This is a genomic window from Sorangium sp. So ce726, from assembly GCF_051521405.1.
In the GTDB taxonomy this organism is placed as follows: domain Bacteria; phylum Myxococcota_A; class Polyangia; order Polyangiales; family Polyangiaceae; genus Sorangium.
Genome location: NZ_CP150349.1, coordinates 11,886,644 through 11,944,314, shown reverse-complemented (window position 1 = coordinate 11,944,314; position 57,671 = coordinate 11,886,644). Strand labels below are relative to the sequence as shown.

At 72.2% G+C, this 57,671-nt stretch carries 43 protein-coding genes and 2 tRNA genes (2 of these 45 running past the window's edge); 28 read left to right on the top strand and 17 right to left on the bottom strand.

The features are described from left to right. From bioD to zapA, 3 genes are all read right to left on the bottom strand, one after another. Positions 1-54, bottom strand: the 5' end (the start) of a protein-coding gene (bioD, locus tag WME79_RS44625) for an ATP-dependent dethiobiotin synthetase BioD (protein WP_437528197.1). 597 nt of this gene lie to the left of the window's left edge; 54 of the gene's 651 nt are visible here — the first part of the coding sequence; its start codon is at positions 52-54; its stop codon lies off the left edge, out of view. Between the two features lie 44 nt (positions 55-98). After that, the gene (locus WME79_RS44620; protein WP_437528195.1) at positions 99-1,253 is read right to left on the bottom strand and encodes an aminotransferase class I/II-fold pyridoxal phosphate-dependent enzyme; all 1,155 of its coding nucleotides are present in this window, start codon (positions 1,251-1,253) and stop codon (positions 99-101) included. Positions 1,254-1,330: 77 nt separating this feature from the next. Beyond that, positions 1,331-1,660: a cell division protein ZapA gene (gene zapA, locus WME79_RS44615; protein ID WP_437528193.1), complete on the bottom strand. Its 330-nt coding sequence runs from the start codon at positions 1,658-1,660 to the stop codon at positions 1,331-1,333. Between the two features lie 188 nt (positions 1,661-1,848). Here zapA and WME79_RS44610 point away from each other — a divergent pair, with 188 nt between their 5' ends. Beyond that, positions 1,849-2,463, top strand: a complete 615-nt coding sequence (locus tag WME79_RS44610) for a hypothetical protein (protein WP_437528191.1) — start codon at positions 1,849-1,851, stop codon at positions 2,461-2,463. A gap of 104 nt (positions 2,464-2,567) precedes the next feature. Here WME79_RS44610 and WME79_RS44605 read toward each other — a convergent pair whose 3' ends face one another. Continuing rightward, positions 2,568-3,323 (bottom strand): hypothetical protein, encoded by a 756-nt coding sequence (locus WME79_RS44605; RefSeq protein ID WP_437528189.1) that lies wholly within the window; start codon positions 3,321-3,323, stop codon positions 2,568-2,570. Between the two features lie 259 nt (positions 3,324-3,582). Here WME79_RS44605 and WME79_RS44600 point away from each other — a divergent pair, with 259 nt between their 5' ends. From WME79_RS44600 to WME79_RS44560, 9 genes are all read left to right on the top strand, one after another. Further along, positions 3,583-3,921, top strand: coding sequence for a DUF167 domain-containing protein (locus tag WME79_RS44600; protein ID WP_437528187.1), 339 nt, complete (start codon positions 3,583-3,585; stop codon positions 3,919-3,921). Then, a complete protein-coding gene (gene dapF / locus WME79_RS44595) occupies positions 3,918-4,715 on the top strand; it encodes a diaminopimelate epimerase (RefSeq protein ID WP_437528185.1) in 798 nt (265 codons plus the stop codon). The genes WME79_RS44600 and dapF overlap by 4 nt, the downstream gene beginning before the upstream one ends. After that, positions 4,712-6,592: a diguanylate cyclase domain-containing protein gene (locus WME79_RS44590; protein WP_437528183.1), complete on the top strand. Its 1,881-nt coding sequence runs from the start codon at positions 4,712-4,714 to the stop codon at positions 6,590-6,592. Before dapF ends, WME79_RS44590 begins: the two co-directional genes overlap by 4 nt. A gap of 52 nt (positions 6,593-6,644) precedes the next feature. Then, positions 6,645-8,264: a DUF4388 domain-containing protein gene (locus tag WME79_RS44585; protein WP_437528181.1), complete on the top strand. Its 1,620-nt coding sequence runs from the start codon at positions 6,645-6,647 to the stop codon at positions 8,262-8,264. A 156-nt stretch (positions 8,265-8,420) separates the two neighbouring features. Further along, complete coding sequence (gene ald / locus WME79_RS44580) at positions 8,421-9,533, top strand: alanine dehydrogenase (protein WP_437528179.1); 1,113 nt, start codon at positions 8,421-8,423, stop codon at positions 9,531-9,533. Between the two features lie 16 nt (positions 9,534-9,549). Then, positions 9,550-10,641, top strand: coding sequence for an isocitrate/isopropylmalate dehydrogenase family protein (locus tag WME79_RS44575; RefSeq protein WP_437528178.1), 1,092 nt, complete (start codon positions 9,550-9,552; stop codon positions 10,639-10,641). A gap of 122 nt (positions 10,642-10,763) precedes the next feature. Continuing rightward, on the top strand, positions 10,764-14,447 hold the full coding sequence (locus tag WME79_RS44570; RefSeq protein ID WP_437528176.1) for a response regulator: 3,684 nt from the start codon (positions 10,764-10,766) through the stop codon (positions 14,445-14,447). Between the two features lie 111 nt (positions 14,448-14,558). Next, on the top strand, positions 14,559-16,856 hold the full coding sequence (locus WME79_RS44565) for a sulfatase-like hydrolase/transferase (RefSeq protein WP_437528174.1): 2,298 nt from the start codon (positions 14,559-14,561) through the stop codon (positions 16,854-16,856). 354 nt (positions 16,857-17,210) lie between these two features. Next, positions 17,211-17,978: a hemerythrin domain-containing protein gene (locus WME79_RS44560; protein WP_437528172.1), complete on the top strand. Its 768-nt coding sequence runs from the start codon at positions 17,211-17,213 to the stop codon at positions 17,976-17,978. Between the two features lie 36 nt (positions 17,979-18,014). On the opposite strand, the gene WME79_RS44555 is transcribed toward WME79_RS44560, so the two are convergent. Continuing rightward, a complete protein-coding gene (locus tag WME79_RS44555; RefSeq protein WP_437528170.1) occupies positions 18,015-18,890 on the bottom strand; it encodes an SOS response-associated peptidase in 876 nt (291 codons plus the stop codon). 61 nt (positions 18,891-18,951) lie between these two features. Between WME79_RS44555 and acnA the strand changes: the two genes are divergently transcribed. From acnA to WME79_RS44530, 5 genes are all read left to right on the top strand, one after another. Then, positions 18,952-21,705: an aconitate hydratase AcnA gene (acnA, locus tag WME79_RS44550; protein WP_437528168.1), complete on the top strand. Its 2,754-nt coding sequence runs from the start codon at positions 18,952-18,954 to the stop codon at positions 21,703-21,705. A 127-nt stretch (positions 21,706-21,832) separates the two neighbouring features. Continuing rightward, positions 21,833-23,134, top strand: coding sequence for a serine--tRNA ligase (gene serS, locus WME79_RS44545; protein WP_437528167.1), 1,302 nt, complete (start codon positions 21,833-21,835; stop codon positions 23,132-23,134). A 5-nt stretch (positions 23,135-23,139) separates the two neighbouring features. Next, positions 23,140-25,341 carry an ATP-binding protein gene (locus WME79_RS44540; RefSeq protein ID WP_437528165.1) on the top strand — a complete coding sequence of 734 codons (2,202 nt, stop codon included), beginning with the start codon at positions 23,140-23,142 and terminating at the stop codon, positions 25,339-25,341. A 21-nt stretch (positions 25,342-25,362) separates the two neighbouring features. Then, on the top strand, positions 25,363-26,391 hold the full coding sequence (locus WME79_RS44535; protein WP_437528164.1) for a hypothetical protein: 1,029 nt from the start codon (positions 25,363-25,365) through the stop codon (positions 26,389-26,391). Between the two features lie 150 nt (positions 26,392-26,541). Further along, the gene (locus WME79_RS44530) at positions 26,542-26,991 is read left to right on the top strand and encodes a universal stress protein (protein ID WP_437528162.1); all 450 of its coding nucleotides are present in this window, start codon (positions 26,542-26,544) and stop codon (positions 26,989-26,991) included. Between the two features lie 16 nt (positions 26,992-27,007). On the opposite strand, the gene WME79_RS44525 is transcribed toward WME79_RS44530, so the two are convergent. Beyond that, a complete protein-coding gene (locus tag WME79_RS44525) occupies positions 27,008-27,553 on the bottom strand; it encodes a chalcone isomerase family protein (RefSeq protein WP_437528160.1) in 546 nt (181 codons plus the stop codon). 396 nt (positions 27,554-27,949) lie between these two features. On the opposite strand from WME79_RS44525, the gene WME79_RS44520 reads away from it, so the two are divergent. The 3 genes from WME79_RS44520 (at position 27,950) to WME79_RS44510 (ending at position 32,648) form a co-directional block, all read left to right on the top strand. Beyond that, positions 27,950-29,473 (top strand): vWA domain-containing protein, encoded by a 1,524-nt coding sequence (locus tag WME79_RS44520; protein WP_437528158.1) that lies wholly within the window; start codon positions 27,950-27,952, stop codon positions 29,471-29,473. Positions 29,474-29,923: 450 nt separating this feature from the next. Beyond that, positions 29,924-31,120, top strand: a complete 1,197-nt coding sequence (locus tag WME79_RS44515; protein WP_437528156.1) for an aminotransferase class V-fold PLP-dependent enzyme — start codon at positions 29,924-29,926, stop codon at positions 31,118-31,120. Between the two features lie 496 nt (positions 31,121-31,616). Next, positions 31,617-32,648, top strand: coding sequence for a hypothetical protein (locus WME79_RS44510; RefSeq protein WP_437528154.1), 1,032 nt, complete (start codon positions 31,617-31,619; stop codon positions 32,646-32,648). Positions 32,649-32,890: 242 nt separating this feature from the next. On the opposite strand, the gene WME79_RS44505 is transcribed toward WME79_RS44510, so the two are convergent. Further along, positions 32,891-33,208 (bottom strand): hypothetical protein, encoded by a 318-nt coding sequence (locus tag WME79_RS44505; RefSeq protein ID WP_437528152.1) that lies wholly within the window; start codon positions 33,206-33,208, stop codon positions 32,891-32,893. 1,578 nt (positions 33,209-34,786) lie between these two features. Here WME79_RS44505 and WME79_RS44500 point away from each other — a divergent pair. Both WME79_RS44500 and WME79_RS44495 read left to right on the top strand, forming a co-directional pair. Continuing rightward, complete coding sequence (locus tag WME79_RS44500; RefSeq protein ID WP_437528150.1) at positions 34,787-36,427, top strand: thiamine pyrophosphate-binding protein; 1,641 nt, start codon at positions 34,787-34,789, stop codon at positions 36,425-36,427. A gap of 5 nt (positions 36,428-36,432) precedes the next feature. Continuing rightward, a complete protein-coding gene (locus tag WME79_RS44495) occupies positions 36,433-36,954 on the top strand; it encodes a M17 family peptidase N-terminal domain-containing protein (RefSeq protein ID WP_437528148.1) in 522 nt (173 codons plus the stop codon). Between the two features lie 33 nt (positions 36,955-36,987). On the opposite strand, the gene WME79_RS44490 is transcribed toward WME79_RS44495, so the two are convergent. The 6 genes from WME79_RS44490 to WME79_RS44465 all read right to left on the bottom strand — a co-directional run bounded on the left by WME79_RS44490 (position 36,988) and on the right by WME79_RS44465 (position 47,497). Continuing rightward, entirely contained in the window at positions 36,988-39,054 is a 2,067-nt protein-coding gene (locus WME79_RS44490) for an ATP-binding protein (protein ID WP_437528147.1), read from the bottom strand. A gap of 550 nt (positions 39,055-39,604) precedes the next feature. Then, entirely contained in the window at positions 39,605-40,420 is an 816-nt protein-coding gene (locus WME79_RS44485) for a hypothetical protein (RefSeq protein WP_437528145.1), read from the bottom strand. Positions 40,421-40,482: 62 nt separating this feature from the next. Next, positions 40,483-42,846: an AAA family ATPase gene (locus WME79_RS44480; RefSeq protein ID WP_437528143.1), complete on the bottom strand. Its 2,364-nt coding sequence runs from the start codon at positions 42,844-42,846 to the stop codon at positions 40,483-40,485. Between the two features lie 133 nt (positions 42,847-42,979). Continuing rightward, positions 42,980-43,969, bottom strand: a complete 990-nt coding sequence (locus tag WME79_RS44475; protein ID WP_437528141.1) for a universal stress protein — start codon at positions 43,967-43,969, stop codon at positions 42,980-42,982. Next, positions 43,963-47,001 carry a glycoside hydrolase family 65 protein gene (locus WME79_RS44470; RefSeq protein ID WP_437528139.1) on the bottom strand — a complete coding sequence of 1,013 codons (3,039 nt, stop codon included), beginning with the start codon at positions 46,999-47,001 and terminating at the stop codon, positions 43,963-43,965. Before WME79_RS44470 ends, WME79_RS44475 begins: the two co-directional genes overlap by 7 nt. A gap of 88 nt (positions 47,002-47,089) precedes the next feature. Continuing rightward, entirely contained in the window at positions 47,090-47,497 is a 408-nt protein-coding gene (locus tag WME79_RS44465; protein ID WP_437528137.1) for a response regulator, read from the bottom strand. Positions 47,498-47,842: 345 nt separating this feature from the next. Here WME79_RS44465 and WME79_RS44460 point away from each other — a divergent pair, with 345 nt between their 5' ends. Next, complete coding sequence (locus tag WME79_RS44460) at positions 47,843-48,505, top strand: response regulator (RefSeq protein WP_044970202.1); 663 nt, start codon at positions 47,843-47,845, stop codon at positions 48,503-48,505. Positions 48,506-48,554: 49 nt separating this feature from the next. On the opposite strand, the gene WME79_RS44455 is transcribed toward WME79_RS44460, so the two are convergent. Next, positions 48,555-49,124, bottom strand: coding sequence for a pentapeptide repeat-containing protein (locus WME79_RS44455; protein ID WP_437528136.1), 570 nt, complete (start codon positions 49,122-49,124; stop codon positions 48,555-48,557). Positions 49,125-49,177: 53 nt separating this feature from the next. Here WME79_RS44455 and WME79_RS44450 point away from each other — a divergent pair, with 53 nt between their 5' ends. Both WME79_RS44450 and xth read left to right on the top strand, forming a co-directional pair. Continuing rightward, complete coding sequence (locus tag WME79_RS44450) at positions 49,178-50,062, top strand: alpha/beta fold hydrolase (protein WP_437528133.1); 885 nt, start codon at positions 49,178-49,180, stop codon at positions 50,060-50,062. A gap of 79 nt (positions 50,063-50,141) precedes the next feature. Continuing rightward, positions 50,142-50,951, top strand: coding sequence for an exodeoxyribonuclease III (xth, locus tag WME79_RS44445; protein WP_437528131.1), 810 nt, complete (start codon positions 50,142-50,144; stop codon positions 50,949-50,951). 13 nt (positions 50,952-50,964) lie between these two features. Here the strand turns inward: xth and WME79_RS44440 are convergent, their stop codons facing one another. Continuing rightward, the gene (locus tag WME79_RS44440) at positions 50,965-52,128 is read right to left on the bottom strand and encodes a penicillin-insensitive murein endopeptidase (protein WP_437528128.1); all 1,164 of its coding nucleotides are present in this window, start codon (positions 52,126-52,128) and stop codon (positions 50,965-50,967) included. Positions 52,129-52,451: 323 nt separating this feature from the next. On the opposite strand from WME79_RS44440, the gene WME79_RS44435 reads away from it, so the two are divergent. Both WME79_RS44435 and WME79_RS44430 read left to right on the top strand, forming a co-directional pair. Beyond that, positions 52,452-52,525, top strand: a tRNA-Arg gene (locus WME79_RS44435). Positions 52,526-52,604: 79 nt separating this feature from the next. Beyond that, positions 52,605-52,680 (top strand) — tRNA-Lys (locus WME79_RS44430). 915 nt (positions 52,681-53,595) lie between these two features. On the opposite strand, the gene WME79_RS44425 is transcribed toward WME79_RS44430, so the two are convergent. After that, on the bottom strand, positions 53,596-54,402 hold the full coding sequence (locus tag WME79_RS44425) for an SDR family oxidoreductase (RefSeq protein ID WP_437528125.1): 807 nt from the start codon (positions 54,400-54,402) through the stop codon (positions 53,596-53,598). Between the two features lie 452 nt (positions 54,403-54,854). On the opposite strand from WME79_RS44425, the gene WME79_RS44420 reads away from it, so the two are divergent. Next, a complete protein-coding gene (locus WME79_RS44420) occupies positions 54,855-55,289 on the top strand; it encodes a hypothetical protein (RefSeq protein ID WP_437528123.1) in 435 nt (144 codons plus the stop codon). A 160-nt stretch (positions 55,290-55,449) separates the two neighbouring features. Next, positions 55,450-56,367 carry a cation diffusion facilitator family transporter gene (locus WME79_RS44415; RefSeq protein ID WP_437528121.1) on the top strand — a complete coding sequence of 306 codons (918 nt, stop codon included), beginning with the start codon at positions 55,450-55,452 and terminating at the stop codon, positions 56,365-56,367. Positions 56,368-56,413: 46 nt separating this feature from the next. On the opposite strand, the gene WME79_RS44410 is transcribed toward WME79_RS44415, so the two are convergent. Next, positions 56,414-57,139 (bottom strand): hypothetical protein, encoded by a 726-nt coding sequence (locus tag WME79_RS44410; protein WP_437528118.1) that lies wholly within the window; start codon positions 57,137-57,139, stop codon positions 56,414-56,416. A 358-nt stretch (positions 57,140-57,497) separates the two neighbouring features. Here WME79_RS44410 and WME79_RS44405 point away from each other — a divergent pair, with 358 nt between their 5' ends. After that, a protein-coding gene (locus tag WME79_RS44405) for a hypothetical protein (protein WP_437528116.1) crosses the window boundary here: on the top strand, positions 57,498-57,671 show its 5' portion. The gene runs 33 nt beyond the window's last position; only the first 174 of its 207 coding nucleotides appear in the window; the start codon lies at positions 57,498-57,500; its stop codon lies beyond the right edge, outside the window.

Below are 57,671 nucleotides of genomic sequence, written 5' to 3'. Positions count from 1 at the left end.
GACCAGCGCGACCGACACGTGCGTCTTGCCCACCCCGGTCCCGGTTCCGACCACGGCGACCCGGATCTGTCCTGTTTCACGTGAAACAGGATGGCCCCTCATCGCATCGCCTCCCGGAACCCCGCAAGGGCGCGCTCGACGTCCGACTCCGAGAGAGACGCGTTCGCCACGATACGGAGCCGCGACGTGCCAGCCGGCACCGTCGGCGGTCGGATCGCCTGGACGAGGACACCCTCGCTCGCGAGGCGCCGAGACATCTCCACCGCGGCCCCCGGCGACTTCAGGATCCAGGGGAGGATCGGGCCCGAGGAGCCCGGAAGCAGCTCGGCTCCCAGCGTCAGCAGACCGGAGCGAAGCCGCCGGGTGATCATCGCCAGGCGCGCCCGAGCCGGGTCGTCCGCGGCGGCGCGCCGCACGCGATCCACCGCAGCGAGCGCCACCACGGGGCTGATGCCGGTCGAGTAAACGAAGCTCCTGGCGCGGTTCCACAGGTAGGTTCGCAACGTCGAGGAGCCCGCGACGAAGGCGCCGTGGAGCCCGAGCGACTTGCCGAGCGTGCCGATGAGCACGTCGGGGCGAACCCCGGCCTCGGCGCAGAGGCCAGCGCCGCGCGGTCCGAAGACACCAAGGGCGTGCGCCTCGTCCACGATCAACGCGGCATCGTGGAGATCGCAGAGCTCACGGAGGCGGCGGAGGTCCGGGGTGTCGCCATCCATGCTGAAGAGCGATTCGGTCACCACCCACCGGCGGCGAGCGCCCCTGGCCCGCACGAGGGCGCTTTCGACCGCCTCCACATCGACATGGCCCACCACCTCGACCGTCGCCCCCGAGAGACGACATCCGTCGATGAGCGACGCGTGGTTCAGCGCGTCCGACACGACGACGTCTCCCGGCCTGGCGAGCGCGGCGACGGCGCCGACGTTGGCCGCGTACCCCGAGGAGAACAGCAGCGTCGCCTCCAGGCTCAGCCATGCGGCGATCTCCCGCTCGGCCATCAGGTGGGCCTCGTGGGTCCCGCTCACCAGGCGGGACGCCCCCGCGCCGCTCGCGGTCCCGACCTCGGAAGCCAAGGCGAGCCCGGCGTAGCCGAGGTAGTCGTTGGAGCACAGGACCAGCATCCGAGAGGACGCCGGGGCCACAGGAGGCGTGCGCAGCAAGCCGGCGCGATCCATCTCGGCGAGCTCGTCCTCGAGATGGCGAAGGGCGTTCACGCCTCCAGGCGTGGGGTCGAGGGCCTGGAAAGCTTCATCCATGGGTGCAGGCATGCCATCTCCAGTCAGCGGCAGGGCCGATCAACAGGACCATCCCCGCCAGATACGGGCACTCCAGCTCAGCGGGTGCTGTCGTTCGCTCCGCTGGACGAGGGCGACTCCGGAGCGGCGCCGAGGACCGCGTCGACCCGCTGCAGGATACGGCCAAAGGCGTCCCGAGCGCGCCCCGCGATCGCCGACGCCCGGGTCCGCTCCTGCTCGAGATCGTGCGCGAGCGCGATGGCGGCGAGCAACATGGCCTGGGGGGTCACGGCGCGGCCGGCGGGCACAACGGTAGCGAGCTTCTGATCGACGACCGCGGCGAGCCGCTGGAGCTCTTCGTCGCTCGCGGACGTCACCACGCGGTAGGTCTGACCTCCTACCCGTAGCTGCACTGTGCGTCGCGCCATGGCCCCCGGACGCTACCATGAACGCTAGCGGGCGCGCAGGGCGGGCTGCGCGGTGCGAACGGAGGGACTCACCCGCGACGGACGCGACGCATCGAAGACGAACTCAGGACACGCTCAGGCGGGGCGCAGGCTCCGTGCAGCAGAATTCAGGCGCGCTCCTCGCGAGCGCCCTGTAGCATCGATCCATCATGGCCACCGCGGGCCGCCCAGCTGCCTTGGTTGCCGCGCTCCTCGGAGCCGTTCTCCTCCACGGCACAGCCCGCGCCGAGCCCCAGGCGAGCGCCGGCGTCACCGTTGGCGTTGCCGGCGTCGGCCTCGATCGGCAGCTGTGGGACTCGACGGTCTTCCACGTCGGGCTGCGCGGAGACGTCCTGTTCGGCCGCGCTGCCAACGACGACTTCGGCGTCGGTCCCTACGCCGAGGTGCTCACCCACGCGTTCGATGAGATCCAGACCGGCGCGGGCATCTCCGTGCTCGCGCCCATCCACGACGCGTTCCCGCTGGTCCTCTCCACCGGCGCCTACGGCCGGTGGAGCGAGGACGCCCGCGGCGTGGAGCCAGGGATCGCCGCCGCCATCTTCTGGGGTGGACGCAGCTACAACTTCCACTCGCGCTACGGGATGAGCACAGGGCTGCTCGCCCAGGTGCGGTTCGGGCTCGGCGGCTCGAAGGAGACCGCGGTCGTCCTCGCGGCGCAGCTCGATCTCGCGCTGCTCGCCCTTCCGTTCGTCTACCTCTTCGAGGCCGCGAAAGGGCCGTCACCCGAAGCAGCCCCGGTGCGCCGCGCCAAACCGGCGCCGTGACGGCGGCTCGATCCGGCGCCTCGATGGCACCGTGACGGCGGATCGAGCCAGCGCCTCGATGGCGCCGTGACGGCGGCTCGAGCCGGCGCCTGCTGGGGAGCGCTCTACAGGCCGAAGCTTGCGATGTGATCGGCGCAGGGCTGACCGAGGTCGCGGCAGTCCTGAGGGCCCCGGGCGCCAGGGCAGGCACCCTCGAGCTCCTTGGCGTCCTCGCACTCCTCGTTCGCGGAGCTGTAGCAGCAGTCCGGCGGCGACGTGTCGACGCACCGGCTGCAGGCGAAGCAGACCCTGACGGGGTAGGTCCACTCCGTGGTCTCGACCTCCTGGCCGCCCAGCGTCCTGCCGCGCAGCACCACCGTCGCCCACACCTGGATATCGCGCCGGAGCTGCGCGGCCTGCGCGCGCAGGGTGTCCATCGTGGCGCCGTCGATCAGGAGGACCTCGCTGCAGTTGTAGCCGGGGTCGCCGGACGAGCCCGGGTCGACCGTGCCGGTGATCGGAACGACGTAGCCCGGCGTCACGTCGTTGCCCTCGATGTCGGCGACACGGACCTCGGCCTCGTAGAGCTGGACGCGGGATGTCTCCGTCCGGAGGACGTCGGGGTCGCCGCGCTCCACGATCTGGTTGCCCACCAGCAGCATCGCGCTGTGGCTGCCCGCATAGGCCGAGTCCACCGCGTCCTCGGTCCAGAACGGTTCGCTGGGACCGCAGCTCACGGTGCAGTCCCCCGTCTCTGCCATCCGCATGCGGATGAACAGGCTGCTCTCGTTGTCGGCGCATGCAGACCCGAGCAAGCCACCCGACGTCGCGAGCAGCGCGAGCGCGCACAACCTCCTCGCGAGGCTGGGCGTTGCGTTCACGGACCCTTCTCCTTCATCAGTCATGTCCAACGCCTCCACCGCGGAAATGAACATCAGCAGCGAACAACGAGAGCCGCTGATGCAAGTCGACCTGCCGGATCGTACTGCGCGAGCCGACCCACGGCCGGGGCGAAAAGAGTAGCGGGTCAGGCCGCCGACCGGCAAATTCGCGATGGCCGTCGCCGTCCGAAGAGCGACATCACCGCGGCTCGCGGGAACCACGCGTGAGCTCCAGATACGCTACGATGCCGCCGGCCAGATGAGCAAACCCGAGGAGAGCGGCGCCGTCGGCGAGTGGAGTCGCCTCGCGATCACCGAGCGCGCCGAAGGCGTCCGCATCTCGGTCCAGGTGCGCCCGAAGTCGTCGCGCTCGGCCATCGTCGGGGTGCGCGAGGCGGCGCTCGACGTGTCGTTGACCGCGCCGCCCGTGGAGGGCGCCGCCAACGCGGAGCTCATCAAGCTGCTCTCGCGCGCGCTCGACGTGCGCCAGAGCGATGTCCAGATAGCCCTCGGCGCGAGCGGCAGGAGCAAGGTCGTCGCCGTCCGAGGGCTCAAGGAAGTCGAGGCGCGAAAGCGGCTCGCCGGGGCGAAGCGATGAAGGAAAACGTCGTCCGGTTCGAGAAGTGGGAAGGTCTTGGCAACGACTTCATCCTGGTCGAGGCCGTCCCGATGACCGCCGAGGCGGCGCGGCGCCTGTGCGACAGGCGGTTCGGCATCGGCGCCGACGGCGTGCTCGTGATCGAGCGCGAGCAGCCGCGCATGCAGGTCTGGAACGCCGACGGGAGCCGCCCCGAGATGTGCGGCAACGGGATCCGCTGCGTCGCGGCCTACCTCGTCTCCCGCGGGACCCCCCAGAAGGCGCTCACCATCGCGACCGACGCCGGCGACAAGCGGTGCGAGGTCACACGGGCGGGCGATCGGTTCGACGTGCTCGTCGGCATGGGTCGGGCCCGCATGGGCGAGACGCTCGTCGTCACAGCGCTCGGCGCGGAGCACCGGTTCGCCAGCGTCGACGTCGGCAACCCGCACGCGGTGACGTTCGATCCCTACACGGAGGACGCGATCGATGAGCTCGGGCCGATCGTCGCGACCACGCCCGCCGAGGGCGTCAACGTCGAGTTCTGCCGCGTTCGACCGGCCGAGCACGGCGAGGCCGCGCGCATCGACGTGACCGTCTGGGAGCGCGGGGTGGGCCGCACGCTGGCGTGCGGAACGGGCGCCTGCGCCGCAGCGGCCGCGGCGTGCGCGCAGGGCCGCGCGCCGTACGGAGCCCCTCTCCGCCTGGCGCTGCCGGGGGGCTCGCTCCGCATCACCGTGGCCCCCGGATCCCTGGAGCTGCTCATGCAAGGCCCGGCGCGCCGGGCGTTCTCGGGCGAGGTGGTGATCGCGTGACCGCCTCGCTCGAGGGGGTCTGGAGTCCTGGCCGGGCGCCGGCCCACGAGTTCTCGCTCAAGGTGCTCGCCGTCATCGCCGACGAGGCGACCCGCACCCTGTTCTCGCGGGTCATCACGTCCGATGAGCTGATGCTCGCCGGCGATCTCGCCGAGGGGATCGTCCTCGCCGAGACCGCCGCGCCCGACATCGCCTTCATCGATGTCGGGCTCGGGGACGGGGCCGGCCTCGCCATGGTCCACCACCTGAAGGCCCTCGCGTCCGAGGCCACCGTCTTCGCGCTGGCGACGAGGGCGGAGCTCGAGGCGGGCGCCCATGCGGTCGCGCTCGGCGGCGCCGGGCTCTTCCTGCTGCCGCTCGGCGGGGACGAGGTGCTGAACGCGGTCGGCTCGGTGCGCGTGCGCTTCGCCGAGCGGGCTCTTCGGGTGCAGCTCGAGCAGGAAGCCGCGCGCAGCGCGCGCGCTGCCGGGTGGATCGCCCGCGTGGCCGAGCTCGCCGATGCGCGCGACCGCAACGCAGCGGCCCAGCAGCTCGCCGAGGTGTTCGTCGAGGCGACGGGCGCGGCGGCAGCCGCCGTCTACCTGGCCGCCGGAGAACGCTCCAGCGAGCTGGTCCGCGCCGCGGCGATGGGTCCGCTCGACCGCGCGCCCGCCTACGGGACCGAGACCGACATCCTCGATTTCGCCCGGCGCGAGCAGCTCATCGTCGTCCCGCTGGCGCTCCGCAAGCTCGCCGCAGGGCATCTCCTTCTCCAGAAGGAGCCCGGCCGCAGCTCCGCGTTCCCTTCGGTCAGGCGCCCGGACAGCGCGGCCTCGACCCCGCGGCGCGCCCCGCTCCTCGACGGCCTCGTCAAGCTGCTCGCCACGCAGGCGACGACGGCGCTTGCCCTCCTCGGCGAACGAGAGCGCTCGACGGGCGGCGCCGCGATGAAGGATCCGGCGTCGAGCGCCTACTCGTTCGCCTACTACGTCGACGTCGCCGGCCGGGAGATCGACAAGGCCAGGCGGTACGGCCGCCGGTTCACGATCGCGACCATCGTGATCGAGCCGGATGGGGCGGCCGCACCGGAGCGCCCAGGCGACTTCTGGAGGGTTACGCCAGCGCCCCCTGCGAACACGCACAACCCGGGTCAGGTCGTCGAGCACTTGCTCCGCGCCGTGCGCGACACCGACATCCTGGCCCGCGTCGACGAGAACGAGTTCCACCTGCTCATGCCCGAGACGGCCGCCCTGGAGGCCCACGCCTGCCATCGACGGATGCTCTCGCACGTCGCCGAGAGCGAGAAGCGGGCCGGGTACCTGCCGAAGGGGCTGCTCGTCGGGGTCGCCACCTTCCCCCATGACGGCCAGAGCCTCGCTCAGCTGCTCCGCATCGCCCGGCGGCGCGCCGACGCCACCAAATCCTCGATCGTCCACCGCGTCCCTCAGGATCGGCGGAACATCGGCGAGATCGTCAGCCTCCTCGTCCGGGAGCCCCCCGCGCCCGGCGGGGCTTCCGCGATCTCGGCGCCCCGCGCGCTCGATCTGTCGGTGTCCGATACGATCCTGCTCGCGACGTCGGTCGTCAGGAACGCGCTCCGCGGGGGCGCGGTGTTCCTGCTGGTCGCTCACCACGACGGGCTGAGCCTGGGAGCGCAGGTCAAGGCGCTGCTGGCCTCGGCGCGCGACGACGTGGTGGTGCACACCGTCGACCTCCGCTCCTCGCCAGGGTGCGACGACATCGAGGCGCTCTGTGTCCTCGCGGAGCACGGCGCGTATGCCCTGGTCGGGCGTAATCAGGGGGGGTTCGTGAAGGGTATCCACGCCGCCGATCCGCTGCTCGCGGACTTCCTCGCCGAGCGGCTCGGCCGCGCGGCCGGGCTGCGGGTCTTCGGCTGACTCGGAGGGCGCCGATCCAGTGTCTCGCAGGGTGCTGTTGGTTGATTCGGACGTGGACGCGCTCGGCGCGCTCGCGTCGGCGCTCAGGGCGCGTGGTCTCACCGTGACCAACGCGAACGGCGCGTTCGAAGCCGTGGAGCAGGCGTTCAAGCGCCGGCCCGACGTCGTGCTCGCCGCCAGGGCGCTCGACGAGGACAACGCGCTCGCGGACGCGTTCGCCGCCGTCCCCGACCTCGCCGATACCCCGATCCTCTTTCTCGTCGACGGCGACGAGGGTGATCTGGGCTTCGACGAGGTCCTGCGGGGCGACGTCGATCACATCGTCTCGCGGATCACCGAGGCATCGCCGCGCGGCTCCAAGCCGACGGTGCCGCAGGAGATCCGCGGCGACCTCCAGCAGGTCCCGCTCGTCGACCTGCTCCAGCTGCTCGCGATGAACCGCCGGAGCGGCATCCTCGGCATCACCACGCCGACCGGGGCAGGGGAGCTCCGGCTCTCGGCAGGGGAGGTGATCGATGCCGTCTACCGCCGCCTCGAAGGGGAGAAGGCGCTTTACCGGCTGCTCGGCGAGCGGGACGGACACTTCGCGTTCTCACCCGGCGAACCGGCGAGCGTGCGCCGCATCATGGCCCCGACCTCGCGCCTCCTGATGGAAGCGCTCCGCCAGGTCGACGAGGTCCAGCGCCGGCGAGCCGAGCTCGCGCCGGCCGGTGAGGCCTTCCTGGTGACCGAGCCCGCGAGCGACGATCTCGACCTGTCCCCGCTCCCGGACCACGAGACGTTCAGCGTCGACCCGACCTTCGGCGACAGCGCCGCGGCGGACCGGGCGAGCGCCGCACCCCTGGCGAGCGCCATGACCTCGGTGCCCGACTTCACCGCCGCGCCGATGCCGGCCAGCGACGTGAAGGGCAACCGCGTCGGGTCGATGCCGCCGCCGCCCACGCTCCGCGCGGCGGAGCCGGCCGCGTTCCGGATCGAGGCGCTGCGCAGCCCGACGACGTCGCCGCCGGCGCCCCTCGGGGAGCCGGCGGAGCGCGCGGCCGTGGCCGAGAAGCTGACGGCGCTGCTCCAGATGCCGCACAACCTCGACGAGCTGCTCGACGAGATCAGCGGGCCGGATCTCCTGATCCTCGAGGTCCTGATGGAGCTGACGGCCTCCGGGAAGATCCGCCGCATCTCGCTCGCCGACCTCACGACGCCGTTCGCGCCGTCGGAGCACCTTCCGGTCCTCCGGTCCCTGGTGACCCGCCTGGCCCGGCCGGGCTTCGCGCCGCCGCCCCACCTCGTCATCGCCGCGAGCACGCGCCGTATGGCGACGCTCTCTCATGCGGTCCGCCGCATCGGAGACGCCATCGTCCCCGCCGAGCCTCCGCCGCAGGCGGCGATCCCGAGGCCGCTCGGCGTGATCCGGCTCGGCGATGGCGTCGAGCTCGCCCTGGTCGGCCTCCCCATCGAGGAGAGCTTCGCGCCAGCCTGGCCGCTCGCCCTGCACGGCGCGGCCGCGGTCGTCCGGCTCGGCGATGGCGGGGAGGACGCGCTGGCGGCGCACTGCGAGGCCCTGGAGCTCCTGCTGCTCGACGCAGAGGCCATGATGGGATCGCTCGATCTCGCCTCGCCGGGACAGATCACGCTGCTCGTCCGCGCCGCGCTTGAAGCCGCCGCGGGCGTGTGACCGGCCGACGAACACGTAGCTTCAGAACGGATCTTCCGGGTTTCTCGCCTCAGAAACCGGCGTTTGACTCCGCAGCTCACGGCGTTGCGAGGGCAGGTTTCTGCTATCGTCGCACACGCCTCGCTTCAGCAGTCCGGCGAGGAGAGGAGCGCGATCGTGCTTATCGGAGTCCCCAAAGAGATCAAGACACGTGAGTACCGCGTCGGCATGACCCCCGCGGGAGTCCGGGCCCTGGTCGGGCACGGGCACAAGGTCCTCGTGGAGTCTGGCGCCGGCGAAGGCAGCGGGATCTCCGACGAAGCCTACGGTCGCGCGGGCGCACTCATCGCCAGGTCGGCAGCGGAAGCGTGGAGCGCCGACATGGTCGTGAAGGTGAAGGAGCCGCTCCCCGCCGAGTACGGCCACTTTCGCCAGGGTCTCCTCCTCTACACCTACTTGCACCTGGCCGCCGAGCCGGATCTCACCCGGGAGCTCGCCAAGCGAGGCGTGACCGGCATCGCGTACGAGACCATCCAGTACGAGGACGGCTCGCTGCCGCTGCTGCGGCCGATGAGCGAGGTGGCCGGCAGGATGGCGGTTCAGGTCGGCGCCTCGTGCCTGGAGAAGGAGCGGGGCGGCAAGGGCGTGCTCCTCGGCGGCGTGCCGGGGACGCGGCGCGGCCGGGTGGTGATCCTCGGCGGCGGCGTGGTCGGCCGGAACGCAGCGACCATCGCGGTCGGGATGGGGGCGCAGGTCACCGTGCTCGATGTCCGCGCCGAGACGATGAGCTACCTCGAAGACGTGTTCGGGGGCGCGATCGAGACGCTCTACTCCAACGCGGAGAACATCGAGACGATGTGCGAGCGCGCCGATCTCGTGGTCGGCGCGGTGCTCGTGCCCGGCGCCAAGGCGCCCCAGCTCGTGACCGAAGAGCTCATCCGACGCATGGAGAAAGGGACGGTCGTCGTCGACGTCGCCGTGGATCAGGGGGGGTGCATCGCGACGTGCCGCCCGACGACGCACGACAACCCGACCTACGAGGTGCACGGGGTCGTTCACTACTGCGTCGCCAACATGCCAGGCGCGGTGTCGCACACGAGCACCTGGGCGCTCACGAACACGACGATCGGCTACGCGGTGGCGATCGCCAACCAGGGCATCGTCGCCGCGGCCAAGGTCGACAGGGCCGTCGCCCTCGGGATCAATACCCATGGCGGCCACGTGACCTACGGCCCCGTCGCGGCGGCCCACCGGCTGGAGTACGTGCCGGTCGAACGCGCGCTCGGCTGACCGGGAGCGCGACCTCGTGACAGCCAAAAAGAAGAAGAAAATCGCGATCATCGGCGGTGACGGCATCGGCCCGTCCGTCATCGCCGAGGCGAAGCTCCTGCTCGAGCTCTACCAGGCGCGAGCAGGGCTGCCGATCGACCTCTGGGAGCTCGATCTCGGCGCCGACCGGTACCTGCGCGACGGGACGACCTTCCCGAACCAGATCCAGATCGCCATCCAGCGCGAATGCTCGGCGGTGCTCCTCGGCGCCCTGGGTGATCCCCGTGTGCCCAACCTGGAGCACGCGCGCGACATCCTCTTCGGCATGCGCTTCGGCTACGACCTCTACGCCAACGTGAGGCCCGTCCGCGTACTGTCGGACCGGCTGGTGCCGCTCAAAGGGCGCACGGCGAAGGACATCGACTTCGTCGTGTTCCGCGAGAACACCGAGGGGATCTACGTCGGGATGGGAGGGCAGTTCAAACGCGGCACCCCCGACGAGGTCGCGATCAATGAGGACGTAAATACGAGGAAGGGCGTCGAGCGGATCATCCGCGCGGCCTTCGACTACGCGCGCGCCAACGGCCGGACGCGGGTCACGATGGCGGACAAGTCGAACGCGATGCGGCACGCGCACGAGCTCTGGCTGCGCGTCTTCCACGAGGTGCGCGCCCAGTATCCGGAGATCCAGTCGAACCACGTCTACGTGGACGCCCTCTGCCTGTACGTCATCCAGGATCCCGGGCAATTCCAGGTGATCGTGACGAACAACCTGTTCGGCGACATCGTGACCGATCTCGGCGCGGCGCTGCAGGGGGGGCTCGGCATGGCGGCGAGCGCGAACGTGCACGCGTCCGATCCGGCGCGGGTCGCGCTGTTCGAGCCGGTGCACGGGTCGGCGCCGCCGCTCGCCGGCAAGGACATCGCGAACCCGTTCGCGGCGATGCTCACCGCGGGGCTGCTGCTCGCTCACCTCGGGTGGCCCGAGGAAGAGCGCCGCATCGAGCGCTGGGTCTCCCAGGCGCTCGACCAGGGGATGTGCACGGTCGATGTGGGCGGGACGCTCGGCACGCGCGCCGCTGGCGCGTGGGTCCGGGAGCAGATCGCCGCCGAGCTGGGGCCGCCGTGAGGTGACCCGGGGGCGCCGGCGCGCGGTCGGAAGACACGAGCGCGGGGGCTCGATCGCCGAGAAGTTCGGGTGTCCGATCCTCCTGTGATACGGGACCGCCAATGGGCGTAGGATCGAGGGCAGTGGAGCACGCGGGGCCGCGCAGCAATGCAGCGAGCGAGGCTCGGCACGAGCGGCTGGGCGGAGCGCGCGCCGAGTTCGTGGCGAACCTGGGTCGCCGCGTGGCGGAGCTCCGCGAGATGGTCCGGCGGATCGAGGCAGACGGCGATGCGCCGCGGCTCGTCGAGGAGCTGAAGCGGCGCCTGCACTCGCTCGGCGCGGGGGCGCGCCTCCTGCGCTTCGTGCGCGTCGCCGAGCGGCTCGCCGAAGGGGAGTCGCAGCTCGCCGCAGCGAACGGCGCGCGGCTCAGCGGCGAGGCCGCGGCGGCCCTGCGGAAGCTGCTCGAGGAGCTGCCCGCCCTGGCCTGGGGGCAGTCGGCCATGGGCGAGCAGGCGCCGGCGCCGCCCCCCGCGCGCGCCGCCGCGCCGCTCGAGCAGGCGTCGGCGCCGCCCCGCGCGCGCGCTGCCGCGGATCAGCCGAACGCACGCAGCGCCAGCGCGCGGCCGGAAGCCACGGGCGCGGCTGCGGCCAAGGGCCAGGCCACGACGTGGATCGCGACCGTGAGCAACGGCCGCGCGCTCGCCCCCGAGCCGCTCTCGCTCGACGATGAAGAGGAAGCGCGCGCGTCCTCGACGCGCGGCGTGGAGCAGGCGCCCCCCGCCGAGGCGCCGGAGGCCGCGTTGGCCGCGTCGATCGACGCGCCGATCACCGTCCTCGTCGTGGGCGCCGCGCCGCTCGCCGAGGCGCTCGACTCGGCGAGCGCCGACGTCGGGCCGTCGTTCGAGGTGGAGCGGACCGACGACGTGGAGACGGCGATCGATCTCGCGCGGGCCTTCGCTCCGGATCTGGTCCTGCTCGACGCGGACATGCCGGGCGCGCGCGGGCTGGCGGAGGCGCTGGCCGCCGATCCGCTGACCGACCTGGTCCCCGTCGTCGCCGTCGGCCGCTTCGTGCGGCCGGAGGACGCGGCCCCCTACGTGGCGCTCGGCGCCGCGCGTGCGCTGCCGAAGCCCGTGTCGCCGGACGCGCTCCGGCGCGCCGCCGCGGAGGCAGCGGTGGCCGGCGTGCGCGCTGAAACCGCGCGCGCTGTGCGCGGGCCGTTCGGGGCCGTCAACCTCGACGAGCTCGGGGCGCGCCTTGCGGAGGAGCTTCGCCGCGGCCTCTGCGACGCCGCCGAGCCGAGGAGCCGCGGGGCGAACGTGGATCTCGGCGACGGCGCCGAGGTCCTCGCGGCGCTCTGGGGCGCGGTGGCGCGCATCCGCGATCTCGTGACGATCCGCTCGCAGGGCGGCGTGCGGTTCTCGCCGAACGGGCCGGAGGGCGCGCTGCCGCTCGCCCCGTGGATGGTCGCGCCGAGCACGCCCGAGGGCGAGCGCTCGCGGCTGCACAGCGAGATCCGCGCGAAGTCGCCGGCGCGCACGATCAGCGCGTCGATCGCATCGAGCGCGGCGCCAGGCGACGCGGCGCTCGACGCCCTCGACATCGTGGTGGCGGACGACGATCCGGCGGTGACGTGGTTCCTCGCCGGCGTGCTCCGGGCCGCGGGCGCGAACGTGCACGAGGCGCACGACGGCGCGCGGGCGCTCGACCTCGCGTACCAGACGACGCCGGACCTGGTCGTGAGCGACGTGCTGATGCCGCGGCTCGACGGCTTCGCCCTCTGCCGTGCGCTCAAGCGCGACGTCGCGCTGCGCGACGTGCCGGTCATCCTGCTCTCCTGGAAGGAGGACCTGCTCCAGCGGCTCCGCGAGCTCGGCGCCCAGGCCGACGGCTACCTTCGCAAGGAGGAGAGCGCCGCGGCGTTCGTCCAGCGGGTGCACGAGGTCCTGCGGGGCAGGCGGCGCGTGGCGGAGCGCATCGCGACGGGCGGCGAGGTCCGCGGGCGGCTCGACGGCATGACGACGCGGACGCTGCTGTCGCTCTCGTGCGCGCACCGGCCCGACGCGCTCGTGTCGGTCCGGGACGCCGCGTTCCTCTACGAGGTGCTGCTCAAGGACGGCCGCCCCGCCGGCGCGACGCGGACGGCGCAGGACGGGACGTTCCACCGTGGCCCCTCCGTGCTCGCGGCGCTCCTCGGCGTCGGCTCCGGCCGCTTCGTCGTGACGCCTGCGCCGGAGAGCGAGCTCGCGGCGCCGCCGCGCCCCGGGTTCGAGGGGACGCTCGCGGAGCAGATCCTGCCCGCGATCGCAGCGGCCCGGGCCGCCCAGCGGCTGTTCCACGGGCCGCCGTTGATGCAGGTCGAGCGCGTCGTCCTCGACCTGGAGGGAATGGGCGCGACCGCCGACGCGACGCCCGAGCCGGCGCGCTCGCTCCTGAGAGCGCTCGCCCGGGGGACGTCGCCGCGATCGGTGATCACCTCGGGGGAGTTCGCCGCGAGCCTCGTCGAGGACGTGCTGAACGACGTCGCGGCGCGCGGCGGCGTGCGCAGGGTGATCGGCCGCGAGGGAGAGGACCTGCTCGCCCCCGCCGTGGCCTACGAGGAGGAGACGCTCCGCGGCGTGCGGCGCCTCCCGGAGCGGGCCGCCCCGGTCGCGGCGCTGCCGCCGGAGCTCGCCGGCGACGTCGCCGCCGCGTCGTCGCGCGCGTCGGTCGAGCTCACCGACGACCAGCTCACGGTGGTGCCCGGCTCGGTGGCGCCGCGATCGACCCTGCCGGCGCGCGGCTCGGCGGCGCCGAGCTCGGTGGTGTCGGGGCCGGGCTCGGCCATGTCGATCCCCGTGCTGTCCGTGGACGGCGAGGACGAGGACACGGCGTTCGCGAGCGCGGGCGAGGAGGAGGCGAGGGCGCTCTCCAGCGCGCTGGTCAGCGCACGAGTTCCGAGCGATCTCGCCGAGTTTCAAGGCGATGTGGTCAGCGTGCGCGCGGCGCGCAGCCCCCAGATGGACGCCGCTGCGCTGGCGGGCGTGACGCCGGCCGTGCCCGGCGTGGCGCCCGCGCCCCGCAGGCCGGAGGCCACGCTGCCCGCGCTGGAGTACCCGAAGCCCGAGCGGCTGCTGACGCTGGGCTCGCTCCCGCCGCCCCCCGTCGTCGAGGCGCCGGCGCCCGTGGCGCTCAAGGTCCCCTCGGCGCCGCCCGCCGCGCGGCTCGCGGCCCCCGCCCCGGCGCCCGCCGTCGACGAGTCGCCCACGCCGCGCCGCGTGCGCCGGCCGTCGGCCTACGTGCCGACGCCGCAGCCGCCCGCCCGCGACAACCGCATGACGATGTGGGTCCTCTTCGCGGTGGCGGCGTTCGTCTTCGCGGTCGCCGCGCGGTTGTCGCGCGATCACGAGCTGCAGGGCGCCTCGCCGCCCTCCGACCAGCCGAGCCCGCCGGCCGCGGAGCCCGCGACCGCTGCCCCGCTCGGCGCTGCCGTGCCTGCGGTCGCTGGCTCGTCGGGCGTGGTCGCGGCGTCGGTCGCCGCCACGCCGGCCGCCGGGCCGATCGGCGAGACGACGGCCAACCCCGTGCTCCCCGAGGATCTGCCGCTGGCCGCCGAGCACAAGGTGCCCGAGGGGCAGGGCATGCTGGAGGTGATCGCTGGCGCGGGCGACACGCTCTTCGTGGACGGGCGGAAGGTCGGCTCCGGCAGCGTCAAGCTGCCGCTCGCGCCCAAGGACGGCGCCTACGAGATCCGGGCGAAGCTCCGGGACGAGGAGCGCGTGCGCTTCGCGGTCGTCAAGGCCGGCCGCCTCACCCGGCTCCGCGTCGCGCCGCCGTGGCGCCGCTGAGCGCGCCGCGAGCGCTCCCCCAGGCAATCGAGGAGCCCGCGCTCGCCCCGGGGTGCCCAGCCACAGGCAGGGCACCCCGCTCGTGGTAGAGGACGCCCCGTGCGCGCCCGCGTGATCCGAACCCGCCATCCCTCTTCCGCGCTCACGCTCGCCTCCGCCGCGGCCGCGCTCCTCTCCGGGTGCACCGGGTGCGAGACGTCGACCCGCGACCTGCCTTCCGGCGCCCCGGCCGCAGCGTCCGCGAGCCCGCAGGCGACGCCTCTGCCGCCGGCGCGCGACGTCGTGCACCTCATCGACGAGCTGCCCAGCTGCGATCTGGAGCACCGAGGGCTCCTGTTCGACACCGGCGCGGGCTCGCTCCTCGGCCGCTTCGCGTGGCAAGGGACCGTGCCCACCGGCATCCAGGCGGTCGAGCACGATGGATCCACCTGGGCGCGGATCTCGGAGCGGCAGATCAAGCTCACCTTCGTCCTGCCGTCCGCGAGCCCCATCTTCGTGTCCACCCGGGCCGTCGGGCTCGCCTCCAAGTACGTCACCGTCTCCCTGGACGACCAGCTCCTCGGCACGCTCCGCTTCCAGCGCGACCAGATCCGCATCACCTCGAGTCCGACCACCACGCTCCCCGCCGACCCCGGCCTGCACACCCTCACGCTCCAGTTCTCCGGCCGGCTCCGCGAGGGGGAGTCGTTTGCCGACATCGACTGGGTGCGCGTGGGCATCCCGGACGAGGACCCGGCCACGTACGGCCCCCCGACCCTGCGCGATGTCGTCGCGCCCGCCGCCGCGCTGTCGGGCGTCCCCCACCGGTCCATCGCGCTGCGCGCGCCGGGCGCGGTCCGCTGCGCGTTTCGCCCTTCCAGGGTGACCCGCCTCCGCACCGCCGTCGGCGCGCTGGGCTCGGGAGAAGGCGACGCCGAGATCCGCGTCCTCCGCGACGGCCAGGAGCCCCTCGTGATCCATCGGGTCCACGTCGAGGGCGGCGACAAGGCGACCTGGACCGACGTGGAGCTGCCGCTTGCACCCTTTGCCGGGTCCCTCATCTCCCTCGAGCTCCGCGCCGCCGCCGCGGCCCGCGGCGGACGCATCCTCTTCGGCGACCCCGTCCTCGCCGGATCGCCGGAGCCTCCTCCGTCCGTGCCCGCCGCGCGCGCCGTCGTGATCGTCGCCCTGAACGGGGTCGAGCGGCCCGATCTGCCCCCCTGGAGCGGTCGTCCGGAGCCGCACCTCGCCACGCTTTCGGAGCTCGCGACGTCAGCGACGACGTTCGATCACCACCGGGGGCCGAGCACGGTCGTGTCCGCCGTGGCCGCGTCGCTGCTCACCGGTCTTCCGCCGCCGGCCCATACCGTCGCCGACACCGGCGCCCGCCTCCCCGCCCACGTCACCACCATCGGCGCCATCGCGAGCGACAGCAGCATCCGCACCGGGTTCTTCACCGGCGTCCCCACCACCTTCCGGGCGTTTGGCTTCGGACCCGGCTGGTCCCGGGTCCTCGAGCACCCCCCGACGAGCGGCGAGCCAGCCACCACCCCGATCGACGCCGCCGCCACCTGGATCAGCGAGACCGTCCGCCAGGGCGCTTCCAACCGCCTCCTCGCGTTCGTCCACGCGCGCGGCGGCCATCCGCCCTGGGAGGTCAGCCCGAAGGAGCTGAACGCCCTCAAGCCCGCCGATTACGCCGGCCCCGTCGAGCCGCGCCGCGCCGCCCAGGTGCTGGCCAGGCTGAGGAGCCGGCGGCGCGATGTGCTCAGCCCCGAGGATCGCGACCGGATCCGCGACCTCTTCTCCATCGCCCTCGCCGGCCAGGACCGCGCCCTCGGCAACCTCATCGGGACCCTCAAGGCCGCCGGCTTGTGGGACGAGACCCTCTTCATCGTGACCGGCGATCTGGCCAGCGGGCGCTCCGACGCCGTGCTCTACGGCGAGGGCATGGACCTCCAGGAGCCCGTCCTGACGCTCCCGCTTTATGTCCACTTTCCCGGTGATCTGTACGCCGGCCAGCGCGTCACCGCCGCGACCGAGATCATCGACGTCGCGCGCACGGCGATCGCCGCCCTCGGCCTCTCGTTCGCCCGCAAGCCGCTCGGGAAGGATCTGGCGGCGGTCGCCTCCGGCCTCGAGGGCGTCGAACGCGGCCCCCAGATCGCCGCCCTCGGCGATCGTTACTCCACCCGCTGGGGCAACCTCGTGCTTTCGGGTCGACTCGGCGTTCCCCCCTTTCTCTGCGACCTCGACGTGGACCCGACCTGCGCCTTCAACCGTCGCGAGGTGATGCCCCTCGCCACCGTGTCGCTCTTCCGCCGCACCGTGGCGTTCGACCTGTCCGTGCGCGCGCCCGCGGCGCAACGGGAGCCGGCCACGATCGACGCGGAAACGGCGGCCGTGCTCAACGTATGGGGCGCGCAGTGACGCCCGCGCGATCGACGTACGCCGGCGCCTGCGAGCCCAGGAAAGCCCGCTGACGGCGCCCGGCGGCGCGCCGTCGCCCTGCGCGGGCGAAGGCGTCCGCGACATCGCGCAGGCCGCGCGCGATCACGCTCCAGCGACGCCATGACGCCTCGCTGCGGGGCAGCACGCCCCGCAGCGCGCGCCGCGACGCCCCCGCGCGGGTTGGCCGATCGACGCACGCCCGCGCCCGCGCGTGCGCGTCGTGCGCTCGCTTCGCGCGCGCCGGGCGCCTGGCATGCTTCGCGCAAACCCCGCAGACCGCACAGGCCAAGCGCCTCGACGGCGCTTCATCTTTCCGTGAGGAGGAGTCCCCGCATGAAGGCGACCGACCTATTGAAGGAGCATCACCAGGAAGTCGAAGAGCTCTTCGAGCGCATGTCGCAGGCCGACAGCGACGAGATCAGCGCGCTCCGCGACGAGCTCGTGGCGACCCTCGTGAGCCACGCGGCCATCGAGGAGGAGCTCTTCTATCCCGAGAGCCGGGAGGCGCTCGGCGCCTCCCCCCTGATCCCGACCTCGTACGAGGAGCACGCGCTCGTCGACGTCATGTTGCAGAAATTGCTCAGCACCGAGCCGGGTGACGAAACCTTTCACGCCAGGCTCGGCGTGCTGAAGGAGCTCGTGCAGCACCACGTCGAGGAGGAGGAGAAGGAGCTCTTCCCCCAGGTCGAGAGCGCCGTGGGCGCCGAGCGCCTCGAGGAGCTCGGCAGCCGCCTGGCGATTCGCTTCGGCCAGGTGCGCGAGGGCGACGTCGAGGCGCTCCTCGCTCGGAACGTCGCGAAGAGCATGCCCGCCGCCACCGCCGGCCGCCGCGCGCGCGCAGCGAAGCCGGCGGCGCGCAAGGCGGCGGCCAAGCGTCCACCCGCGAAGCGCGCACCGAAGCGCGCGTCGACGCAGCGCGCCGAGCCGGCGCGGGGCGCGCAGAAGGGGCGCCGCACCGCCGCGACCGGACGGAAGAAGACAGCGGCCACGGCGCCCGCGAAGACCGGGCGAGCCGCGCCCGCGCGCAAGGCGAGCCGACCGGCGAAGACCAGCCGCACAGGCCGCAAGGGCGGTCGCGCGAGCAGCGCCTCCGCGCGCTGACCGTCGCAAGCGCACATCAACGTACGTTGCCGCTGATCAGCGGCGCGAGGTCCGGCCGGAGGGGACGGCGGGCCTCGCGCCGCCATCGAGATCGAACAGCGGAAGCGTGCCGCCGGCCTTCGGAGCAGCGGCCTTCGGAGCAGCGGCCTTCGAAGCAGCGGCCTTCGGAGCAGCGGTCTCCGCCGCGAGCTCCTGAAGCAGGGCAGGGTCATCGTGGGCGACCGAGTTGACCCGCGGCGAGACGGCGCGCGCCGCGAGGGCGCCGCGAGGCGCCGGCCGGAGCAGCGCCTCGGCCCGATCCGCGTCCGCGCCGTCGCCGAGGCCGAGCCAGAGGTCCACGTCCCCGGGGCCCAGCAGGACCGGCATGCGGTCGTGGATCGGCGCGACGTCGGCGTTCGCCTCGGTGGTCAGGAGCGTGAAGCGGACGTCGGGCTCCCCCGTGTCGGGGTCTTTCGCCGGCTGGTACAGCCCCGCCAGGCGGAGCAGCCCGCCCTCCGCAGGGTGGAACCAGGTGGGCCGCCGCGCGCCCTTGGGCCCGGTCCACTCGTAGAAGCCGTCCGCCGGCACCACACAGCGGCGCGCCGCGAACGCCTCGCGGAACGTCGGCTTCGCCCGCGCGCTCTCGGCGCGCGCATTGGCCAGGAGCGACGGCCCGGCGCCGCCCCTGGCGAAACGACCCAGGAAACCCCAGGTCGCCGCCACCACCGCGCGCCGGCCATCCCGCGCGCGCAGCACCGGGTGGACGGTCGCAGGTGCGATGTTGAAACGAGGCCGAAACCTTGCCGCTATCTCCGGATCAGCGGCAATCGACCGAGCCGGACCGCTCCCTGCTCGGCCCGCGCCAAAGGACGACTCGAGCAGTGCGATGAGGGTCGCAAAGTCCGGAACGGCGAGGGTGAAACGCGCGCACATAACACTAGATTAGCGGCTTCGGGGCGCCTACAAGGGCGCTCCGGACGTTGGAGGAGGCCGCATGGTCGACAGCTTTGGCACCAAGAGCACGCTGACGGTTCAAGCCGAAACATACACCTATTTCAAGCTCACCTCGCTGGCGCAAGGCGGCGCGTCGATCGACAAGCTCCCCTTCTCGCTCCGCATCCTCCTGGAGAACCTCCTCCGTCACGAGGACGGGCGCGTCGTGCGCAAGGACCACGTGGAGGCCGTCCTCAACTGGGACCCGAAGGCCCGCCCCTCGCAGGAGATCGCCTTCCACCCCGCGCGCGTGCTGCTCCAGGACTTCACCGGCGTGCCCGCCGTGGTCGATCTCGCCGCCATGCGCGAGGCGCTCGCGAAGCTCGGCGGCGACTCGCTCAAGATCAACCCGCTCCAGCCCGTTGACCTGGTGATCGACCACTCGGTCCAGGTCGACAAGTTTGCGTCCTCGACGGCCGTGAAGGTGAACGCGGCGCTCGAGTTCGAGCGCAACGAGGAGCGCTATGCGTTCCTCCGCTGGGGAGCGCAGGCGTTCACGAACTTCCGCGTGGTGCCGCCCGACCAGGGCATCTGCCACCAGATCAACCTGGAGTACCTCGCGGGCGCCGTCATGCGGCAGGGCTCGCTGGTCTACCCGGATACGCTCGTCGGCACCGACTCGCACACCACGATGATCAACGGGCTCGGGGTCGTCGGCTGGGGCGTCGGCGGCATCGAGGCCGAGGCGGCGATGCTCGGCCAGCCGCTCTCGATGCTCATCCCCGAGGTCGTGGGCTTCAGGCTCCACGGCAGCCTGCCCGAGGGCGCGACCGCGACCGATCTCGTCCTCACGGTGACGCAGATGCTGCGGCAGAAGAAGGTGGTCGGGAAATTCGTGGAGTTCTACGGCCCCGGTCTGGGCGCGCTCTCGCTCCCGGACCGCGCGACGATCGCCAACATGGCGCCCGAGTACGGCGCCACGATCGGCTTCTTCCCCGTGGACGACGAGACGATCGCGTACCTGCGCTTCACCGGCCGGCCCGCGCAGCTCGTCGCGCTCGTCGAGGCCTACTACAAGGAGCAGGGGCTGTTCCGCACGGAGAGCACCCCGGACCCCGTCTTCAGCGACACCCTCTCGCTCGACCTCGGCGACGTGGTGCCGTCGATCGCCGGCCCGAAGCGGCCGCAGGACCGCGTCCCGCTGCGCGACGCGAAGCGCACCTTCCGCGCCTCGCTCCAGGGCATGCTCGAGAAGGAGTTCGCCGCCGCCGACGCGCCCGCGGTCAAGGCGTTCCTCGAGGAGGGCGCCGGCCACGCCGCCGCGCGCGTCCCCGCGCTCGAGAAGGTCATGCGCCCCGCGGAGATCACCGAGGGCGACTCGCGCTACACGCTGCGCCACGGCTCGGTCGTGATCGCCGCGATCACGTCCTGCACCAACACGTCGAACCCGGCGGTCATGCTGGGCGCCGGCCTCCTCGCGAAGAAGGCCGTCGAGCGCGGGCTCACGGTGAAGCCGTGGGTGAAGACGTCGCTCGCCCCCGGGTCGAAGGTCGTCACCGACTACCTGCGCCAGGCGGGGCTCCTGCCGTACCTCGAGGCGCTCGGCTTCCACATGGTCGGCTACGGTTGCACGACCTGCATCGGCAACTCCGGGCCGCTGCCGGACGTGATCGGCGACACGGTCCGCAACAACGACCTTGTCGTGGCGAGCGTCCTCTCGGGCAACCGCAACTTCGAGGGCCGCATCAACCAGCACGTGCGGATGAACTTCCTCGCCTCTCCGCCGCTCGTCGTCGCGTACGCGCTGCGCGGCGACGTCGACGCCGACCTCTTCAAGGAGCCGGTCGGCACGGATCGCAACGGCGAGCCGGTGTACCTCAAGGACATCTGGCCGAGCTCGGCCGAGGTCAGCGAGGCGATCCGGACGGCCGTGCGGCCCGAGCAGTTCCAGGTGCAGTACGAGAACGTCTTCGCCGGCGACGAGGAGTGGCAGAAGCTCGCGGTCCCGGGCGGCCAGACGTTCGTGTGGGACGAGGGCTCGACCTACGTGCGCAGGCCGCCGTTCTTCGAGGGGCTGTCGAAGGAGCCGGCGCCGCTCAGCGACATCCGGGGCGCGCGCGTGCTCGCGCTGCTCGGCGACTCGGTGACGACCGACCACATCTCTCCGGCCGGCAACATCGCCAAGAACAGCCCCGCCGCGAAGTACCTGGTCGAGCACGGCGTCGCGCCCGCCGACTTCAACTCGTACGGCGCCCGCCGCGGCAACCACGAGGTGATGATGCGCGGCACGTTCGCGAACATCCGCCTCAAGAACGCCCTTCGCCCCGGCGAAGAAGGCGGGATCACGGTCCACCTGCCCGACGGCGAGAAGACCACGATCTACGACGCGTCCATGCAGTACCAGGCCGAGGGCGTGCCGCTGCTCGTGATCGCCGGCGCCGAGTACGGCACCGGGTCGTCGCGCGACTGGGCGGCCAAGGGGACCAAGCTGCTCGGCGTGCGCGCGGTCATCGCCAAGAGCTTCGAGCGCATCCACCGGTCGAACCTGGTCGGCATGGGCGTGCTCCCGCTCGAGTTCGCGCCGGGCGAGGACGCGTCCACCCTCGGGCTCACCGGGCGCGAGGTGTTCGAGATCGACGGCATCTCGGACAACCTCACGCCGGGCAAGAAGCTCAGCGTCGTCGCGACCGGGGAGGGCGGGGCGAAGAAGACCTTCACCGTCACCGCGCGCATCGATACGCCGAACGAGGTCGACTACTACCAGCACGGCGGCATCCTCCAGTTCGTGCTGCGCAGCCTGGGCGCCAGCGCCTGATCCCTCCTGCCACGCCGCTCCTCCCCGCGCTTCTGGCGGGGAGCGCGGGGAGCGGGCCCATCTTTGAATGCGGAGCGGCGCGTCGCGGCTGCTGACGCGCGTGCAGGCTTCGGCTAAACCCAAGGGTATGCTCGATCCTCGCTACGTCGCGGAGCACCTCGATGAGGTGCGCGCGGCGCTCGCTCTTCGCTCGCCCGGAGCCGCCGCCAGCCTCGGGGACGATTTCGCCTCCACGGTCAGCGCGAGGCGGTCCAACATCCAGGAGCTCGAGCGGTGGCAGGCGGAGCGCAACGCGGCGAACGACGCGATGGCGCGCCTCGACAAGAAATCGCCGGAGTTCGCGCAGAAGCGCGACGAGCTGAAGGCCCTGTCGGCGCGCATCAAGGAGGCCGAGCAGGTCGTCTCCGAGCTCGAGAAGCGGATGACCGAGCAGCTCTCCATCGTGCCCAACCTGCCTGACCCGTCGGTGCCCGTGGGCGCGGGGGAGGAGGGCAACGTGGTCGTCCGGGCGTGGGGCGAGAAGCCGAGCTTCTCGTTCACGCCGAAGTCGCACTGGGACATCGGCACGGCCCTCGGCCTCCTCGATTTCGAGCGCGCGGCGAAGCTCTCGGGGGCGCGCTTCACGGTCCTGATGGGCGCCGCCGCCCGCCTCGAGCGGGCGCTCATCTCGTTCATGCTCGACCTGCACACGCGCGAGCACGGCTACCTCGAGGTGCTGCCGCCCTTCCTCGTCAAGGACTCGGCGCTGTTCGGCACCGGCAACCTGCCCAAGTTCGCTGAGGACCTGTTCAAGACGCAGAAGAGCGACCCGGAGAGGGCGTACGACCTGTACCTCATCCCGACGGCCGAGGTCCCGGTCACGAACCTTCACGCCGACGAGATCCTGGACGGCGCGTCGCTCCCGATCGCCTACACGGCCTACACGCCGTGCTTCCGCAGCGAGGCGGGCAGCCACGGGCGCGATGTCCGCGGGCTCATCCGGCAGCACCAGTTCGACAAGGTCGAGCTCGTGCGGTTCTCGGCGCCGGAGGACTCCGCCCGCCAGCACGAGCTGCTCACCGCGCACGCGGAGGAGGTCCTGAAGCGGCTCGGTCTGCACTACCGGGTCTCGGCGCTCTGCACCGGCGATCTCGGCTTCGGCTCGCAGAAGACGTACGATCTCGAGGTGTGGCTGCCCGGCCAGGGGGTGTACCGCGAGATCTCGAGCTGCTCGAACTTCGGCGACTTCCAGGCGCGCCGCGCCCAGATCCGCTACCGGCCCGAGCCGAAGGCGAAGCCGCGGCTTGTCCACACGATGAACGGGTCGGCGCTCGCGGTGGGGCGGACGGTCATCGCGATCCTCGAGCAGTACCAGCAGGCGGACGGCACGGTGGTCGTGCCAGAGCCGCTCCGGGCGTTCATGGGCTGCGAGGTCCTCCGCGGCAGGTAACAGCGATGGCAGCGGACGAGGAAGCCAAGCGTGAGCTTCCGGAAGCGCGGAGCGCGCGCAACGGAGGGGACGGCGAGCGGCGCTCGCAGATCCCGGACTCGCGGGGTGCGCGCGGCGGAGGGGACGGCGAGCGGCGCTCGCAGATCCCGGACTCGCGGGGCGCGCGCGGCGGAGGGGACGGCGAGCGGCGCTCGCAGGTCCACGGGCCGCCGACCAACGCGGAGACGTCGATGGCGCTCGCGCGCCGGCGGCTGCTCGACCTCTGCAAGCGGCACAAGGACGAGCTGATCGACGACTGGATCGAGAACGTGCTGGCGCTGCCGCCGGAGCGGGGCCGGTACACGGATCGGCCCGTGGGTGAGGTCACGGAGAACGTGCGCTCCTGGCTCGCCGCGTTCACCAGGATCCTCGAGGACGGCAGCGAGGCGCTGCTCGACGAGTTCATCACGCACCTCGTCGAACAGCGCTACGCGACCGGGTACTCCATCAGCGGTCCCCTGATCGCCGCGTCCGAGTTCCGCACGGCGGTCGCGGGCGTCCTCGACACGACGCACGACGACGCCGAGGCGGACGGCTCGTCCTCGATCGACGTGCTCCGCGCCGTCGACGCGCTGCTGCTCCAGTTCGAGCACCGCTTCGCCGAGGCGTACGCCCAGCGCTCGCTGTTCGCCTCCGAGGAGCGCTACCGCGAGATCGTCGAGCTCTCGTCCGACGTCCTCGCGACGATCGACCAGGAGGGCATGCTGACGCGGCTGAACGTGCGCTTCGAGGCGCTCTTCGGGCACTCGCGGCAGGCGTGGATCGGCCGGCCGATCACCGCGCTCGCGGTCGCCGCGGACGTGCCGGCCCTGCGCACGCTCGTGCTGTCGGCCTCGCGGGCCGAGGCGCCGCGGGAGGCCACCATCCGCTGCGGGACGCGCGCCGGCCTGACCAAGGTGATGACGGTCCGGATCACGCGGCTCTACGGCGAGGACGCCTCGCTCGCGCTCATGCGCGACGTCACCGAGGAGGTCGCGCGCCGCGCGCAGATCCTCCACAGCGAGAAGCTCTCCTCGATCGGCCAGGTCGCGGCGAGCGTCGCGCACGAGCTCAACAACCCCATGGCGTGGGTGATGGCGAACCTGGAGCAGATCCGGAACGGCGCGCACAAGCTCGTCTCGGCGGCGCGCCCGGTCGCCTCGGGCTCGTACGAGGACCTGCTGCGCGCCATCGATCTCATCGATCGCTCGTGCCACGAGGCGCTCGCCGGCGTCGAGCGGATGCGGGACATCGTGACGGACCTCAACCTCTTCTCGAGCAGCAGCGAGCGCAAGCCCGAGCGGGTCGATCTCGTCGACGTGATCGAGCTCGCGCTGCGCATGACGGGCCCGCAGCTCAGCCAGCTCTGCCGCATCGAGCGCAGCTACGGCGAGATGCCGCCGTTCGTCGGCTATCCGGGCAAGCTCTCGCAGGTGTTCGTGAACCTGTTCATCAACGCGGCGCAGGCGATGCCGAACCGCCCCCGCGACGAGAACATGGTGCGCGTGACGACGCGCTTCGACGCTGGCGTCCACCACGTCGAGGTGGAGGACAACGCGCGCGGGATGACCCCGGAGGTCGTCGAGCGGATCTTCGACCCCTTCTTCACGACGAAGGAAGAGAGCGCGCGCCCGGGCATCGGGCTCTGGGTGTCGCGCAACATCGTCGAGGAGCAGCACGGCACGATGACGGTGTTGAGCACGCCCGGCGTCGGCACCATCTTCACGATCCGCCTGACCGGCCTCAACCCCACGGATCTGCCCGCGCCGCGGCCGCCGCCGGAGCCGCCGCGCGCGTCGTCGCGCGGGACGATCCTGTTCGTCGACGACGAGCCGATGCTGCTCAACGCCTTCGCGCGCGCGTTCGAGGAGCGGCACGAGGTGCTCGTGGCGAAGAGCGGCCACGAGGCGCTCGATCTCCTGCGGGACCGCGGCGGCCGGATCGACGCGATCGTCTGCGATCTCCTGATGCCGCAGATGAGCGGGATGGCCCTGTACGACGAGATCGGCGAGCGGTTCCCGCAGCTCTTGCCGAAGATGGCCTTCATGTCGGGCGGCGCCTTCACGCCGAGCGCGCGCGAGTTCGTGGAGCGGGTGGACAACCCGAAGATCGCGAAGCCGATCTCGCTCGACGATCTGGAGCGGGTGATCGGCGATCTTCTCAGCGGCGGGTCGAAGCGGGGGCACTAGGCTGGAGGAGCGGGGGGCGCGATGGCGGGCGCGAAGGCGAGGACGATCCGGGAGCGGGCGAACCACGCGCGTTACCGGCCGGGGCAGCGGGGCGGCTTCTACGAGAGCTTCTTCCAGCGCGCGAACCACCCGACGCGGCCGCTCGCCTTCTGGATCCGGTACACGCTGTTCAGCCCGGCTGGTCGGCCCGAGGCCGCGGAGGGTGAGCTCTGGGCGGTCTACTTCGACGGCGAGTCGGGGCGCCACGTGGTCGCCAAGCGCGAGGTCCCGTTCGCCGGGCGTTGCTCCTTCGCGCGCGACAGCCTGTCGGTCGCCATCGACGGCGCCCGGCTGAGCCTCGGCAGGCTCACCGGCGCGGCGGGTGAGGGGGAGGACGCCATCACCTGGGACCTCGCCTACGAGGGCGGCGGGGAGCCCCTTCTGCTGCTCCCCGCGGCCCTCTACGGCGCCCCGCTGCCGAAGGCGAAGGCGCTGGTCGGCGCGCCGATGGCCGTCTACAGCGGCCTCCTCCGCGTCGCTGGGCGCGGGGTGGACGTCTCGGGCTGGGTGGGCAGCCAGAACCACAACTGGGGAACGAAGCACACGGACCTGTACGCCTGGGGGCAGGTCGCCGGGTTCGACAGCCACCCGGACAGCTTCCTCGAGGTCGCCACGGCCCGGCTGAAGGTCGGACCGTTCTGGACGCCGAACATGACGCCGCTGGTCCTGCGGCACCGCGGCGAGGAGATCGCGCTCAGCTCGCTCGTCCAGTCGGTCCGCGCCGACGCCTCGTTCGACTACTTCACCTGGCGCTTCCGGACGGAGACCGATCGGCTGAGCGTCGAGGGGCAGATCTCTGCGCCCGCCGGCGATTTTGTCGGCCTGGCCTACAGGAACCCTCCCGGCGGCGTGAAGCATTGCCTGAACACCAAGATCGGGGCCTGCACCGTCACCCTGCGGCGGAAGAGCCTGGGCCGCGAGGTCGGGATCGAGACCCTGACGACGGCGCGGCGCGCGGCGTTCGAGATCCTCACGGACGACCGAGGCCATGGCGTGACGATCCGCGCCTGATCCACGCTGGACGCACCGTCCCCGGTGCTCGGCGCAGGCGGCCGGGCCGGCGCGAAGGCGCGGGGCGCCGCCGCCGACCGATGCGCTGCGCGTCCGGCCCGAGGTCGGCTAAAGAAGGTGCGGTACGTCACCGCACGAAAGGCGGACGCGATGAGTCTCATGCACCCCCGGACCATCCTCGTTGCACTGGACAGCTCCCCCAAGGCGTCGCTCGTCCTCGCGGAGGGCGTCGATCTCGCGCAGAAGCTCGGCGGCAAGCTCGTGCTCGTGCGCGGGATCGGGCTGCACCACAGCCTGCCCGCGGAAGCGTTGAACGAGTCGCCGACCCGCGTCCCCGAGATCCTGGAGCGGAGCGACCGCGAGGAGCTGTTGCAGCTCGCGCGCGACGTGCCGCCCGAGCTCCTCGCGAAGGTCGTGATCCACGTCGGCGTCGCCTGGGAGGTCATCTGCCGGACGGCCGACGAGGAGAACGCGGATCTCATCGTCATCGGGTCGCACGGCTACTCGGGCATCGACAAGGTGCTCGGCACGACGGCGGCGAAGGTCGTGAACCACACGAACCGATCGGTGCTCGTGGTGCGCGACAAGCCGTCGGACTGACAGGGGCTCTCCTGCCTCAGCGGAGCTTGGCGATGAGGTCGTCGCTCAACGTGGGCTGATCGATCTTGCCCAGCCAGATGCGCCAGGTGGCCTTCATGAAATCAACGCCTGCCACGGTCGCCGTCCCGCCGCCGGCGACGGTGACGGTGGTCGCCTTCGCGCGCGGGTCGTACTCGATGGTGACCTCCGCTCCCGCCTTGAGGTCTTCCTTGAACGCCGCCACGAAGCTCTCGATCTTCGGCGTGTCCGTGTATCGGTTCAGCGCATAGGCGTCCCGCAGCGCCTTGACGATGCTCGCGCGGTCGACGTCGCGAAGCATCGTCCAGACGAACTTCTTCCCCGTGTCCATGTCAATGACCGCGTCCTTGGACCGGGTGGCAGGGAGCTGCTCCATGTAATGGCTGATCCGATAGACATCGATGTTGAGCACGCCGATGGTCCTCACGCGGACGCCCGTGCCGGTGAGCGTGTAGCCCGGCAAAGCAAGGAGGCTCCCGACAGCGAGGAAGACCGCCGCGAACGCGGCGAGAAGAGCTGGAGATTTGCTTCGCGTGAGTTGCATCGGATCGACCTCCTCCGGCATCGCCGCTCCGTGCGGCGCATCGTGTGTGGGCGCCGCGCTCCGGCGATCGCCCGTCGACGGTCGTGAATGAGCAAGAGCTGAACCACCGACAGAGGGACGTTGGGAGTCGCGGATCTCGCGAGATCTCGAGATGTGCCCTGGAGTCAGGCAGGGACGACCCACGGATGTGTGCTCGGAGGGGGCTCCGGGCGCGGAGCGGCGGCCTTTCGCCGGTGCGAGGGCCGGCGGTGGTGGCGCCGACGCGGGCTCTCCCGGAGATCTTTTTTCGGCCCGGTCCGTAGAAGCCGCGCGCTGCGGGGCTCGGGAGATCGCGGCGGAGGGACGCGGGTCCCCTCCGTGGGCCGCGCCATGGCTTGCGGCGGAAGGAGCTTCTCGATGCGGACGATGCTCGCTGGATTGCTGATGGGATGGGCGGCTCTGGGCTGCACGGCCAGCGCGGCGGCGCCTCCGGGCACGAGCGCCGCGGCGGTGGCGGCCGCGCCGGGCGCGGCGGGGCGGGAGGAGGCGGCGAAGCGGGTCACCGTGGCCGTGGCCCCGACGGAGCCGGCCGAGCCCTCTGCGGCGGCGGCCGAGGCGCCGTCGTCGCGGCCGGAGCCGGCGCCGCCGGGGAACCAGGGCGTCTGGATCGGCGCCGCGGGCGCGAGCGCCTTCGCGCTGCCGGGGACGCGCGAGACGCAGCTCGGCGTGTGGATCGATGTCCCGGCGGCGCGCGCGGCCCGCGGACAGCCGCGCGCGCCCGCGGCCGTCGTGCTGCTCGTGGACGCCTCCGGCTCGATGCAAGGCCCCAAGATGGAGAACGCCCGCGCGGCGGCGCAGGCGTTCGTCGACAGGCTCCCCGACGGCGACCTCGTCTCGGTCGCGTCGTTCGCCGACACCGCGCAGGCGCGCGTCTCGCCGACCGTGCTCGGCCGGTCGACGCGCCCCGCGGTGGCGCGCGCCATCGCCGCCCTCGGCCCTGACGGCAGCACCAACCTCTTCGCTGGGCTCCAGCTCGCGGAGCAGCACGCGCTCACGGCGCCGTCGACGCACGCCGTCCGGCGCGTGGTGCTCATCTCGGACGGCCAGGCGAACATCGGGCCTTCCTCTCCCGACATCCTCGGAGCGCTCGCCCAGCGTGGCGCCGCGCACGGGGTGCAGATCACGTCGATCGGGGTGGGGGCCGACTACGACGAGCGCACGCTCAACGCGCTCGCCATCGGCTCCAGCGGCCGGCTGTACCACCTCACCGAGGCGCGGGAGATGTCCTCCGTCCTCGAGCGCGAGCTCGCCCTGCTCCAGACGACGGCGGCGACGGGCGCGTTCGTCGAGATCGTCCCGGCGCCCGGCGTGGAGCTGCTCGACGTCCCCAACGAGCGCACCGAGCGCTCCGGGGACGCGCTCCGGGTGCTGCTCGGCACGATGTTCGGCGGGCAGCACCGCGAGATGCTCGTGCGGGCGCGGGTCACCGCGCCGGCGGCCGGCTCCCACCCGCTGGCGAGCGTGCGGCTCCACTTCCGCGACGCCGAGAGCGGCAACCTCCCGCGCGTGCAGGAGGTGGTCGCCCGCTACGATGTGACGAGCGATCCAGCCCTCGTCGCCGCGCACCAGAACGAGAAGACCCAGACGATCGCCGCGGTGATGGAGGCGGGCATGATGCAGCTCGACGCGGCCCAGGAGGTGAGCGCGGGCAACTTCGGCGCGGCCGAGGCGAAGCTCGCCGCAGCGGAGGACCGGCTCCGGCAGCAGGCGGCGCGCGCCCAGTCGGACAAGGAGAAGGAGCGCGCCGTCCAGGCGGCCTCGGCGGTGGCGAGCGCGCGAAAGACCGCGCGAGCGGCCGCGGCGGCTCCCCCCTCACCCGCGGCGCGGCGCATGGATGCGCTCGAGATGAACAGCGCCTCCCCGGTCTGGTCGGGCCGCTGATCCGGCGCCGCCGCCGAGGCGCGCCGCCGGCGCCTGCCTGTCGCTCCTGTCGCCGCTGACGTCTGCCCGGCGCCGCTGACGCCTGCCCGTCCATGACGGGCCGTCATGAGGGGCCGGCGCGGCGTCCATCATGGGATGGCAGGTGTGGTGTCCATCATGGGACCGAAGATGGGATGTCCATCATGGGATGGCAGGTGCGGTGTCCATCATGCGCGCGCAGATGCGATGTCCGTCATGGGACGGCCGGAAGCGATGTCCATCATGGACGGGTTGACCGGCTCTGCATGACCGCCGGCATCCTGTCATGGTTGATCCATGATTCAACATTGACGAGGCAATCCATCATGGACTGAGAGCTGCTCCTCGCGTGGCTCTCGACAGAGGTCGGGGGCCGCGCGACATTGTTCCGGGCCCTCCGGCACGTCGCCTCCTCGGGGCCCGCTCCTCGCCATGAACCCGAACGCCTTCCCGGAGTCGCGCGCCGCCGCCGTGCGCGAGCTCTGGTCGCTCGATCCGGCCGTCACCTTCTTGAACCACGGCTCGTACGGCGCCTGCCCGCGCGCGGTGCTCGAGGCGCAGCAGCGCTACCGCGATCAGCTCGAGCGCGAGCCTGTCCGGTTCTTCCTTCGCGAGCTGGAGCCGCTGCTCGACGCGGCCCGAGGCGCGCTCGCCTCCTTCGTCGGCGCTGACCTCGACGATCTCGTGTTCGTCCCCAACGCGACCGTCGGGGTCAACACCGTGTTGCGGTCGCTCTCGCTGCGACCCGACGACGAGCTCTGCATCACCGATCACGGGTACAACGCCTGCAACAACGCGGCCGAGGCGGTCGCGGCCCGCGCTGGTGCGCGCGTCGTGGTCGCGCCCGTGCCGTTCCCCATCGAGGCGCCCGAGCAGGTGGTCGAGGCGGTGCTCGCGCGCGTGGGGCCGCGGACGCGGCTCGTCCTCGTCGACCACGTGACGAGCCCGACGGGGCTCGTGTTCCCGGTCGCCTCGCTGATCGCCGCGCTCGCGGAGCGCGGCGTCGACGTGCTGGTCGACGGTGCGCACGCGCCCGGCATGGTGCCGCTCGATCTCCGCGCCCTCGGGGCGGCCTACTACACCGGCAACTGCCACAAATGGCTCTGTTCGCCGAAGGGCGCGGCGTTCCTCCACGTGCGGCGGGACAAGCAGGGCTCGGTCCGCCCTCTCTCCATCAGCCACGGCGCCAACTCGCCGCGCACCGACAGGTCGCGCTTCCTGCTCGAGTTCGACTGGACCGGCACGGCCGACCCCAGCGCGGCGCTCTGCGTCGCGGACGCGCTCCGCGCCATGGGCGCGCTCGTGACCGGCGGCTGGTCCGCGCTCCAGGCGCACAACCGGGCGACGGCGCTCGCCGCGCGCGACCTCCTGTGCGAGGCGCTCGGCTGCATGCCGCCGAGCCCCGACGCGATGATCGGCGCGCTCGCGACGGTGCCGCTCCCCGACGCGCCATCGTCCCGGCTGCGCCTCGATCCGCTCCAGGACGCGCTGCTCGAGCGGTGGGGGATCGAGGTGCCGGTGTTCGCCTGGCCCGCGTCGCCCCGGCGGCACCTCCGGATCTCGGCTCAGATCTACAACGACAGGCCGCACTACGAGCGGCTCGCGGCCGCCCTCGCCGCCCTGCTGTAGCGGCGCGCGGGAGGGCCCGGCCTTGCGCCGCTGCTCCGCGGCGGGGCGCCGCGCGGCGCCCGCCTCTGCCTCCGGGTCGCCTCGTGTCCGTGTCGCTAGCGGGATGGCGCTGGCGCTGCGGAACGGCGCTGGCGCCGCCGGAGGCGCGTCCAGCGCTCGCCGGAGCAGACCGCGCGCGCCCGCCGAGACGATAGGATGCGCGCTCCAAGGAGACACGATGCCACGTCGAATCCTGGTCTTGTCCTCGCTTTCCTGGCTGGCGGCGACCCTCGTGGTCGCGTCGTCCGTCGCGCAGCCCGCGACGCCTCGCCCGGCAGCTAGCCCCGCGCCCTCCGCCTCGGCGGGAACGCCTCCGGCACCTGGTGCACCGCAGCCGCCTGCGACGCCGCAGCCGCCTGCGACGTCGGCACCGGGCACACCGCCGTCGCCCGCGACGTCGGCACCCGGCACCCCGCAGCCGCCGGTCTCAGGCGCACCGCAGCCACCCGCGACGCCGTTGCCCGGCGGGCCACCGCCGCCCTCGGCGCCCGGCGCGCCCGCAGCGGGCGCACCTGAGCCAGACGCCTCGCCGCTCGCGCCGGCAGAGGCGCAATCCGCGCCGGGAGCTGCCGGGCCGCCCTCAGGCTCGGCGCCGCCGGACCGGAAGCCGGGCGGGCCGGCGGCGGGCCGCAAGGGCAACACGCCGGCGCCCTGGGCCCTGTCCCTCTCGGACAGCGAGCTGGGGCCGCCGCCCGCGCTCGCGTCGGGCGGCGGCAGAACGAGAACGATCGACGAGGGGACCGTCCCGCTGAGCCAGCGCGGCGCGATCGGCCTGGAGACCGCCTCGTTCACCGGCGGCGACGGCGAGGTCTCCGGGCTTGCGGTCGCCCTCTTCGCCCGCATGCCGTTCGTCCCGCACACGTTCCTCGATGTCCGACTCCCGTTCGGGCTCGCGATGGCTGAGCGCACCGACGCCGTGCTCGGCAACGTGACGCTCGGCGCCCATCACGTCGCCCGCGTCGGCCGGGCGTTCTGGCTCACCGTAGGCGGCGACGTCGGGCTGGCAACGCTCTCGGGCAAGACCCACCACCACGCCAGCTACGAGCCCGTCAGCGCCAGCCGGGCGTACTGGGATCTCCACGAGTACTTCCCGAGCATCCTCCCCATTCACGCGCGCCTCGGCGCCGAGGCCCACGTCGGCTCACTGATGATCGGGCGCTTCCAGCTCGAGCCGGTGCTCTACATCCCGCTCGGCCGCAACAAGGAGTACGAGGTCGCGATCCAGCACGCCGCCGAGCTCCAGATCGGCCACGGGATCGGCGGCGGCGTGCGCGTGCAAGGGATGGCGCTGCCCACGTTCGATAACGTGAGCATCCGGCACGCTGTCGCCCGCAATCTCTACGTCCTGGCCATCGAGCCTTTCCTCGCGATCGAGCGCAACCTCGCGTTCCTCCGAACGGGCCTGCTGCTGCCCTTCGACGAGGAGCTCGGCCCGCCGCTCGACCACACATGGGGCTTCCACTTCACCGCGGGCGTCCGCGTCGACTGAGGCCCGCGGCCGGGGCGCCCGGCGGCGGGCCACGCCTGCCCGGGGCCGAGCCCGCAGCGCACCAACCTGCCCCCCCGCTCTACAGCGGTCTCCGCCCACCTCTGCACCATGCCGAACAGAGCGACGGTCTCCCGCACAGGAGACGGGCCCAGATCGGCGTTTTCGGCGCGCAAGCGCACTCCGGTGCGCTGAGCACCGAAAACGTCGAGGTGGGCCCGTATCCGAAGCGGGCGACCGTCGCTCTAGCCGCGCGCACGGCTCGCTTCGCCGATCGCGTGGGTGATGTGCCCCTCCAGCTCGCCCGCGGGCAGCTGCTCGGACTCCACGACGACGAGGCGTGCTCCCGCGTCCTCCGCGAGCAACTCGAAGGTCTTCGGCGCACGATCGTGCAAGTGGCTCGGCAAGACGATCGCCAGCGGGCGGAGGCGGACGGCCACCCCCCACGCCGAGGCCGCATCGCAGGAGCGGACGAGGAAACGAGCCCGCGCTGCAACCCTCCGGCAACGAGCCAGAAAATGGGGGCTGCAGTCGAGCGCCAGCACCATGGGTATCCGGATCAACTGACTGCTACTAGGGGGCTCCGACATAGGACGATGCTACTCCAGCGAAGCGCGATTGCGCGTCCTCTTATCCCGCATAACCGATACAGAGCCTTCCCGAAATAGAAAACAACAAGCTCGCCAGCTCATGTAAGCAGTCACGCGTGATTTTGGTGTATTGGGTAACGTTCTGTGAGCGCAGGATATTTGAAATGAACGCTGCGAGATGGGGAGGCGCCAGCGCACGAGAGCCCCCGCAGGACCGCGCGCAAGATCGCCGAGAATTCGGCCCTCCTTGCGCTGCAACAGGAGCGCGTGATGCCCTGAGCGATCGCGCGTTGATGAAATGATGCGCCATGGACGGAGAAGGTCCCGGCGCACACAAGTGAAAGCAACATGTCGATCGGGTGTCAGGAACGCCCGGACGGGTGAAGTCAGCGCACACGTGGCAGACGCCGCTCGGGACGTAGGTTGTGAAGGCAGCGTCCACGAGACCGTCGCACAAGATGGCTCGTGTTCACCCCTGACGCTGCCCGGATCGTCGCAGCGGCTCGACGCCGCCAGCCCGTCAAGGTCGGCACGCCGCAAAGGAGTTGGCGAGCACACGTAATGAAGATCGTGTGTCATCGCCACGCGGCAGGCGAGCCGCGCCAACGCCGCCATTGGCCAGAGCCGCCGCCCGGTCGCCGCGGCTCTTCCTCGCCGCGCGCCAGGCATCGCGACAGGACGCGCCGCGCGCGCCCCGCGAGGGCTCGGTGAGCTCGACACGCCCTGTGTTGCCAACCACCCAGCGCTCGCCCATCGCCGCGACGGCGCTGAACCGGTTACGATCCTCACAGAAGCTCGGGGGCGCGACCCACCCAGCCCCCTCCGAAATGTTTCCGCCAGGTTACGGGCAGCGCCGGCGATGGAGGCGACCGCCGGCGGCGTGATGGCCCCGTCGGCAGAGAACCGGACCCTCTCCGAGGCCGGCGGCTGCAGGGCAGGAGCACCGGGGAGAGGTCGAGAGAGGTGGCGGTGTCGCGTTGGCACCTGCAATAAGGTTCCAACTATATCATCTCGTCGCCCGGATAGAAGAGAACAGCGTCGGGTACGTGATCGCAAAGGCGTCGGCCGTGGCGGGGGGCGACGACCTCGCGTCCAAGGTCGGAGTCCGCGCTGTAGCGACGCTGTATTTTTACAGCAACACCCTGCGAAGGGGGGTTATCTTTCTCGGCGGTCGCATAGCCGACCTGATCGGGCGATAGCGTGGATCACCGGTCACGGAGGCGGCGCGCGCCAGCAAGCGGGTGGTGCTCTATCTCGAGAGAGCTCACACGAGGTCGGGAGGTTAGGAAGAACACTTGCCTACCATCCGGAACATGAGGGTTTCAGGCGGACACGACCCGCCAGCTCCGGTGATGTTGAGGAGTGGACACCTCGACGCGGCGCCGCAGCGCGACGGTATGGGGCCATCGACGCGTGGCCCCGGGGCTCGTCCCCGGAGCGCCGACTCGGAGCGCCGGGCGGCCCGGGCGGGCGACGTGGCCGGGCCGACGCGCGCTCGCGCCCGGGCGGCGGCGCGAACCGACCGCTCGCTGGCAGGACGCTGGGTCGCACATGGTATATGCCCGCCCCATGGCGCAGGTGCACGGCGGCAGGCTCGTCTCAAAGGCCCTCGCGAGACACGGGGTGACGCACCTCTTCACCCTGTGCGGCGGGCACATCCAGGCGATCTACGACGGGTGCCTGGATGACGGCATCCGGGTGGTCGACGTGCGCCACGAGCAGACCGCCGGACACGCCGCCGACGGGTACGCGCGGGTGACCGGGAGGCCGGGGGTGTGCGCCGTCACCGCGGGGCCGGGCGTCACGGACGTGGTGACGGCCGTCGCCAACGCCCAGCGCGCAGGCGTCCCGATGGTCGTCCTCGGGGGCGCCGGCCCGCGGGCGCTCGCCGACATGGGCTCGCTGCAGGACATGAACCACGTCGAGCTGATGCGCCCCATCTCGAAGTGGAGCGTCTCCGTCCCCTCGACCGATCGCATCCAGGAGTACGTGGACTCGGCCTTCCGGATCGCCCAGGCGAACGTGCCAGGCCCGGTCTTCCTCGAGATCCCGCTCGACCTGCTGATGAACTACGCCGGCGACGATGCGCCAGCCACCGCGCCCACGGCCCCGCCTCGCCCCGGCGGAGACCCGGCCGCCGTCGCGCGGGCCGCGGCCATGCTGAGGGACGCCGAGCGGCCGATGTTCATCGTCGGGAGCCAGCTCCGGTGGTCGCCGCGGCGCGACGCGCTCCGCCGCTTCGCCGACGCGGTGAAGGCGCCCTTCTACCTGAACGGCATGGCCCGGGGCGCGCTGCCCCACGCGCACCCAGGGCTCATGAGCCGCTCGCGCCGCTTCGCGCTCTCGCAGACCGACCTCTGCGTGATCCTCGGGACCCCCTTCGACTTCCGCCTCGAGTACGGCCGCGCCATCAGCCCGGCGGCCAAGGTCGTCCAGATCGATCTCGACGGGAGCGAGCTCGGCAGGAACCGCCGCGTCGACGTCGGGATCGACGGGGACAGCGGCGTCGTCCTGGAGCAGCTGCTCGCGGAGGTGCCCGACAAGACGGCCGCGGCGTGGCTCTCGGCCGTGCGCGAGGCCGAGGAGCGATCGCGCGCGAAGATGCTGGCGGAGATCGCGAGCGACGGCGACCCGCCGAACCCGCTGCGCGTCTGCGCGGAGATCGGCAAGCGCCTCGGCAAGGACGACATCGTCATCGGCGACGGAGGGGACTTCGTGGCCACGGCCGCGAACGTGCTGAAGCTCGAGTGGCCGCAGCTCTGGATGGACCCTGGCCCGCTCGGGACGCTCGGGGTCGGGCCGGGCTACGCGATGGCGGCCAAGCTGGCGCGGCCAGAGGCGAACGTGGTCCTCGTGTACGGCGATGGATCGTTCGGCTTTCACGCGCTCGAGTTCGAGGCGATGGTGCGCCAGGGCATCCCCGTGGTGAGCGTGATCGGAAACGACGCGGCCTGGACGCAGATCCGCCGGGGGCAGGTGGAGCTCTATGGCGCGGGCCGCGCGCCGGCGACGTCGCTCGACTTCACCCGGTACGACCGCGTGGTCGAGGCGCTCGGCGGCTTCGGGGCCTGCGTGGAGCGCGTCGAGGAGCTCGGGCCCGCGCTGGACGAGGCGTTCCGGTGCGGCAGGCCCGCTTGCGTCAACGTGAAGATCGCGAAGAGCGACTTCCGCAAGGGCGCCATCAGCGTCTGATCCACGTGGAGCTACGGTTCATCTCCCCCGACCTGCAGAGCCTCGACGAGCTCGACTCGGAGGTGCTCGCGTGCGCCCCGTTCAGCGACGCGCGGCCAGCCCACGGCGTGGCCGGCCTCTGCGACTGGCGGCTCGGCGGCCGGATCTCCGAGCTGCGACGGCAGGGCCTGATCACCGGCGAGCTCGGCGAGGTCGTCATGATCCCGTGCAAGCCGCGCATGGCGTTCGACAAGCTCGTCCTGTTCGGCGCTGGCCGGCGCGACGCGTTCGACGAGGCGATCTTCCGCGAGATCGTGCGCCGGATGCTCGCCACGATGGGTGGGCTCTGCACGCGCGCCGCCGTGGTGGAGCTCCCGGGGCGACACGACGGGCTCATCCCCGCCGAGCAGGCGGCCGACGCGCTCCTCGACTGCGCGGGCAGGGAGCGAGGCGACAACGTGTGGACGCTGGTGGAGCGTGCCGAGGGCAGGCAGCAGATCACCCAGCACATGATCGAGCAGCGCCGCCGGGTGCGGCGGGCGCTGTAGCCGCGCGGCGCGCGGCGCGCGGCGTGGAGGACGTCAGGCAGGCTCCTTCGGCAGGTCGACGGTGAAGGTCGCCCCCTCGCCCGGCCGGCTGTCGACCTGGATCGTCGCCCCGAGCGCGTCGGCGATCTGCCGCACGATCCACAGCCCCATGCCGAAGCCGCTGTAGTTCTCGCTGGAGACGGCGCGCTCGAAGCGCTCGAAGATGCGGGCCTGCTGCTCCGGGGCGATGCCGATGCCGCGATCCCGCACCGTCAGGCGGGCGCGGTCCGCGAGGTCTTCCAGCGCGACGTCGATGGGCTTGCCGGCGCCATATTTGACGGCGTTCGAGAGGAGGTTCGTGACGATCTGATCGAGCCGGAGGCGATCCCACCGGCCGACGATCGAGGCGGGGGCCGACAGGTTGACGGGGCAGCCGGCGGCGCAGAGCTCCTCGCGGAACCGCTCCAGCGCCTCGTTCACCGTGGCCGCGAGATCGACGTCCTCGAGCTCGATCTGCAGGCGGCCCGCGGAGATGCGCGAGATGTCGAGCAGGTTCGTGATGAGCCGGGCGAGCCGCTCGACCTGGCGCTTGATCATCTCGAGCCGCGGCGTCGCGCGCTCGGCGGTGAGGCCGCCGCGCTTGCCGGCGCGGAGGAGGCCGTCGACCTGCAGCTGCATGGGCGTGAGCGGCGTGCGGAGCTCGTGCGAGGCGATCGTGAGGAAATCGTCGCGCGCGCGCACCGCGAGCTGCGCCTCCCGGTAGAGCCGGGCGTTGTCGACGGCCAGCGCGGCGCGCCGCGCGAGATCCTGCGCGAGGTCGAGATCGACGGCGTCGTAGCGCCGGTGCGTCGAGGCGAACGAGAGCGTGCCCAGCGTGCGGCCGCGCGCCGTCAGCGGGACCGTGAGGTGCGAGGCGAGCGAGAGTGAGCGCAGCGCCTCGTAGTGCGCCTGATCGAACGAGATCGCGCGGACGAACGAGTCGGTCACCTTGGGGATGAGCTCCGGCTGCGCCGTGCGCAGGACCCTGCCGATGCCCCGCCCGGCAGAGTCGGCCGTGATCCTGCCGAGGAGCTCGGTCGCCATCGCCATCGAGGGATCCGCGTGGGCGGTCACCTGCCGATCGATCGCGCCGGACTCGTCCTGCAGCAGGAGCACGCAGATGGACGCGAAGTCGGGGAGCGCGACGCGGACCACGCGCCGCAGCGTCTCCTCGAAATCGAGCGACTCGCCGAGGATCTGCCCGGCGGAGACGAGGATGCGCTGCGCCTCGTGGACGCGGCGGCGCTCCGTCACGTCGCGGGTGACCTTCGCGAAGCCGCGCAGCTGCCCGGCTTCGTCGAAGAGCACGCTGATCACCTCGTTCGCCCAGTAGCGGGTGCCGTCCTTGCGGACGCGGTAGCCCTCCTGGATCGAGCGGCCGGTCTCCACGGTGGACTCGAGCTCCGCGGCCGGCCTGCCGAGCTCGACGTCCTCCGGCGGGAAAAGGACCGAGCAGTGGCAGCCGATGATCTCGTCGGCCCGGTATCCGTTGATGCGCTCGGCGCCCGGGTTCCAGCTGGCGATGCGGCCCGCGGGGTCGAGCATGAAGATGGCGTAGTCCTGGACGCCCTCCACGATGAGGCGGAACCGCTCCTCGCTCTGCTTGAGGCGCCGGTCGGCGCGCGCCTCTGCCGCCTCCATCTCCCGGCGCAGGAGGAGCTCGCGCATCCTGCGGTTCTCGTCCTCGTAATGCTTCCTGCGCAGCTGGGCGCGCAGGCGCGCCTTCAGCACCGTGAGCTCGCCCGTCTTCGTGACGAAATCGTCGGCGCCCGCCGAGAGGGCGTCGAGGATCGCCTTGTGGTCGTCGCGGCCGGTGAGCATCAGCAGCGGGATCGGCCGCCACGAGGCGTTCGCCTTGATGCGGAGGCACGTGGCCGGGCCCGACAGACCCGGCATCACCATGTCGAGCAGAATGCCGTCGACGCGCGCCACGGTGAGCCGCGCGAGCGCCTCCTCCCCCGAGTGGGCGAGCACCGGCAAGTAGCCTTCGTCGCGCATCGCCGCAGCGACCTGGTTCAGGTACGCGGGGCTGTCGTCGACGATGAGGATGCGATGGGACGGCGTATCCGACGGGCGGTTCACGGGAGCCTCCGGGGCGGGCTCCTGTGAGCGAGGCGAGTCGCCATGAGGGGGCGCGTAGGGCTGGTTAAACCGGTGCAACACCCGCCGATCACCCCCCGTGGCGCCTCCACCCTCATTGGCCACCCATACAGGTTGGCATGCGTTCTCCCCCGGTCGACGCGAAAAGGCTACCTGGCCCGATGCACTTTGCGTACAGCATCCTTTTTCTACCAGCCGCCAGGCGCTCGCAACGTTGCTTCGCCCACCGCGAACCGGAATCCCTGGGGAAGCGCACACACTGCGCGCTGTGGGCTTCGAGCGCCCGGAGCCGGCAGAGGGGCGCTTCCCGCGCTACAAACCAGGGAAATGACGCTTGACAAGCGGCGTGACGATCGGAGTTGCGCCTGACTCGAGCGAGTCGAGATCCGCGCTTGGAGAGTCGCGGCCTCGCGGCGGCGCGCCGGCGTCGAGAAGGCGTGAGCGCGCGGCGAGGAGCGGAGCTCATCACCACTCTGGCTCCTCGGCGGAGCCAGGCCCGGGCGGCGCGGAGGATCGGAAACGCGCGAATCCGTCAGCCCTCGTCGATGAGCTCGATCATCGTGGCTCGGGCGGGCCCGCCCGCGGGAATCCAGCGGCAGAGCTCGTCGACGCCGACGTCATCGACCACCCGGCGGAGCTCCGCGCGCGCGGCGGCGGGCTCGCCGAGCGCGGTGAGCGCGTGCGCGCGGGTGATGCGGTAGCGCTGGCGCACCTCGGTGGGCTCTTCGCGCTCGCCATCGCGGAGGCCGACCAGGGAGAGCGCGCTCTCGACATCGCCCGTGCGCACGAGCACCGCTGCGCGCGCTCCCCGCACGAGCGGCCGCACCGACGCTGGCGCGCGCTCCTCGTCCAGGTCCGGGAGGAGCCGCTGGGCGGACTCGATGTCGCCAGCGCAGAGCTGCCATTGGGCGAGGTTGCTCATGACGAGCATCCGAACCTGCGAGGGTATCCAGTCGCGAGGCACGTCGCGCAGCGAGGCGGCCGCCGCCTTGTAGCTCCCCTCCCAGGCGAGCGACTGACCGACGGCCTGGGCTGCGAAGGCGTAGATGCTCCGCGGGTCGTCGAGCTCGGTCGGCGGCATCAGGGCGCGATCCGCGGGGCGCGCGGCCGGCTGCCCCGCCCGCGGGCGCCGAGGCGCGGCGGGCGCCAGGCGCCCGGATCGACCGGGCCTCGCGGCGAAGCGCTGCCGGACGATGCCGCCGAGGAGGACCAGCAGCGCGATCGCGGCGGCGGCCGCGCAGGCGGCGCCGAGCGAGAGCGACCCGTCACGCCACCGGGCGAGCGCGCCCCACGCCAGCAGAGGCGCCGCGGCGCCGGCCGTCGCGAGCAGGATCGACCGGCGCGTCATCGGCGGGCTCCGGCGCGGATCGGCGCGGGTTCGGCCGTGCGCTTCGCTGCCATCGGCCCTCTTCAGCGCTCCCTGAGCGTGCTTCGAGGATCCACGCTCGCCCCGCCCTTCAGCGTGTCGGCGATCACCTGGTGGAAGCGCTCGAGCCGCTGGTCCGCCGCGTGGAACACGGTCCCCTCCGGGTACCTTCCGTCCGCGTCGGCGACGCCCGCAGGGACGCCGGTGATGATCTCGATGCCCTCCTCGACGGAGCTCACCTCGAACACGTGGAAGCGGCCGGCCTCGATCGCCGTCACGACGTCGCCCCGCAGCATGAGCGCGTCGCGGTTCGCGCTCGGGATCAGCACACCCTGCTCGCCCGTCAGGCCCTTGGCGGCGCACAGATCGAAGAAGGCCTCGATCTTCTCGTTGATGCCGCCCACGGGCTGGATGCTCCCCTGCTGATCGATGCTGCCCGTCACGGCGAGCTCCTGCCGGATCGGGACGCCGGAGAGCGCGGACAGGAGCGCGTACAGCTCGCTCGACGAGGCGCTGTCGCCCTCGATGGGCTCGTAGGTCTGCTCGAAGACGAGCGAGGCGCCGAACGAGAGCGGGCGGTGCTGGGCGAACCGGGCCGCGAGGAAGCCCGTGAGGACCAGGACGCCCTTGCTGTGGAGCGGGCCGGACATCTCGACCTCGCGCGCGATGTTCACCGGTCCCTCGCGGCCCGGGTAGACGACCGCCGTCACCCGGCAGGGGCGGCCGAACGTCTGCGGGCCGTCGGACAGGACCGAGATCGCGTTGACCTGCCCGACGCGCCGGCCGGTCACGTCGATGCGGATCGTCCCGTCCGAGAGCAGCTCGTGCACATGGTCGCGGAAATGGCTCCCGCGGCGCCGCGCCGCCTCGAGCGCCTCGTTGACCTCGGGGCCGTCGACCACCTTGCGGCCGCGGCGCTGGGCCCGGTAGCCGGCCTCGGTCGCGACCTCGGCGATGAGCCCGATCTGGGCGCTCACCTTGGTCTGGCTCTCCGCGAGGCGGCCGCCGTGGAAGAGGAGCGCGGTCACGCCGTCGGCCGTGATCGGCGGGAGGCCGCGATCGTGCGCGAAGCCGGCGAGGAACGCGGGGTACGTGAGGAGCGCCTGATCGAGCGAGATCGTCGTCTCGAAGCGCGCCTGCACCTTGAAGAGCTGCGAGAACTCCGGATCGGCGTCGTGCAGGTCCTGGTAGAGCTGCGGGTTCGTGACGAGGACGACCTTCACGTCGATGGGGATCGGCGGGAAGAGCAGCTCCTCCGCGGTGCCGCGGAAGTACGACGGGTTGTGCTCGGGCACGATGAACTTGCCCGCGAGGAGGCAGGCCTTGAGCTGCTCGTAGAGCGCCTCGTTCTTGAGGAGCGCGCCCGCGGGCAGGATGAGGAAGCCGCCGGCCGCCTCGTGCAGGGCGCCCGCGACAGCGAAGCCGGGCTCCGGCGGGAAACCGGAGTCGGGCGGCGCGTGGGTGCGGCCGAACAGGGCGGTCAGCGTGGGGTAGGGGACGTCGACGACCGGGGCGCCGGAGTCGGGCGTGTGCTCCGTGAGGAGCGTCGGGACGACCACGCCGCGCGGGAGGGTGGCGCCGCCCTCCTCGCCGCGCGCCTCATCGACGAGCAGGCGGAACTCCTTCGACACGACCGTCTCGACGTCCGCGAGGAAGGCGCTGATGTCGTTGCGCCCCTCGAAGCGCGCGAGCACGGGCTGGAAGCACCCCTTCACCCCGTCGCTGAGCAGCTGCTTCACGACGCCGCGCAGCTCGACGTCGGCCTCGTCCTGCACGGTGGCGAGCCGCATCTCGAACTCCTCGATGGATCCGGCGATGGCGAGCAGGGCCTCGCCGTCCGGCTCGTTGGCGGCGTCCTCGATCGAGGTGATCTGCACCTCGTCCTCGCCGCGCACGAGGTCGAGGCCGAGCCCGCGCGCCGCGGACTTGAGCTGCTCCTCGAGCCGCCGCTCCTCCGCGTTCACCCGGCGCTGGATCTTGCCGCGCGCCTGCTTGAAGCGCTCGCCCTCGGTCGCGCCGCGCAGGGCGTCGACGAGCTTCTCGTGGAGCTCCTCCATCGCCTCGACGAAGGGGCGCCCCTCGCCCGGCGGCAGCGACAGGACCGTCGGCTCGCTCGGGCGGTGCGGGTTCGGCAGGAGGAGGATGTCGTCGGGCGTGGGGCGGCTCGCCGCGATGCGCTTCGCGACGGCGCGCGCGCAGAACGTGCGGCCCGTGCCGGGCGCGCCGACGACGACGACGTGGAAGCGGGGCTGGCGGATGTCGAGGCCGAAGGCGAGCGCGGCGAGGGCGCGCTCCTGCGAGCCGATGCCCGCCGACAGCGGCGCGACCTCCTCCGTCGTGGAGAAGCGGAAGCTCTGCGGCTCTACGATCTTGCGGCACTCACTGGGGGGCAGCTTCCGGGAGACCATGGCGGCGCACCATAGCGCCTTTCGCCGCTCGTTGGCGTGGAGCCCGCCCGGCGAGGCGCACGCGCGCCGATCGAAGGCCGCGAGCGAGCGCCTCGCCGCTGCTGGGGCGCGTCACGCGTCACGTGGGGCCGCGCTAGCGCCTCAGGACCAGCACGGGGCACGGCGCCCGAGCGAGCACGTCGCGGATGACGCCGCCATGGTGATCGGCGAGCTGCCCGTGCCAGACCAGCACTACGAGGTCGCTCGCCAGCTGCCAGGAGAGGCGCGCGATCTCCGCCGCCGGCTCGCCCTTGCCGAGGAAGAACCGCGTGGAGACGCCCTGCGGGCAGTGCCCGATCGCGCTCAGGAACCGGGCGAGGAATTCCTCGGTGAACGCGGGCCACTCGTGCTGGGGCTGGTCGACGTAGAGGGGCGCCACCATCGCGCCCGGCTCGGAGGGCACGGGCGTCGACACGGGCGGCCCGTCGTCCTCGGCCTCCCGCGGCGAGGCGCAGCCGACCATCACGATGTCGAGCTCGGCGCCGAGCTTGCGGGCGACCTCTCCGACGGGCGTGATCGCGCTGGCCGTGCTGGGGTTCCCGTCGAGCGGCAGCAGGATGCGCTGTAGCCGCGGCGGGGAGGGCTCCTCACGGATGATGAGGACGCCGAGCGCGGTGGACTCCAGCGCACGCGCCGCGAGCTGGCCGACGCCGAAGCGCTCGTCCGTGGGATCGTCCGCGTGCGAGGCCACGATCACGAGCGCGGTCCCGTAGCTCGTCATGGCCGACGCGAGCGCGCCGGCCGGATCGTCGCTCGCCTCGACGTCCAGCACCATGCCTTGCAGCGCCTCCGGGGCGATCCCGAAGTGGGCCGGCACCTCGCTCACGTCGATCGGCTCCGTGGAAAGGCACAGCCCGCGCAGCGGGGCCTCGAGCCCATGGGCGATGAGCCGCCCGAGCGCGACGGCGCCGAGGTGGGCGCGGCGGCCGTGGAGCGCGACGACCACGCTCCTGCGTTGCAAGCCGCTCTGCGGCGGGCGCTCGTCGGCCTCCTCGAACGGTTCAGGGGGCGGCTCGGCCGCGGGCGCCGGCCCGGGCGGCGCCCCGAGCCCGACCGGAGACCCGTCGCGTAAGGCGCTCAGCATGGTGTGACCTCCTCCCATGGCGTGACGCGGCCGCCCAGCCGCCGCGTCGCATAGCGGCGGCCGGGCTCCGCCAGCACGGCGCAGGCGGGCGCGCCCGCGTCGAGCAGGCAGATCGGCAGCGGCGCGCTCCCCTCGAGCGCGACCTCGACCGCCCCGTCCTCCACGTGGATCTCGAGGGCGCGGCCTCGCCAGATGATCGGGATCTTGAGGTGCCGCCAGCCCGGCAGGAGGTGCGGCTCGATCCCGATCGCCTCGTCCTCGTCGGGGCACGGCGGCGCGTGGGGGAGCGCCTCCGAGAGCGCGCTCCGCGGCACGCGCGTGACGCCGGCCACGCCGAAGGCGATGGCTTGCCAGAGGCCGCCCATGGCGGCGATGTGCACGCCCCCCGCGGCGTTGCCCATCGTGTTGCCGAGGTCGATGTCGGCGGTCTGCTCGAAGTAGCGCTCGGCGTGGCCGTGCAGATCGAGCCGGGCGGCGACGAGCGCGTGGGCGCTGGGGCTCAGCGAGCTGCCGTGGGCGGTGCGGGGCTCGTAGTAGAGGAAGTTGTCGCGCCGGGCGCTCGCGGGCACCGCGCTCCAGAGCAGCGCGATGAGCTGCACGACGTCCGCTTGCTTCACCACCTGGCAGGCCTGCGTCCGCTCGCGCCCGAGCAAGACGTCGACCGGCGCGCTGCGCACGGCGTAGTCGGCGATGGAGAACGGCGCGAGGCCGAAGTAGCCCGCGAACTGCTCGATCAGCCCGGTCTGCGGGTCGATCCCGAGGAGCAGGCGGTCGGCGACGTCGCACCAGTGGGCGGGCTCGTCGGGCCGGAGGTCGAGCCGCGCGAGCACGTCCGCGCGCGCGACGTTGCGCCGGACGAGCGCGGCGGCGACGCGGAGGTTGTGCCGCGCCATCCAGTTCGTGAACGCGTTGTCGTCCACGGTCTCGTGGTACTCGTCCGGCCCGATCACCCGCCGGATGTGGGCGTGGCCATCCGGCCCGAGCTCGGCGCGGCTCGCCCAGAAGCGCGCCGTCTCGATCAGGATCTCGGCCCCCTCGCCTCGCTGGAACTCGAGATCGCCGGTCGCGCGGACGTACGCGTGCACCGCGTACGCGATGTCGGCGCTGATGTGGTGCTCTTGCTCGCCGGAGAGCACCCGGACCACCTCGCCGAACGGCGTGACGACGAGCGACGGCGTCGTCTCGTCGCCCGTGTCCGCCGACTCCCACGCGTAGAGCGCGCCCTCGTAGCCGAGCGCCTTCGCCTTGCGGCGCGCGCCGGCGAGGGTGCGGTGCCTGTAGAGGAGCAGCGCGCGGGCGGCCTCGGGGTAGCAGTGCGTGTAGAACGGGACGAGGAAGGTCTCGGTATCCCAGAAGACGTGGCCGCGGTACGCCTCCCCGCTGAGCCCGCGCGCGCCGATCGAGCAGCGCGGATCGTCCGGGTTGGCCGCGCCGATGAGGTGGTACAGGGCGAACCGGAGCGCCCGCTCGATCGTGGGAGCGCCGTCGATCTCGACGTCGGCGTGGCGCCAGCGCTCCGCCCACGCCCGCGTGTGATCGCCGAGCACGTCGGCCATGGCGCGGCTCGACAGCTCGTCCTGGAGCACCTCGCCCGCCTCGCGCGGCGTGGGCGTGTCGCGCGACGTGTGCAGCGTCGTCGTCCGGAAGAGGCGGCGCCGCTCGGCGACGCGGACGCCGACGTCGCAGCGCTCGGCGACGGATCGCGCGCCTGTGCTGCGCTCGCAGCGCGCGCCCTCGAGGGCCTCGAGCGGGGGCGAGCTCTCCGCGGCCTGCTCCGGGAGCTCCCGCAGGTGCGAGGTCATCGCGGTCACGAGCCCGCCGTGCGTGTGCCCGACGAGCAGCAGGCTCTTCGCGCGCGCGTCCGCCGCGAAGCCTGCCCAGTGCGCCGCGCCGCTCGCGCTCTTCACGTCGCCGCTCAGGATCGCGTCGACGCGGATCGTCCCGGTGAAGTTGAGGGGGGCGATGCTGAGCGCTTCCATGAGGACGTGGCGGTCCGCGAGCGACGCCGCGTGGAGCGTGTGCAGGTGCGTGAGGTGGCCTCCCTCGCCGCGCCGCAGGCACTCGCGCAGCAGCACGCCCCGCCGCATGTCGAGGGCGCGGCGGTGGTGCAGCACGCCGCTCGTCTCCGCGGAGAACGACTCGCCCTCGATGGCGACGCTCAGCCGGCCCCAGTCGGGGGAGATGACGAGCTCCGGCACGCGGCTCACGTCGGCCGACGGCTCGAACGCGCCCGCGATGAACGTCGCCGGCCGCGACACGCTCGACCCCTCCGGCAGCGACGCGCGCGAGCCGAGGTAGCCGTTGGCGATCGCGAGCAGCGACTCGATCTCGTGCTCGCGCGCGACGTCGAACCCCGGCTCCTCGATGATCCACGCGGCGTCTCGCGTCGCCGCGAGCGAGCCGAGCTCGCCCTCGAGATCCCGCTGGAGCGCGAGGATTTCGTGGAGCCGCTGCGCGCCGGCCGTCGCATGGACGGCGCCCGCGAGCTCCGGCGCGCCGCGGAGGCCGCGCGCCGCGGAGGCCGCCGCGCCGTCGCGTGGTTCGCGTGGTTCCCGTGATTCCGGCGAGATCGCGAGCCGATCGTGCGGCTCGATGCGGAGCGGCGCGATCACCTGAGCGAGCAGCGCGGCGATGGCGGAGCGCCCGTCCGGCTCCGCGCGGGCGACGAGCGCGACCGCGGCGCCGCGGCGATCGAAGCCGTGGAGCTCCGCGCCCTCGAGCGCGCCGAGGAAGAGCCGCCTGCGGTGCTCGGCGCGCACGCCGCGAGCGAGCCGCCGCGCGACGTGGGGCATGGCCTCGTCGGTGAAGAGCGCCACGCGCACCCCCATCGCGAGCAGCGCGTCGAGCAGCGCCGCGGCGCCGTCGACCGCCTCCCCGAGGAGGCCCGCGTCGATCGCGATGAAGCGGAAGCGGTGGTGCAGCTCGGCCGGCAGCTTGATCGCGGCTGCCGGCGCGTTCGCGATGGCGGGGCTGCCCGATCCGCCTCGCGCGAGGACGGCTGGCCCGGTGGCGCTGTCTACGAGCGACGACATCCTCGGCTTCTCCTGAAGGCCAGGGAACGCGAGGAGCGTGCCGCCGCGCCTGTGCGAGCCGGGAGCGGGGGGCCGTGGCGTCGGTGCGCTAGCGTTGCACGGCGCCGGTCAGGCGCTCGAGCACGACGAGGAGCCTGTCGACGTCGAAGGGCTTCGCCAGCACACCGGCGACGACGCCGCGGATGTTGGGCTCGTTCACGCCGGAGAGCAGGAGGACGGGCACCTCGACGCCCGCGGCGGCGAGCGCGGCGAGGAACTCCTCGCCGGTCATCTCGGGCATCACGTAGTCGAGCAGGACCGCCCGCGGCCGCGCGCCGCGGGCGAGGCGATCGAGCGCCTCCAGCGGTCGCGTGAAGCCCTGAACGCGGTAGCCCTCGTCGGAGAGCAGGTCGAGCAGCGACTCGACAAGCGCGGGGTCGTCATCGACGACGAAGATCTCCGCGGGCGCGCGCGGCGAGGTGGCGGCCGGGCCGGGAACGGGGACCGGCGAGCTCATCGTATTTCCCTGGATCGCTGGCCATTCCGGCGCATGAGGCGCGCGAAGAATACCAGAGGGTCGCCGCGACCGCATGCGCAGGCCGCTCTGGACGCATCGTTGCACCTTCCGTCACGTCCTCCGTTGCGCATTCCACGTCGCGCGGATCTCCGTCGAGCTCCGAAACTCGCTCAGGACGGAGTTTTCCTCACCAATTGGGCTTGCCGCCGCGCCGCTGCTTGCAGATCGTTGAGCACCTGATACCCCTGTAAGGTTCCTCCCAGGACGACCCGAGCAGCTTGACTTGAACTGCTCACGGGTATCGAATTGTGGTCTGAAGGACACTCCAATCCCCCTGTGGTCATCATGGCGGAAACCCCTGCTAGCAAGCTGCACATCTATCTGATCGACGATCACCCCGTCGTTCGCGAAGGCTTCGCTCGAGCGCTCTCGGACGAGCCCGACATGGTCGTCGTGGGCCAGGCCGGGACGGCGGCCGATGCCCTGCGCGAGACGGCGAGCTGCAAGCCGGACGTCGTGCTCGTCGATCTCAACATCCCCGACCGGGACGGCATCGAGCTCCTCGGGGCGCTGAGAGCGCAGCTGCCGCAGGCGAAGCTCCTCGTGTTGAGCGGCTATGACGACGAGTTCCGCGTCGCCGAGGCGCTCCGCGCGGGCGCTCAGGGGTATCTCGTGAAGACCTCGAAGCTCGAGGAGGTCATCGAGGGCATCCGCCGGATCGCGACCGGGGGAGCGCCGCTCTCCTCGAGCATCGCGGGGGCTGTCGTGCGCGCGATGCGCAAGCCGGCGAGCGAGGGCTCCGGTGGTCTCGACGCGCTGACGCCGCGCGAGCGCCAGGTCCTGCGGCTGCTCGCGGCCGGCGTGTCGACGCGCGAGACGGCCGCGCGGCTGACGATCAGCCCGAAGACGGTGGAGACCCACCGCGTGCGCATCTACGCGAAGCTCGGGTGCAAGAGCGCGGTCGAGCTGACCCGCATCGCGGTCCGCACCGGGCTCATCGAGGCGTAACCGCCCGCGGTCGCGCGGGGCGCTGCCCGCTCGCTCCGCGGGTGGGGCGCTACGGCTTCCGCCCTTTGCTCGGCTTCTTCGGCGGCGCTTCCTTCTCGGTGGCCTTCGGGGCCTGGCTCGCGCGTGATCGATCCTTCGCCTCCTCGAGCAGGCGATCGATCCGCACGCCGTCGATCGTGAGCCCGTCGATCGCGCAGCCGACGATCTCGACCTCGCGGAGGTCCGACCCCTCGAAGCGAGCACGGCGCAGGCTCGCGTCGGACCATCGGGTGGCGGCGGCGTCGGCGTCGTCGATGCGCGCGCCGGCGAGCGAGATGTCGTCGAGTGAGGCGCCGGCGAGGGTCGCGTTGTGGAGGCGCGCGTTGCGAAGGTCGACGTCGTCGAGCTCGGCCTCCGCGAGCGAGACGTTGTGGAGGCGCGCGTTGCGAAGGTCGACGTCGTCGAGCTCGGCCTCCGCGAGCGAGACGTTGTGGAGGCGCGCGTTGCGAAGGTCGACGTCGTCGAAGCTGGCCCCGGCGAGCGCCGAGCCGTGAAACTGCTCGGGCTTCGCCGGCTGGATGCCCTCGTCTTCTTCCGTGGCGTCCGCGCTTGGCGGCGCGATGGGGGGCTTCTTGGCCATGGGTCCATGCTAGCGCTAGGCGCAGGCCGCGCGCTCGCGCGGTCCGGAGAGCCATGAACGCACACGACGGCTTCGTGCCCCACCACGCCCTCGTCTCCGCCCCCTCCGCGGCGCCTGCCCGCTGGATGCTCGTGCTGCACGGCATCTTCGGCTCGGGCGCCAACTGGCGCACCTTCATCCGGCGCCTCGCCGAGGCGCAATCCGCCGGGGGCGCGCCTTCTGCAGCCGCCCGGCCGTGGGGCTTCATCCTGGTCGACCTGCGGGCCCACGGCATGTCGCAGAGCCCGCCTGCGCCCCACACCATCGCGGCGGCCGCGGAGGATCTGCTCCGGCTGGGCGACCGCCTCGGCCTCGATATCCGCGGCGTGATGGGCCACTCGTTCGGCGGCAAGGTGGCGCTCGCCTACCTCGATCGCCGGCCGACGGGGATCGAGCGCAGCTTCATCCTCGACGCCGATCCGAGCGCGAGGCCCGCCGGCGAGAGCGGCTCGGAGAGCCCCGGCGTGCTCGCGATGCTCCGCGCGATCCCGCAGCCGATCCCGTCGCGCGAGGCGTTCCTCGAGGCGGTGCACGCCGCCGGGTTCAGCCGCGGCATCGCGGACTGGCTGGCGATGAACGTCCGCCGCGAGGGCGACGGCTTTCGCATCCGGCTCGACCTCGACATCCTGGACGAGCTGCTCACCGACTATTTCGCCCGCGATCTGTGGCACGTCCTGGAGGACCCGCCGGCGCCGGTCGGCCCGGGCGTGGAGCATCGGCGCATCCATGTCGTCCTCGGCGGCAGGTCCGCGTCGATCTCGCCGGCCTCGCGCGACCGCTTCGAGGCGCTCGCGGCGCGCGCGCCCTGGCTCTCGGTCCACGTCCTCCCGCGCGCCGGCCACTGGCTCCACGTCGACGATCCGGAGGGCCTCTTCGACGTGATCCGGGAGGCGCTGTGACCGGGAGCCGTGAACCCCGCGCGTGCCCCTGGACCAGGCTTTCCGCCCGGCCCTTCATCCGCTATCGCCCGGAGGACCTATGCGCATCGCGTCCTGGAACGTGAACTCCATCCGCACGCGGCTCGAACAGCTCACGAGCTGGCTGGTCCGCGCCGCGCCCGACGTCGTTTGCATGCAGGAGACGAAGGTCGAGGACGGCAGCTTCCCCGAGGCCGCGCTCTCGGAGGTCGGTTATCGCACGGTCATCTTCGGCCAGAAGTCCTACAACGGGGTCGCGATCGCCACGCGCTTCGGCCTCTCGGTCGACGACGTGAAGAAGGGCCTCGACGGCGATGAGCAGGACGTCGCCCGGCGGATGCTGGCGGCGACGATCGAGGGGATCCGGGTCATCAACGTCTACGTGCCCAACGGCCAGGCGGTGGGCACGCCGGCCTTCGCCTACAAGCTCGCGTGGCTGCAGCGGCTGCGGAGCGAGCTCGACGCCCGCTACCGCCCGGATCAGCAGATCGTGATCTGCGGCGATTTCAACGTCGCGCCCGAGAATATCGACGTCGCCGAGCCGAAGAAGTGGGAGGGGCAGGTGCTCTGCCATCCGGACGAGCGGGCCGCGCTGGGTCGCCTGATGGAGTGGGGGCTCGTGGACGCGTTCCGCGCCTGCCACCCCGCCAAGGAGGCGTACAGCTGGTGGGATTACCGGATGGGCGCGTTCAGGCGCAACAAGGGCCTCCGCATCGATCTCGCGCTGGTGACGCGCCCGCTCGCCGCGCGGTGCACCGATGTGTCGATCGACACGCGCCCGCGGGAGCTCCAGCGCCCGTCCGATCACGCGCCGGTCGTGGTGGAGATCGCGGACGGCGCCGCGCCGCCTGGCGCTGTGCCGGGGGCCTGAGCGCGAGCGGACGTCAGCGGGGCGCGGCGGTCGGGCGAGTGCCTGAGGCCGCGCCGGGCGGCGCGCTCGCGGCTGCCGGTGCGGCTGTCGGGCGCGCTCCGTCGACCACCGCCGGCGCCGCCGTGGAAGGCACGCCGTAGATGTCCGCATCCGTCGCCGCGGGCGCCGCGGAGTCGAGAGCCTTCTTCGCTTCATCGGCGGCGCACGCGGGGCGGGCCAGCGACTCCTCGATGCAGGCGCCGCGCATCGACGGGGGGCACATCACGCGGATGTGGAAGTGGTCGTTGTGCAGGTCGGCGTCCCTGGGGCTCATCATCGCGGCCGCGGCGCGGGCCCGGAGCTCTGCCGGGACGCGCTTCTTCGCGGCGTGCGCGAGCAGCCGCGCCCGCAGCGCGTCGGTCACGAAGAGGTATTTGACGCCCGCCTGCCGGTCCTCGAGCAGCGCCTGGACGAGCGCCCAGTTGCGCGCGTCGTCGAACCGCGCGCCGGGGAGGCCGATGGCGTTGCCGTCATCGTCGAACGCCACGAACCGGTCCAGGCGGAGGGTCTTGCCCTTCGAGTTGACGACGTAGAACCCGACGTCGGCGTCGCGCCCCGTCTGGTGGGAGTTGTGCCCGTCGAGCGCGCCCCCCGTCCTGGCCGAGAGATCGCCGACGAGCAGCGCGGAGTCGCCGTGCTTCTTGGCCACCTGGAAGGCGGCGCGCCGCAGGGTCTTCACGAGCACGGGCAGCCCCCATGTCCTGGCGCCCTCGCGCGCCTTGAGGTGCCTCGACGATCGGAGCCGCACGGCGCCGTTCAGCCGTCCGCGGTTGGGAGCGCCCTTCGACAGCGGCTTCCGCTCGTCAGCGTCGGCGTCGGTGCCGCCGCGCTCCGCGCGGGACGCGTCGTCCCGCCTCGCCGCGCGCTTCTTGTCGGCGCGCTCCTGGGCCTTCTCCTTGGATCGGCTGCTGCGCGCCGCCCGCGCGTCACCTTCGCCGTCGGCCGAGCTCCGCCGCGCGGCGCGGCGCTTGTTCTGCGGGCTCTTGACCGGCTGCTGTTCGGTCGCGGCCGCGGCCGGCTGCGCGCTCGTGGTGGGAGCGCCCTGGGCCGGCGCAGCGAGCGAGAGGGCGAGCAGGAGCGCGGCGATGGGGCCTCGGGACGCAAGGCAGCGCCGGGAGAGCGGGCGGAGCAGCGGCATGGCGGAGCGGACCCTACCTTGCGGCGCCGCGGACAGAGAACTTCTTTCGCAGCCGCCGCGGGCCAGGCGCGCCGCGCCGGGTCAAACGCCGCTGTGTCGGACCAGGCGCGCCCACGGAGGGCGGTCCGCTGGCCGCGGCCGGTGCCGGTGGGCGGTGCGCTGCCGACGGAAGGCGCCTCGGGGTGCACCCGTCGAGCGCACCCGTCCTGGCTCGGCGGAAGGGGCGGCCTAAAAATTGCGCATCATGTTGCTACAACGTCTTGACATATCGCCGCCGGTGCGGTTAGAAGCGTTCCGCGAGCCCCGCCGAGGGGCGCGCAGGAGCGCCCGTAGCTCAGCTGGATAGAGCGTCGGACTTCGAATCCGAAAGTCGCCTGTTCGAATCAGGCCGGGCGTGCCGGGCTCAACGGGCGACTCAAGCGTTCCGGCGAGATCCCGGGAGCCGTTCCAGGTTCAGTCGGTTTGACAATTCACTCGGGCCATTAGCTCAATTGGTAGAGCAGTGGACTCTTAATCCATTGGCTGAAGGTTCAAGTCCTTCATGGCCCACCAATGAAACATTGAGGATTTCGTGATCCTCATCAAGACCGAGTTGCTTCGCTGGACGATTCGTGGACGAATCGCCGAGCGGACGGACCAGCTCAGTCGGTAATCCAGGAAACGCCTCGCCGAAGCCGTCGCGTACCTGCTCGGCCTCGCGGAGATAGCCGTCCGTCGTCGTGAACGACGTGTGGCCGGCCCGGCTCTTGAGCTTGAGCGGGTCGTCCCCGCGCACGGCCATCCAGGGGATGCCCGTCGCGCGCAGGTCGCAGAGCGTGATCGGCTTCCGCGTCCTGTCGTTCGCGAGCAGGTCGTGCCGCGTAACGCCGGCACGCTCGAGGTGCTCGCGGAGGCGCCGGGAGAGGTTCGTCACCTCCGGCATGTCCTCGACGACGCGCCCCTTCCCGCCAGCTTCGGCGTACATCACCCAGAGGAGCGGGAGCAGCTTTGGCTCGATCGAGAACCGGCGCGCCTGGCCCGTCTTCGTCGACTTCTCCCGGAAGCGGTCGAGGTACGCCTCGGAAGTCTGGCTCTTCGTGGGAAACCCGGGCCGAATGGCTCGGCGGCCCTCTGACGAAGAACATAACAAGAACACGACTGATTCAAACGCAGCTTCTCATGCTCGCGAAGATGCTTCTCGGCACTGGAAACAGTGCCTCTTGTGAACGATTGTACTGCCCCGTTGAATTGACCGATGGAGCGTGAGATACGAGGCGTCTCACGATGACCATTGTCCCAGCAGCCAGGCCGGCTTGTACCAGCAGTCGGGCCGCCGTTGCCGCGGCGCTGCCCTGCGCATGCGCAGGGTCAGCCCCGCTCAGTTCGCAAACAGGGGCACGGCGAGTGGCTATCGGGTGGCGACCGTGGCGAGCCTACGAGGCGCGTGCGGGGATATCGAGCCGGCGTGCTGCGTGTGCGCCGCGCGCCTCAGCTCCTCTTGACGGCGAAGCCGGCGAACGCCTGCATCACGGGCATCAGCTCCAGCCGGTTCACGTTGACGTGCTCCGGGAGCATCGCGCACCAGACGACGGACTCGGCGATGTCCTCGGCCGAGAGCGGCTTCACGCCGCGGTACACGGCGGCGGCCTTCTCCTCGTCTCCCTTGAAGCGCACCACCGAGAACTCCGTCTCCGCCATGCCGGGCTCGATGTCGGTGACGCGGACCCGACTGCCGAGGATGTCGGAGCGCAGGTTCAGCGAGAACTGGGCGACGAACGCCTTGCACGCGCCGTATACGTTGCTCCCGGGGTATGGCGTCTCCGCGGCGACCGAGCCGATGTTGATGATGTGCCCGCGGTCGCGCGCCACCATGCCGGGCAGCAGCGCCCGGGTGCAGTAAAGTAAGCCTTTGACGTTGGTGTCGATCATCTCCTCCCAGTCGTCCAGATCTGCCTGGTGCGCCGGCGACAGCCCGAGCGCGCCGCCTGCGTTGTTGACCAGCACGGTCACCTCGGAGAACTCGGGAGGGAGCTCGGCGATGGCCTTGTTGACCGTGTCGCGGTCGCGGACGTCCAGCCGGATCAGGTGGATCGCCGGCGCGCGCGCGCCAGCCGGGCCGGCGATGCGGCTGTCCGAGAGCTCCGCCGCGAGCGCCTCCAGGCGCTCGTAGCGGCGGGCGGCGAGGACCAGGCGCGCGCCGAGGCCGGCAAAGCGTCGGGCGATGGCGGCGCCGAAGCCGGAGGAGGCACCGGTGATGAAGACGATGGGAGGCTGAGCAGTCGTGGTGGCACTCATTGCGATGTCCTGGGCGGAGCTATATCAGCTGTGCACGCGCCGAGCGACCTGCGGCGCCCTCAGGCCGCGCGTCCGGGCCGCCGGACATGGGGAGCGCTCCCCACGCCGGTGAGCCGGCGTTCACGAGCTCCGCCGCGACGCGGGCGGCCGGGCCTCCAGCCGCCGCGTGAGGTTGGGCAGCCAGGCGCGCAGCAGCGACGGTCCCGCGTCGCCCTGCGCCCGTGAGGGCCCCCCAGCGCGTCCTGGAACAGCGCGGTCGCGCGGTCGTGGATGTCCTCGTTTCTCCGCCACCCGCCGATGCACATCCCACCACGGCACGATGCTTGCTCAAATTGCCACGATGCGGCCGAGAGGCTGTGGCACCGGCCAGCCCGGACGCGACGCCCGAGGGGGACAGCGGGTCCGCCGTGAAGCAGAGAGGCGATCGAGGTGGCGATATGAAGCACGCTGACATGGGACGACGAACCGGCGGCCGGCTAGGGCTCACGCTCGGTCTTCTCGCGAGCCTGGCGCTCGCGGGCTGTGGCGGCCCGAGCGAGCAGACCATTCAGGGCACGCGGCTCGCGCCCGGCGCCGATGCGCACATCACGGCCGACATCGACGCTGACGCCGCGACCACACGGCTGCTGGTGAACGTCGTTCACCTCTCGCCGCCCGAGCGGCTCGAGGCCGGCAGCACGCACTTCGTCGTCTGGCAGCGCCCGAGCTCCGAGTCCCCGTGGCGACGGGTCGGAGTGCTCGACTACAATGCTGACAGCCGAAGAGGCAAGCTGGCCGGGATGACCGTGCCGCACGCCAATTTCGAACTGCTCATCACCGTCGAGAAGCAGAGCAGCCCTCGATCCCCATCGTCTGCTGCCGTCATCGGGCCGACATCGGTGGGCTAGCCAGCAGCCCCGGCGTCCTGCCTCGACGGCCTTCCCCATCAAGCCTGCGCGCTCCTCCAGCGACGGTCGCGTCGGTGAGACCGCCGTGCCGGCAGGGCTCTACCTTCACGACAGGAGGGCGCCTGGCGCGGCTACACATCGCTGGAAGGATCGGCGGTGCATGAGGGAAGAGTCGAGGATCGCCATCTATGGCGCCATCGGGGCCAACGTGGTGATCGCAGCGGTCAAGTTCATCGCCGCCGCCGTGACCGGCAGCTCGGCGATGCTCTCCGAGGGGGTGCACTCTCTCGTCGACACCGCAGACGGGCTCCTCCTCCTGCTCGGCAAGCGCCGGAGCGCCCGCCCGGCCGACGCCGATCATCCGTTCGGCCACGGCAAGGAGCTTTACTTCTGGACGCTGATCGTCGCCCTCATGATCTTCGCCGCGGGCGGCGGCGTCTCGATCTATGAAGGGATCTTGCACCTCGTGCGCCCGCGCCCGATCGAGGAGCCGACGTGGAACTACGTTGTCCTCGGCGCAGCGGCGATCTTCGAGGGGACGTCGCTCGCCATCTCGGTCCACGAGTTCAAGAAGAAAGCCGGACAGGGCTACCTCGCGGCGATGCGGTCCAGCAAGGACCCGACGACGTTCACCATCGTCCTGGAGGACTCCGCGGCGCTCGCCGGGCTCGCCATCGCCTTCCTCGGCGTCTGGCTCGGGCACCGCCTGGGAAACCCCTACTTCGACGGTGCGGCGTCGATCGGTATCGGCCTCGTGCTCGCGGCGGTCGCGATCTTCCTCGCACAGCAAAGCCATGGGCTCCTCGTGGGGGAGAGCGCGGACAGGGATCTCCTTGTCGCGATCCGCGCGCTCGCCAAGGCGGATCCTGGCGTGTCGGAGGTGGGGCGACCGATGACGATGCACTTCGGTCCGCATGACGTCCTGGTCGTGCTGCGCATCGAGTTCGACCCCGCGCTCACGGCCTCTGGGGTGGCGGAGGCGATCGAGCGCATCGAGGCGCGGATACGGAGCCAGCGGCCCGATGTGAAGCACATCTATCTCGAGGCCAGGTCGATCCGGAAGCGCGCGGGGCCCTGACACGCCCGTGGAGAGGCCGCTCGCAGCCCCTTCTACGAGGCCGGGCTCAGCGTCGAAGCGCCGCGGCCGCGCGCCCCGAGACGGCCGATCCGCTCGTGACGATCGCCGACCCCAGCGCGAGCAGGGCGACGAGCGTGAGCAGCATGGGATGGATGCCGACCAGCGCGAGGATGCCGAGCACGACCGTTCCGGCGCCGACGAGCGACTGCAAGCCGGCGGCGGCCATCGCCGCCTGACGAGCGACGTGGGCGAGGTGCTGGTGCGCGCCGCGCACGTCGAGCGCGCCGAGGTCCGCGGTCGTACCGCCGCTGAGCAGCAGCGCGCCGCCAAAGACGATCACCGCGACCGACGTCAGCGCCCCGGGGGCGAGCCCGAGGAGCGCGAGGATGCCGAGCACGATGCCCGCCGCGCCGCCGACGAGCTCCGCGCCCATGCCGCCGCCGAGCTCGGCGCGCGTGTCCCACTCGACGGGCGCCGTGGTGCGTGCCAGGGCGCCGAAGCGCGAGGCGATCGCGCCGCCGTGCGCGATCAGCGCGGCGCCGAAGACGATCGTGGCGATCGAGGTGAGCTCTCCCGGCATGAACCCCGTCAGCCCGAGGATGGCGAGGACGATCGTCCCCGCGCCGCACACCACCTCGGCGAGCGAGCCGCCGAGCACGATCCGCGGCGCCTCCCGCTCCTCCTCTGGCCTGCGCCGCGCGCCCGATATCGGCGCGATCGGGCTCTCCTGCTGTGTAAACCGTTCACGTTCCTCGGGTCCTAGCGTCGGCATGATTCCCCCGTCCTGCGGTGTGCCCTCGCCGCGGCTACGCGCCTCTGGCTTGCATGTTCTGCGCCCCGCTGCAGGTCATCGAGGCGATTCGGGTCCACGGGCTCATCGGCCTGCTGCCGCGTGTCGAACGGGCCGAAGCGCTGCTCGATCGCCGCGGCCGATGACAGCGAGGCGTCGCGTCACCATGTTCCCCCTCGGTCCTCGGGCAGCGCAAACCTCGTGCACTGTCGAAAGGAGCAGCGGCGAACGTCAGTCGAGCGAGCAGAAGAGAGGCGCCGGCCGGCGGCCCGAACAGCCGCGCGGGAGCGCCCGTGAACGAGCGCTCGTCTGAGGTACATGCCCAGCGTCAGGAGGAGATATGAGCATGCTTCATCTCGAGCTCAGCGACCGCGAAGCGGATGACACAAGGACGGCCCTTTCGACCCGGCTCGTGGGGATGCGAGACGAGCTGGTCCACACCGACGATCGAGCCTACCGGGCCGACCTGAAGGCGACGATCGAGCGGCTCGAGGTGGTGCTCGGCCGCCTCGAA

Excerpts from the sequence above, each read along its gene's own strand:
- WME79_RS44620 (WP_437528195.1), bottom strand. The coding sequence starts at position 1,253 with ATGGATGAAGCTTTCCAGGCCCTCGACCCCACGCCTGGAGGCGTGAAC.
- zapA (WP_437528193.1), bottom strand. The coding sequence starts at position 1,660 with ATGGCGCGACGCACAGTGCAGCTACGGGTAGGAGGTCAGACCTACCGC.
- WME79_RS44610 (WP_437528191.1), top strand. The coding sequence starts at position 1,849 with ATGGCCACCGCGGGCCGCCCAGCTGCCTTGGTTGCCGCGCTCCTCGGA.
- WME79_RS44600 (WP_437528187.1), top strand. The coding sequence starts at position 3,583 with ATGAGCAAACCCGAGGAGAGCGGCGCCGTCGGCGAGTGGAGTCGCCTC.
- dapF (WP_437528185.1), top strand. The coding sequence starts at position 3,918 with ATGAAGGAAAACGTCGTCCGGTTCGAGAAGTGGGAAGGTCTTGGCAAC.
- WME79_RS44560 (WP_437528172.1), top strand. The coding sequence starts at position 17,211 with ATGAAGGCGACCGACCTATTGAAGGAGCATCACCAGGAAGTCGAAGAG.
- WME79_RS44555 (WP_437528170.1), bottom strand. The coding sequence starts at position 18,890 with ATGTGCGCGCGTTTCACCCTCGCCGTTCCGGACTTTGCGACCCTCATC.
- acnA (WP_437528168.1), top strand. The coding sequence starts at position 18,952 with ATGGTCGACAGCTTTGGCACCAAGAGCACGCTGACGGTTCAAGCCGAA.
- serS (WP_437528167.1), top strand. The coding sequence starts at position 21,833 with ATGCTCGATCCTCGCTACGTCGCGGAGCACCTCGATGAGGTGCGCGCG.
- WME79_RS44540 (WP_437528165.1), top strand. The coding sequence starts at position 23,140 with ATGGCAGCGGACGAGGAAGCCAAGCGTGAGCTTCCGGAAGCGCGGAGC.
- WME79_RS44535 (WP_437528164.1), top strand. The coding sequence starts at position 25,363 with ATGGCGGGCGCGAAGGCGAGGACGATCCGGGAGCGGGCGAACCACGCG.
- WME79_RS44530 (WP_437528162.1), top strand. The coding sequence starts at position 26,542 with ATGAGTCTCATGCACCCCCGGACCATCCTCGTTGCACTGGACAGCTCC.
- WME79_RS44525 (WP_437528160.1), bottom strand. The coding sequence starts at position 27,553 with ATGCAACTCACGCGAAGCAAATCTCCAGCTCTTCTCGCCGCGTTCGCG.
- WME79_RS44520 (WP_437528158.1), top strand. The coding sequence starts at position 27,950 with ATGCGGACGATGCTCGCTGGATTGCTGATGGGATGGGCGGCTCTGGGC.
- WME79_RS44515 (WP_437528156.1), top strand. The coding sequence starts at position 29,924 with ATGAACCCGAACGCCTTCCCGGAGTCGCGCGCCGCCGCCGTGCGCGAG.
- WME79_RS44500 (WP_437528150.1), top strand. The coding sequence starts at position 34,787 with ATGGTATATGCCCGCCCCATGGCGCAGGTGCACGGCGGCAGGCTCGTC.
- WME79_RS44485 (WP_437528145.1), bottom strand. The coding sequence starts at position 40,420 with ATGACGCGCCGGTCGATCCTGCTCGCGACGGCCGGCGCCGCGGCGCCT.
- WME79_RS44480 (WP_437528143.1), bottom strand. The coding sequence starts at position 42,846 with ATGGTCTCCCGGAAGCTGCCCCCCAGTGAGTGCCGCAAGATCGTAGAG.
- WME79_RS44475 (WP_437528141.1), bottom strand. The coding sequence starts at position 43,969 with ATGCTGAGCGCCTTACGCGACGGGTCTCCGGTCGGGCTCGGGGCGCCG.
- WME79_RS44470 (WP_437528139.1), bottom strand. The coding sequence starts at position 47,001 with ATGTCGTCGCTCGTAGACAGCGCCACCGGGCCAGCCGTCCTCGCGCGA.
- WME79_RS44465 (WP_437528137.1), bottom strand. The coding sequence starts at position 47,497 with ATGAGCTCGCCGGTCCCCGTTCCCGGCCCGGCCGCCACCTCGCCGCGC.
- WME79_RS44460 (WP_044970202.1), top strand. The coding sequence starts at position 47,843 with ATGGCGGAAACCCCTGCTAGCAAGCTGCACATCTATCTGATCGACGAT.
- WME79_RS44455 (WP_437528136.1), bottom strand. The coding sequence starts at position 49,124 with ATGGCCAAGAAGCCCCCCATCGCGCCGCCAAGCGCGGACGCCACGGAA.
- WME79_RS44450 (WP_437528133.1), top strand. The coding sequence starts at position 49,178 with ATGAACGCACACGACGGCTTCGTGCCCCACCACGCCCTCGTCTCCGCC.
- xth (WP_437528131.1), top strand. The coding sequence starts at position 50,142 with ATGCGCATCGCGTCCTGGAACGTGAACTCCATCCGCACGCGGCTCGAA.
- WME79_RS44440 (WP_437528128.1), bottom strand. The coding sequence starts at position 52,128 with ATGCCGCTGCTCCGCCCGCTCTCCCGGCGCTGCCTTGCGTCCCGAGGC.
- WME79_RS44425 (WP_437528125.1), bottom strand. The coding sequence starts at position 54,402 with ATGAGTGCCACCACGACTGCTCAGCCTCCCATCGTCTTCATCACCGGT.
- WME79_RS44420 (WP_437528123.1), top strand. The coding sequence starts at position 54,855 with ATGGGACGACGAACCGGCGGCCGGCTAGGGCTCACGCTCGGTCTTCTC.
- WME79_RS44415 (WP_437528121.1), top strand. The coding sequence starts at position 55,450 with ATGAGGGAAGAGTCGAGGATCGCCATCTATGGCGCCATCGGGGCCAAC.
- WME79_RS44410 (WP_437528118.1), bottom strand. The coding sequence starts at position 57,139 with ATGCCGACGCTAGGACCCGAGGAACGTGAACGGTTTACACAGCAGGAG.